Genomic DNA, 53,927 nt, shown 5'->3' on the forward strand with positions numbered 1-53,927 from the left:
CGCAACATCGCGCTGGCAATCGGTGTGCTGCTCTTCCTCCTCTTTACGCTGCACGCCCTGCCAGCCGCCTCGATCGTGCTGGTGCTCGCAGCAGCATGCCTGGCAACGATGCTGTTTGGCAGGCTCTGCGATAGCAGGATCGGCGGCCATACCGGCGATACGATCGGCGCCTGCCAGCAGATCACGGAGATCGTGACCCTTGTCGCCCTTGCCCTCGCGGCCTGACCGATTGATATAGAGCCCATGGAAACACCCTGCATCCACATCTGCCAACTTGAGCGAACCAACAGCCTCTGCATCGGCTGCGGCCGCACGCTGGAAGAAATCGGCGGCTGGGCAGGCTATAGCGACGAGATTCGCCGCGACATCATGCGGCGGCTGCCGCAAAGACTGAGCAATCTGCCAGAGACCGCCAGGGAGACACAGACCGCATGAACAGGCTGACCATCGTTCTCCTTCTGCTCGCCGTTGGCCTTGGGCTCCTTCTCATCAATCACGATGGTGGCCGAACGCTTGGCATCGACAATGACCGGTTCGCGCATGTTCTCTACCTTCTGCCGATTGCCGGCCTATTGTCAGCGGGCATTCTGGCCGGCAGGCGCGGCAGCCTCGGCACCGTCATCCGACAGCTCGCCGTCTGGCTGGTCATCATACTCGGGCTTGTTTCGGTCTATCTCTACCGCTTCGACCTGCAATCCTTCGGTGACCGGCTGCTCGGCGGTCTGATGCCAGGCCGCGCCGTAGTGGTGACGACACCAGGCGGCGAGCAGGAAATCGTGCTGCACAAATCGATGAGCGGCCATTTCGAGGCGAATGTGAATGTCGAGGGAAAATCGATCCACATGCTGGTCGATACCGGCGCGAGCTCCGTCGTGCTCGCCAATGACGACGCAACCGCTGTCGGCATCGATACGACGGGTCTGCGATATACCGTGCCGGTCATGACGGCAAACGGACGCACGGCCGCCGCTCCTGTGACACTCACGGAAATCGCCATCGGCCCAATCGTCAGGCGCAACATTCCAGCCCTTGTGGCGCAGGACGGTCAATTGGGCCAGAGCCTGCTCGGCATGAGCTTCCTGTCCACGCTCGGTTCGTTGCAGATGCAGACGGATGAATTGCGGTTGCGTGATCGCTAAGCGGCACCCTCCTCCGCCTCAAACCCGGCACATTAGCATCCACAGAATCAAATACCCGGTTTACGCAGCAATCGGGTTGTCCGTTTCGCGCAGGCAAATTGTTGCGAAACGTTGCCCCCTTGATTTTGCCCCGTCTGATAATCTAAGTTGAGATTGTTCTCAGGGCGGGGTGCAATTCCCCACCGGCGGTATCGGGATTTTCCCGGAGCCCGCGAGCGCTTCCGGTCTCCAAAGCCGGGAGGTCAGCAGATCCGGTGAGAGGCCGGAGCCGACGGTATAGTCCGGATGGAAGAGGACAAGGCATAAGACGTTCGCGCGTGCGCGGGCTTCGCATTGCATTGTTCGCCCAAGGGATATTTGGCGCTTTCCGAAGCGCGAAAATGCCGCAAAACGGCATAACCCTTGAAAGGCTTGAAAGAAAATGACCATTGCTAAGATTGAAGACGCAATCGACGCTATTTCCCGTGGCGAGATGGTGATTGTTGTCGATGATGAAGACCGCGAGAATGAGGGCGATATCATTGTCGCTTCAGACAGCATTACCCCGCAACAAGTCGCCTTCATGATGAACCATGCGCGTGGCCTGATCTGCGTCGCCATGCCGGGCGAACGTCTCGATGCACTCGATATTCCCTTGATGGTGTCGCGCAACACGGAATCGCTGAAGACGGCCTTCACCGTTTCGGTGGATTATATTCCCGGCACGACGACAGGTATCTCCGCAGCCGACCGCGCAAAGACCGTGCGAGCGCTCGTTTCGGAAGGCTCGCGCGCGGAAGATTTCGCACGCCCAGGCCACATCTTTCCGCTGCGCGCCAACCCGAAGGGCGTTCTCGGCCGTACCGGCCACACGGAAGCGGCCGTTGATCTTTGCCGTCTCGCCGGCAAATTCCCTTCCGGCACCATTTGCGAAATCGCCAATGACGATGGCACCATGGCCCGCCTGCCGCAGCTTGAAGTCTTTGCCGAACGCCATGGCCTGTTGATCGTGACGATAAAGGACCTCGTGTCCTATCTGGAAGTCGAGGTCTTTGAAGAAGTGGCGCAAAAGCAGGTTGCATAAGCGCGACCCTGCCCATTTTCCCCGATCAAAAAACGCCCGGTAAAACCGGGCGTCATCGTTTCCAGAGATATAGCCCGGATCAGTTGCGCAGCCGGTATCCGGTCTTGAACATCCAGCCCACAATCCCGAGGCATACTGCCAGAAACAGCGTGATCATCGCCAGGCTGATCACCGGGTTGACGTCGGCGATCTCATAAAAGCTCCAGCGGAAACCGCTGATCAGGTAAAGCACGGGGTTGAAGTGGCTGACCGTTTGCCAGAACGGCGGCAACATGTCGATCGAATAGAAGCTGCCGCCGAGAAAGGTCAGCGGCGGAACGACCAGCATGGGAATGAGGTTCAGCTGTTCGAAATTCGACGCCCAGATGCCGATGATGAAGCCGAACAGGCTGAAACTGACCGCCGTCAGCACGAAAAACAGGATCATCATGAACGGATGGGCGATGCTGATATCGACGAAGAACGAGGCTGTGATCAGGATGATCGTGCCGATCATCAGCCCCTTTGTCGCCGCCGCGCCGACATAACCGGCGAGTATTTCCGTCATTGCGACAGGTGCCGAGAGAATTTCATAGATCGTGCCGGTGAACTTCGGGAAATAGATGCCGAAGGAGCCGTTGCCGATACATTGCGTCAGAAGCGTCAGCATGATGAGGCCGGGCGTTATGAACGCGCCATAGGAAACGCCGCCAACCTCCTGAATCCGCGACCCGATCGCGGTTCCGAAGACGATGAAATAGAGGGAGGTCGAAATGACTGGCGACACCACGCTTTGCAACAGCGTGCGGCGCGTACGCGCCATTTCGAACAGATAGATGGACTTGACGGCTTCGAAATTCATTTCTGGCCTCCGACCAGCGAAACAAAAATATCCTCAAGCGAGCTTTGCCGCGTCGAGATATCCTTGAAATGGATGTTGGCAGCGAACAGGGCACCGAGGACATCGGCGATGCGTCCCTGCTCGCCATTGTCCTCGATTTCGTACGTGATCGTTGTGCCATCTCCTGAAAGCATGAGGCCAAACGGCGCGAGGCTCTCCGGCAAGGCATCGATCGGCTGCGAAAGCTCGAGGAAAAGCTGTTTTCGCCCCAGCTTTTTCATCAGCGCCGCCTTTTCCTCCACAAGCAGCAGTTCGCCGCCATTGATGACACCCACACGATCGGCGATTTCTTCCGCCTCCTCAATGTAATGCGTCGTCAAAATGATGGTGACGCCTCTGGCGCGCAGCTCCGAAACGACATTCCACATGTCGCGGCGCAACGCCACGTCAACGCCAGCGGTGGGTTCGTCGAGGAAGAGAACCTTGGGCTCATGGGCAAGCGCCTTGGCAATCAACACCCGTCGCTTCATGCCGCCGGAAAGCTCGCGCAGCATGTTGTCTTTCTTGTTCCAGAGGGACAGGGATTTGAGGATACGCTCGATGAGTTCCGGGTTCTTCTTCTGCCCATGCAGACCGCGCGAGAAGCTGACAGTATTCCACACCGTCTCGAACTGGTCCGTGGTAAGCTCCTGCGGCACGAGGCCGATCAGCGCGCGGGTCTGGCGGAAGTCCTTCACCACATCATGCCCGCCGACCATGACGGAGCCTTCGCCGGGATTGACGAGACCGCAGACAATCGAAATCAGCGTCGTCTTGCCAGCCCCGTTCGGGCCGAGAAGCGCCAGGATTTCACCCTCCCGGATATCCAGACTGACGCCCTTCAGCGCCTGAAAGCCATTGGCGTAGGATTTTGTCAGATTCCGGATGGAGACAATGGCATTCATGGCGAACTCTTTCGAAAAACCGAGCAAGATGAACGCCATATAGGCCGCAGAAGTTGCAAAAGCCAGCCCGATGGGCTGAACACAGCGTTCGGCCCAGGCGAAAAATCAGCCGAAGACGCTATAGAAAAACTGCGCGGCGACAACAACCAGAAACAGCCCGAAGGCGCGCTCCAGCTGCTTCTTGCTGAGCGCATGCGCCAGCCTGGCACCATAGGGCGCAACGAGCAGCGTGATCGGGATCAGCAGGATGACGGCGATCCAGTTGATGAAGCCGGTCGAGAATGGCGGCAGGCCCGCGTCCCCCCATCCCGCCCAGATATAACCGGCAAGACCCGGTAACGAAATCAGCACGCCGACGCCGGATGACGTTGCGACAGCCTGATGGATGCTCCGTCCGTAAAGCGTCATGAAGGTGTTGTTCATCACGCCGCCGCCCACGCCCATCAGGCCGGAGAAGAGGCCGATACCGGTGCCCACCAGAAAGCGCCCCGGGTTGCGCGGCAGGTCGGAGCCGAGATGCCAGCTCGCCCGGTTGAAAATCATACGGAAGGCGAGCAGGAGGGCGATAAACGCAAATATCAGCCGCAGCGCCACGCTGGAGGCATAAGCGGCAACCACGGATGCGAGGATGGTGCCAAGCGGCACGGCGATGATCCAGCCCTTCAGAAGGTCGATATCAACGGCGCCTTTCTGTCGATGGGTCAGAAAAGAACGGATGGACGTCGGAACGATGATGGCGAGCGATGTTCCAAGCGAAAGATGCATGCGCACCGCCTCGGGCACATCCAATAATCCGAAGACATGGTAGAACACCGGCACCAGAACCGCGCCACCACCGATGCCGAACAACCCGGCCAGAAGACCGGCGACAACACCCGCTGCCGCAAGCGCCGCTGCAAACACGATAATCTCAGAAACAGGGGGCATGGAATGGCTCCGGAAGGCCGTTGTCGCAACGGGTGCCACTCTTAGCGCATCAGGAACGGGCAGCAAGCCGCTTCGCCGCCGCGCGGTACGCTGCGCGTGTCTTTCGCCGCTAATCCTCGCGCTCTCGGACGATTGGTCTCACATCCGACGCCTGACGGTTGCGAGCGCCGAGCCGAACGCCTTCGCGAAGCTCTCACGATCGTCGGGATTGAGGAAGGAGCCGATATCGGTTGCCCTGCCCTCACCGGTCACGTGCATCGAAACGATACCGATTTCATCATGTCGCCTGACCCGGAAGCGGGCCCAGAAGGGATTGAAGCGGTGCTCCACCATGCGTCCGGCGGGAGAGAACTTGCGAATGGAGAGGCTGGTCCGCGAGACACTGACTTCCTCGCGCGCCTTTGCGGCCCGGTAGTTCGCGCGAAAAGCCACGTAAAGCAGCAGGAAATCGAACCCGAAGAAGAGGCCGATGGGCCAGGCCCCCGTCGCGAAAAAAAAGCCGCCATAGACAAGGCAGGCGAGCCCGGAAAAGAGGAGCAGCAGGCGAAAACCCCTTCGGCCAAGCGAACGGTGCGGAACGAGTTCCGCCGCGAAAATCGGCTGGTCGTTGAGCGTATCCACGTTGCGTTCCTCTGGGCGGGCTGGATATAGATAGTCCATGACAATCGCCAAGACACGATCCAGCACCCAAACATTGAAAAAGTCAAATCCGTCGCCGCGGCGCAAGCCCGCGCTGGTGAAGACAGCCTATTCGAAGGATGAGCTGACGGAAATCTTCCGCCGCTTCTCCATTCAACGGCCCGAACCGAAGGGCGAACTGGAACACACCAATCCCTTCACCCTGCTGGTCGCCGTTGCGCTCTCCGCCCAGGCGACCGATGTCGGCGTAAACCGTGCCACACGCGCGCTGTTCCAGGTGGCAGACACGCCGGAAAAAATGCTGGCGCTGGGCGAGGAACAACTGATCGGTTACATCAAGACCATCGGCCTTTATCGCAACAAGGCAAAAAACGTCATTGCGCTGTCGCAGATGCTGATCGACAATTTTGGCGGCGACGTGCCGAAAACCCGCGACGAACTGGTGACGCTGCCGGGCGTTGGCCGCAAGACCGCCAACGTGGTCCTGTCCATGGCCTTCGGCATACCCACGCTTGCGGTCGATACCCACGTCTTCCGGATCGCAAACCGGCTCTGTCTTGCGCCGGGCAAAACCCCTGACGAGGTCGAAGACCGGCTCATCCGCATCATCCCCGAGCAGTATCTCTTCCACGCCCATCACTGGCTGATCCTGCATGGGCGCTATTGTTGCAAGGCGCGCAAGCCGGAATGCGAACGCTGCGTAATTGCCGACATCTGCAAATCGCCGGAAAAGACATTTGATATTCCAGCGCCTCTCGTGGAATTACCCGCGCAGCTGTTCGGTGCGGCCAGCGGCGAATAAAGGATCTCGGCGGCTGGCAGCCTTATGCAGATGCACCATCATTGAGGCGGCAAAAAGCGGCGTCAGCAGGTTGAGAAACGGGACAGCGAGAAAAGCAGCGATCACCAGTCCCGCCATGAACACGGTGGCGCGATGCTTCACCCGGAACAGCCGCGCCTCCGCGGGTGAGCGAAACCGCATCGCCGCGAATTCGAAAAATTCCCGGCCGAGCAGATAACCGTTCACCAGAAAAAACGCGATCAGGTTGATGCCCGGTACAAGCAAGAGGAAAAGCGCGATCAGGTTGCCGGCGATCACAACGCCGAAAAACTTGACCGACGACACCACCGCCTCGCCCATTGGCATCGCGGTGCCCGGGGGATCGTTGGGATAGCTCCTTTTCTCCACAACTTCGGCAACGTCATCGAGAAACAGACCGGCAATGACGGCGGTGACCGGCGAGATGAGCAGAGCCAGCGCCAATGCGAGGCCTATGCCTGCAAATATGGCGAAAACGAATGTCAGCCAGCCCGCCCAATCCGGCACGCCGGGTATGAGCGTGTCGATCCACGGAAGGGCGAAGTAGATAAAGATCGAACGGATCGCAAACCACAGGGCCGCAAGCACGAGAAGCGTCAGCCCCAGCACCTTCCAGAACACGGACCGCGTCTCTGCGGCAAAGAGATTTTGGAAGGCAAGCCGCGCCGCATCAAAAATCATCAGAAACTCCTCGATACGCCCACGGTTTGGTATCTCTTTCACATCGGAGATAGGAGGTGACTGCAAACCCTGCAAGACAGTCGTTACAACGACTTTTGCGGATTTAAACCGGCGATGGAATTTCCCTTGAATAAAAGATATCCCTAAAATATAATAAACCATCTATTAAAATTCGCACTGGGGAATTCGACGGAGGAGAAGCCAGGACAAGCAGTCGCTACCCCAAAGCGCGGTTAGCACGCCCGTCTGCGCGCACAAGCATCATCGTTCAATAAAGATACAAGAATGAGGCGTTGGTGGAAAAGCTGCTGTTGAACCTTACGCGCGCGATGAAGGCCGGTACGCCCTCAGAACGTAAGATTGCCAAATATCTGATTGAACATCTCGACGAATTGCCCTTCGAGACGGCGCAGACGCTTGCTGCTAAACTTGGCCTCAGCCCGATGACGGTCGGCCGGTTTCTACGGTCGCTGGGATACCGGCAATTCAGCGATATCCGCGCCGATTTACGCCACGCTGAAGAAGCAGCCATCGCGGACAGGCCCTTCCCGACCGACGCCGGCGACCGTCACGCCAACCCATTTTCACAGCTATTGTCCCAACAGATTCAGGCCATCCAGACGTCCTTCGACATGACGACGCAGTCGATCTGGCATATTGCCATGACTGAAATTGCCGAAGCCACGGATGTTTTTCTCGCAACATCACCCGAAGGTCTGGAGGCCGGGCGGCATTTCTACGGCAGGCTGCTGGAAAGCCGGGGCCACACGCATTACCTCGGCACCGACAGCGCGACCTATGTCGCGCTCTGGGATTTCGACCCCGCCAGGACGCTGCTCGTGATCACGGATTGCGGCGGCAACCTCGCGCCGCTGCAACGCCTGGCGGCAATGGCGCGCAAGAGCGGTTACAGGACATTGCTGATCACCACCCGTTTCTATGAGTGGGGCCCGGAAAGCGTCGATCTCTGTCTTGCCATGCCGCAGACGCAGAATGGCAGTCAGGGCCTGCTGCAACTCGTCTCGCTGCTGGAATTCACGCTCTGCGCGCTTGGCGCCGGTGCCGATGACGCCGGCAGGGCGCGGACAAAAAACGTTGCCGCTCTGAAACGCTCGCTCCGCGGCTGATTGCGATTTGCCGGCAGCCAGGATCGAGCGGCACCCAACCGGCCTACTGTTTCAATAAAAAAATCACAGGCTCTCCAGTTCCTGGCGATGTCGATACATGGCGAGAAAACGCTGGTAGTCCCGCTCGTAAGCGGGAGCGAGCGCAGGATTGCCCGAAATCTCTTCATGGCCCGGATACATGGCGGCGCCGGCATGCGCGAGGCTTTGATGCACGCCGCCGGCTGTCGCAGCCGTCATGGCTGTGCCCAGAAGCACAGCGTCGGCGGTGGCGGGAACGACGATCCGCTTGCCCGTCACGTCGGCATAAAGCTCCATCAACAGCGGGTTTTTCACATGCCCGCCAGTAACATGGAGCGTTTCCACGGCATAGCCGAAACACTGCATGGCATCGAGCACATGGCGGGCCCCAAGCGCAATCGCCACGGCGGTACGCCAGTAGAGGCGGCAAAGGCTGTCGAAAGACGTATCGAGAGTGAGGCCGCTGATCACGCCCACCGCATGCGGGTCAGCATGAGGCGAACGGTTGCCGTGGAAATCCGGCAACACATGCAGACGCTCGGCGAAGGATGCTCCCTCAATCGCGCGCAATTCAGTGACGCGTGCGACGATCCGGGCGTGCAGAGCCGTATCTGGCTCACCACCCGCTGCATGCATGCGCACGATGTGATCGAGCAGCGCCCCCGTCGCCGACTGTCCGCCCTCCACCAGCCAGTGGCCGGGCAGCACCGCCTGCCAGTAGGGTCCCCAGAGACTATGGCCCGGCATCGGCTGCTCGGACATGGCAACGAGACAGCTCGACGTTCCCGCGATCAACGCCACATGTTTCCCGACGTCGTCGGAAAGGCATCCGCCAAGCGCCCCGAGAGCGCCGGCATAGGCATCGATCATGCCCGCCGCCACCTGGCAGCCGGTATCGAGACCGAGTTCCCCGGCAGCCTGGGCCGAGAGCGGACCGATGGATCCGCCGGGCATGACGGTCGTTTCGGGCAGCCCTGCCCGCGCCTTCAAATCTTCCAATCCGGCGATAGCCAGGTAGTCCGCCTGCCAGCCCGGATTTTCCTGCGCCAGAAAATTCCACTTCGCGGTCTGCGTGCAGTTTGATCGCCGCGCTGAGCCGGTGGCCTTCCATGTCAGGAAATCCGCAAGATCAAAGGCGAAAGACATGCGTGCCCAGCTTTCCGGCAGATGGTTCTTCAGCCACATCAGCTTTGGCATCTGCATCTCCGGCGAGACGCTGTTACCGGCAAAATCCAGCACCCGGTGACCTGAACCCGTCAGGCGGTCCGCCTCCTTTATCGCGCGGTGATCGAGCCAGACGATCGTATCGAACCGGTCTTCACCGGTAACGGAAACGGAGACAGGTTCCCCCTCGTGATCGCGAATGACGAGTGAACAGGTGGCGTCAAAGCCGATCGCACCGATGCTCTGCGGCAGAATGCCGGCGTCGGCGAGTGCGGCTTTCACCGCGGTGCAGACTGCATTCCAGATATCACCGGAATCGTGTTCGGCGTGATTTTCACGCGGCCGCTGCATGATGATGGGATGCGTGGCCCGCGCAAGCAGCCGGCCGCTTGCATCAAAAATCCCGGCACGGGCGCTCGCCGTACCGACATCGACAGCGACGAGATTTTGACGCATCAAGATTGCAATTCCATCCCTTGCGCGATGATCCGACGGCGGCAGACGACCTGACTGAAATCAGCCTCTATCACGTTCCATCCGCCTGCCAAGACCGCCCCTCCCCACGTAGCTGTCCACAAGTTGGACCAAATCCGGCATCGCGTCAAACACGGCATCGGCTCCGAGCCCGGCGATCTTTTCGCGGAATGCGGGAAAGCGGGCGTGCGAGCCGCCGGTAAAGGCAAAAACCCCCATGCCGGCAGCCTTTGCGGCGGCTATCCCAGCCGGACTGTCTTCGATGACGATGCAGTGATGAGGATCGGCCTGCATTGCCTGGGCCGCATGTAGGAAGAGATCGGGGGCCGGCTTGCCGTTCTTCACCATGGTGGCGCTGAAGACGTAAGGCTCGAACTTCTCGATGAGCCCTGTCAGCCCGAGGGAATAACGGATTCGCTCGGGCTGACTGGACGATGCAACGCAACGTCTGATCGCGGTGAGGCTGTCCAGTGTTTCGGCAACGCCGTCGATGGGCTGCAACTCGTTCATGAAGCGCTCGAACAATGTCGCGCGCATGTGCTCGAGAAAATCGATGTCCGTCTCGACACCATAGTCTTCGAACAACGTCCTTGTCATGCTTGCGACGCTGCGGCCAAGAAAGCGCTCGTAGGCCTCCTCCTCCCCCATTGTCACACCGAGATGGGAAAGCATATCCAGAAGAACGGAAATGGAGACCGGCTCGCTGTCGACGAGAACGCCGTCACAATCGAAAATCAACAGTGGCTCAGTCTCGCCTTCCATTATCCAGTCACTCTTCAGCCAGCTTGTCATCCAGATAAAGCTTAAGGGTTTTTACCGTGCCCTCTTGCCACAGCGTTTTCAGCGCGTGGGCGAAGCGTTTACGGAAAAGCGCCGATTCGGCAACAGCGCCAAAGATGTCATCAAGCGCGAGGAATGCCATCGGGTCATCCTTGGCCTTGATGGCCGCGGCCTGCAGTCGTTCGGCACTGGCATCGTTGAACACGATCTCCTTACCGCTATCGGACGTGCCGTGAAAATAGCGGCACCACAGTGCCGAAACCAAAGAAAGACCGACAATATCCTCTCCGCGCTGAAGACGATCTGCGGTCGAGGGAAGGATGAATTTCGGCTGGCGGTTGGAACCGTCCTGCGCCAGACGCGGAATGGTGTCGCCAATCTTGGGATTGAGAAAGCGCCGCTCGATCAGCGCGAAATACTCATTGAGGTCCGTATCCGGCACCGGCGGAATGACCGGGATGATCTCTTCCTTTTCGAGCTTCGCCAGAAATGCGCGGGTCAGCGGATGCTCCATCGCTTCATGGACGAAATGAATGTCGAGCAGCGCCGCAGGATAGGCGATTGCCGCATGGCCGCCATTCAGAATGCGGATTTTCATGTGCTCATAGGGCGCGACATCGGACACGAACTGCACGCCCGCCTTCTCGAGAGCCGGGCGGCCAGCCGGGAAGTTGTCCTCCATCACCCATTGCTTGAACTCTTCACAGAAGACCGGCCAGTTGTCGTCGATGTTGAAGTCGTCGCGGGCGATGTTGCGTTCGCGATCACCGGTAGCGGGCGTGATGCGGTCGACCATGGAATTCGGGAAAGCGACGTTCTCACCGATCCAGTTGGCGAAGGCCGGATCGGACAGCGCCGCCAGCCCGACCACAGCATTTTTGGTCACCTTGCCATTGTGGGGGATGTTATCGCAGGACATGACGGTAAAGGGCTGCACACCCTTCTCCCGCCGCGCCTTCAGACCGGCGACGATGAGGCCAAACACGGTTTTCGGCGACGTCGGGTTCCTGCCGTCTTCGGCTATGGCAGGGTGCTGCGGGTTAAAGGAGCCGGAGGCATCGATGAAATAGCCACCTTCGGTAATCGTCATCGAAACGATACGGATCTTCGGATCGGCAAGCGTATCGACGATAGCACCGGTGTCGCCGACCGGCAGAATGTCGATCATCGGCCCGGTTACGCGCGCGCCGGTGCGGTTATTGTCCTGCTCGACAACGGTCGTCAGGAAATCCTGTGCGGCAAGTTTTTCGCGCATGACGGCATCGGACGGCAGGACGCCTGCGCCGATGATGGCGAAGTCATGGTCCGTGCCGGTGTTGAACAGGTCGTCGAGGTAAACCGCCTGATGCGCGCGGTGGAAATTGCCAACGCCGAAATGCACGATGCCGGCAGAAAGATCGTCCCGGCTGTAGGACGGAACCGCCGCCGTCTTCTTTGCTTCGTCAAGCGTTGCGAGTGAAAGTTTGCATGTCATGTCATGATCCTCGAAGGGAAACGGTGGTCTTGCCAATCGCCCTGTCGCGGGCATTCGGACTGTCTGCAAACGGCCGCCACCGAATGGCGAGCCGCTGCGTCGTTAGGGCCAGCCCCGCCTAGATTGCTTTGCCCTTGTCATCGAATCTGTGGATTTTGGTATCGTCGGGCGTGATGAAGACAGTGTCGCCGTGCTTGCAGGCAAATTCGCCGTCCGCGCGGGCGGTAATCGGGCCGATGCCTGGGACATCGATATGCAGAAAAGTGTCGGAGCCGAGATGTTCGGCGACCGTGACCTTGCCCTGCCACAGCCCGCTTTCCTTGGACAGGAGCAGATGTTCCGGCCGCACCCCGGCGGTGGTGGCGCCTTTGCCGCGGGCATAGTCTCCGGTGATGAGATTCATACGCGGCGAGCCGATGAAGCCGGCGACGAAGAGGTTGGCAGGCGAACGGTAAAGCTCCATCGGGGAGCCGACCTGCTCGATGTTGCCACGGTTCAGGACGACGATCTTGTCGGCCATGGTCATGGCCTCCACCTGGTCGTGGGTGACGTAGATCATCGTCGTCTTCAGCGTGTTGTGCAGCTCGGAGATTTCCAGCCGCATGGTGCCGCGCAGCGCCGCATCGAGGTTGGAAAGCGGCTCATCAAACAGGAAGGCAGAAGGTTCACGCACAATGGCGCGGCCAATCGCCACGCGCTGGCGCTGGCCACCCGAGAGCTGCGAAGGCCGGCGTTCGAGATAATCGGTGAGGTTCAGCACGCGGGCCGCATCCTCCACCTTCTTGTCAATGACCGCCTTGTCGAGCTTGGCCATCTTCAGCGGAAAGGCGATGTTGTTTCTCACACTCATATGCGGATAAAGCGCATAGGACTGGAACACCATGGCAAGACCGCGCTCGGCGGGCGCGCGCTCGGTCACATCCTTGCCGTCGATGACGATCTTGCCGCCGGAGACGTCTTCGAGCCCGGCGATCAGGCGCAGAAGCGTGGACTTGCCGCAACCCGACGGGCCGACAAAGACGACGAATTCGCCATCGTGGATATCGAGATCGATCGACGGGATGACTTTTGCCTCACCGAAGACCTTGGACACGTTCTGAAGGGAAATGCTGCCCATGTTTGTCGTTCCTTATTTCACGGCGCCGAAGGTCAGGCCGCGCACGAGTTGCTTCTGCGAGAACCAGCCAATGACGAGAATGGGGGCGATCGCCATCATCGAGGCGGCCGAGAGTTTTGCCCAGAACAGCCCCTGCGGCGAGGAGAAGGAGGCAATGAAGGCCGTCAGCGGCGCTGCATTGGTGGTCGTCAGCCGGATGGTCCAGAAGGATTCGTTCCAGGCAAGAATGACGTTGAGGAGCAGCGTCGAGGCAATGCCGGGCACCGCCATTGGCGTCAGCACATGCACGATCTCGTTCCACAACGACGCGCCATCCATGCGCGCGGCTTCCAGGATTTCGCCCGGGATTTCCCGGAAATAGGTGTAGAGCATCCAGATGACGATCGGCAGGTTGATGAAGGTGAGCATGATGGTGAGCCCGATGCGGGTATCGAGCAGGCCGGCATTGCGGAAGATCAGGTAGATCGGCACCAGCACGGCGACCGCCGGCATCATCTTGGTGGAAAGCATCCACATCAAGATGTCCTTGGTGCGCTTGGTCGGCGAAAACGCCATGGCCCAGGCGGCGGGAATGGCGATGATCAGCGCGATGATCGTCGAGCCGAGCGACAGCACGACCGAGTTCATGAAGGGCTTGAAGTAATCGCGCTGGGTCTGGACCGTCACGTAATTCTCAAGCGTGCCCGAGGGAATGAGGCTGAAGCCGGCGATCGCCTCCGGCTCGGTTTTGATCGAGGTGAGAAAGGCGTAGAGGATCGGAAAGAACAGCAGGAGCGCGACGATCCAAGCAGCGATGGAGAAGCCGATCTTTGCGCGAGTGGTTGTCTTGCGTGCCATGATCGGTCTCCTTAACGGTCGAGGTTCTTGCCGACCGCGCGCATCAGGAAGATGGCGACGATATTGGCGAGGATGACGGCGATGATACCGCCTGCCGAAGCCCCGCCGACGTCATAACCCAGAAGCGCGGTGCGATAGATGAGGAAGGCGAGGTTGGTGGACGCATAACCCGGGCCGCCATTGGTTGTGACGAGGATTTCCGCGTAGACGCCGAGCAGGAAGATCGTCTGGATGAGGATGACGACGGTGATGGCGCGAGAAAGATGCGGCAGCGTCAGATAGATGAAGCGGTTGACGAAGTTGGCGCCATCCATCTCGGCGGCTTCCTTCTGCTCGCCATCGAGTGATTGCAGCGCGGTGAGCAGGATCAGGGTCGCAAAGGGCAGCCATTGCCAGGCGACGATAATGATGATCGAAAACAGCGGGTACTGCGCGAACCAGTCGACCGGCTGAAAACCGAAGAACCGCGAAAGATCGGCGAGCACGCCGTAACCGGGATGCATGATCATGTTCTTCCACACCAGTGCTGCGACCGGCGGCATGACGAAAAACGGCGAGATGATCATGATGCGCACGATGCCCTGGCCGAAAATGTCATTGTCGAGCAGCAGCGCAATCGCAATACCGCCGATGACGGTGATCAGAAGCACGCCGCCGACGATCAGAAGCGTATTCCAGATGGACTGGAAGAAGGCCGGATCGGTGTAGAAATACTGGTAATTGAACAGGCCCGCAAAGCTGACATTGGCCGGGTTCAGAAGATTGTAATTCTGAAACGAGAACCATAGGGTCATCGCCAGGGGCACGATCATCCAGACCAGAAGCAGCAGCACCGAAGGCGCCATCATCAGCCGGGCCAGCCCGCTCGTGTTTCGCGTCGCCATATGCATCCCTCCATCAGTGGCCAAAGGGCCGGGCATTGTTCGCGCTGCCAAAAGGCGGCCAGGGGCAGCGCCCAAGGGTGGGAAAGGGTCGAAAAAGGCGCGCAACACCCTGTTTCAGCGGATGTTGCGCAGCGATTGCCAGACCACATTGTTTTTATTGAAAACGCCGGACCAGGCCGGCCGCCGGACTTGCCGGGGTGTTCGCTGCCCGGCCTCGTACCGGGCAGCGAACGTCGGGAGGATTACTTGATGTAACCGGCGCGGGTCATTTCGCGCGTTGCAGTCGACTGGGCGCTGGCGAGCGCATCATCGACGCTGGACTGACCGGCAACGACCGCCGAGAACAGCTGACCGACCGTGGTGCCGAGCGCCTGGAACTCAGGGATCGCCACGAACTGGCCGCCGGTGTAAGGCACGGGCTTTACAGTCGGCTTGGTGATGTCGGCGGCATCCATGGCGGCAAGCGTTGGCTTGGCGAAGGCGGCCGCCTTTTCATAGTCGGCATTCTTGTATAGCGAGGTGCGGGTGCCCGGAGGCACGTTTGCCCAGCCTTCCTTGGAAGCGACGAGTGCGGTGTAATCCTTGCTGGTTGCCCAGGAAATGAACTTTTCAGCGGCTTCCGCCTTCTGCGAGCTCTTCGGGATCGCCAGGTTCCAGGACCACAGCCAGTTGCCATGGTTCTTCAACTCGCCATGCGTCGGGAAGAGTGCATAACCGACCTTGTCGGCAACGGTGGAATCCTTCGGGTTGGACACGAAGGAGGCTGCCACCGTGGCATCGATCCACATGCCGCACTTGCCCTGCTGGAACAGCGTCAGGTTCTCGTTGAAGCCGTTGGAGGAGGCACCGGACGGGCCGGCATCCTTCATCAGGTCGACGTAGAACTGCAGCGAGCTCTTCCATTCCGGCTGATCGAACTGCGGCTTCCAGTTTTCATCGAACCAGCGACCGCCAAAGGAATTGTTGAGTGCGCTGATGAAGGCCATGTTTTCGCCCCAGCCGGCCTTGCCGCGCAGGCAGATGCCGTTGATGTCGGCCTTGCGATCCGTGATCTTGCGGGCCGCATCGCCGATGAATTCCCAAGTGGGGTTATCGGGCATCTTCAGACCGGCTTTTTCAAACAGGTCCTTGCGATACATGATCATGGCGGATTCGCCATAGAATGGCGCTGCGTAAAGCTTGCCGTCAGCGGAAAGGCCGCCACGGATCGCCGGCAGAATATCATCCACGTCATATTTGTCGCCGAGCTTTTCGAGCGGCAGTAACCAGCCCTGCTTGGCCCAGATCGGAACTTCGTAGTTACCGATGGTCATGATGTCGTATTGGCCGCCATTGGTGGCGATATCGGTCGTCACGCGCTCGCGGAGAACGTTTTCCTCGAGCGTGACCCATTCGACCTTGATGTCAGGGTTCTTGGCGGTGAAGTCGGAGGTCAGACCCTGCATGCGGATCATGTCGCCGTTGTTCACGGTCGCGATGGTCAGCGTTTCAGCGGAAGCAAGGGTCGAAAAGGCGAGTGCCGAGCATGCGCCCAGCAAAATGGTCTTCAATGTCATATCTTCCTCCCAGAAGAAAAATGATGAGCATTCGCTTTGCTCTGGGGCATTTACTCACTTTGGCGTGAGAAAAGTCAAGCGACATCCTGTGCTGCGACGCACATGAAAAAACCAAGCCACTGATTTTGCTTATCTAATTTTTGCTCAATGCGTGAGCAAATATTCAGCTGTCGCTTCGTCGGTGATGAGGCCGTTCAGCAAACCGCCCCTCAGCGCCGCCAGAATCGAAGCGTGTTTGCGGGCTCCCTGCGCCATGCCGATGACGGTGCAGGTGTCTCGTGAAGGAATGGGAACAGAGGCGACACGCTCGTTGACAGGGTGCTCGAAAATGCGACCGTCGGCGTCATACATCCAGCCGCAGATTTCACCCACGGCGCCTCCCGCCATCAGGGCCCTCATCTCGTCGACACCAAGGAAACCATCAACGCAAAGGGGCGCGTTTTCGCCGAGTTCACCGACACCGACGAAGGTGACATTGGCGGCCGCGCCAAGCGCCAGCGTGGAGCGGACCATGGACTGGTCGTGCAAAAGCTCCCGCTCTTCGGCCGACGAGCAGAGCACCGGCAACGGCATCGGAAAATGCCGGGCCTTGATGGCATCCGCCATACTGAAGATGACGTTGTAATAAGCGGCCGATCCATCCGGCCCGATATTGCCGGTCAGCGACACGATGCGATGTTGGGGACATTCCATCGGCGGCAGCTGATCGACGGCGGCCTTCAATGTACGGCCGGTGCCGATGGCGAGCACGATGGGATCGGCATTCTTCAGCCAGCGTTCGATTTCCGCCGCACCCGCCTCGGCAATTCCGACGGTGGACGACACGCCGGCCGGGTCGCTCGGCACCACCTCGATATATTTGAGGCTGAATCGGTCCTTGAGGCGCTCTGCTTTTTCGAGACAGGCGGCGATGGGGTGGTCGAGGCGGACCTTGATCAGCCGCTCGGCAACGGCCAGCGACACCAGCCGCTGTGCGGACTGGCGTGAAATGCCCATGGCGGCAGCAATTTCGTCCTGGGTGCGTCCGGCAACGTAATAAAGCCAGCCGGCGCGGGCCGCATCATCCAGCCGTCCCTGTGCTTCGTTTCGTCTGGCCATGCCGCTGCCCTTCGTGAATTGCCTCTGCGCATTTGCTGGCATTTTTTTGCGGCGGCTGTCAAACGGGCAGCGTGGTTCCGCCTCAGTCACAATGTCTGTAGCCGGACTTTCGCGTGCGCAGGTCGAAGTGAAAGTGGTTCCAGTGGTTCGGGTCGCTGCCGGGGCCGAGGACGGTCGAGAAATACTTGCAGCTGTCCGAGCGAACCGCCTTCAGCAGGGCCTTTTCGCGAAAGGCGAAAAAACTCTTGGTGCGCACATCGATTTCCTTGCCGTTTTTCAGCGTGATGGTGCCGATGTCGATGGCGTTGCCGCGCGCATGTTCAGACCACGGATTGCTGGAGCGCGAGTTCATCTTGCGGCACGAATATCCACCCATCGGCGTGATGCGGCCGACACCGGACAGATAACGGAAGCGCGAGGATGGCACGAGTTCGAACTTGACCCATTTGGCGAAGGCAAGCGTCACCTGACAATTGAGTTTCACAGCCGGGCGGATGGCGACGCCGCTCGCAAGGCCGCTGAGCTCAATCGGATAATCGATGCCGCAGGTCGGGCCATCAGCAATGCGGGCAACGTCACGGAAGGCGACACCGAGGCGACGCAACTCGGCGCGGCAGGCAACCTCGGAGGATGGCATGACACCTGGCGGCATGATGCGGCTGCTTTGCGGTCCGCCGCGCGCCATCGGATCGTTGGGCATGAGCATGGCAACTTCCTCGACCGGCTGGCGCCGGCCGGAGGACCCTGGCGGTGGCGGCGGAATGAGGCGAGACTGGCTCGCTGCCGGCTGCCGACGGGCAGGTGAAATCGCCCCCGGATTGTCCGTGCCGATCCCATCTACAACCGGCTGCGCGGACGCGCCTTGGGCAATATCCGCATCCTGTTCCTCGGCAAGGCCGCGCACCGGTTCGACACCCAGCATGGAATCCATGTTCACGCCACCCTCGCCTTCGGCGATCTGGTTGCTGGCCAATTGCTGCTGTGTATCGGGCTGGTTCTGAATGGCCTGCGGTGCCATGACGGAATGGCCGCTGGCCGCCATGCGCGCCTGATGCTGCGATTCGAGTGTGGAATAACCCTGCGCACCCTGCGGCGATTGCAACAGCGGATCCTGCGATGCATAGGCCTCGGGCATTGGCTGGGAAACCGCGCCGGCGTAGTCGTCTGGTTGTTGGACGCGCGCGGCCTGGTGGACGGCACCGGCGGGCGCACTGTAGCCCTGTTGCCGCGAGGACCTGATGGCGCTGACACGGGTCGTGCCATCAACCTCAGCCGGGGGTACGAGACCCTCCGCCGAGCATGACACCATGACCGTGGAAATCATCAGCAACGTCACAAGACGACGCGGAAGGGAAACATACGCCATACGAGAACCTGTACCTTCAGCGGCCGCAATCGCGGCAATACAGGATAAATTTTAAAGAAATGAGGTAAACGAAACCTTATTGGCGCCGGGAAATAGCGAACCGGGCAGTTCTCAGGTATCCGGAAAGCGAAAAGGCACAACCCGATAACGTCCGTCATTCCGGCCATGCGCCGGAATCCATCCGACTCGCGTCTGCGCGCCGACAAGAATGCTTTCAGCCAGGACGGGGGATGGCCACATACCGGCTAAAGGCCGACATGACGGGCGGAAAAAACTCGGCGAAACAGAGGCCGCTGGAATGCGCGAAATGCCGTGCGAGAATGCCGGAAAGAGGTCTAATATCAAGCCTGAACGAAAAAGGGCGCAGCCAGGCCGCGCCCTCCAACGTCACTCAAACCACCTGAACTCACGCCGCCCGGGCGGTCTCGCGCCGCGCGCCATGTCCCAGTTCAAAACGTGAGAGCAGCGCCCGCAACTGCTGGCTTTCCTCTGCCAATGTCTGGCTGGCCGCAGTGGTTTCTTCCACCATGGCAGCGTTCTGCTGGGTCATCTGGTCCATGTGGTTGACGGACGTGTTGATCTCCTGCAGCCCCGTCGCCTGTTCGCGTGCAGCGGTCGCGATGGAGTTGACGTGGCCTTCCACGCGGTTCACCAGAGCCACAATTTCCTCCAGCGCATCACCGGTCGAGCGCACCAGTGCAACGCCGCCGCCCACTTCTTCCGCCGAGCGGTTGATAAGCGTTTTGATTTCCTTGGCTGCGTTGGCAGAGCGTTGCGCAAGTTCACGCACCTCCTGTGCCACGACCGCAAAACCCCGGCCCGCCTCGCCTGCCCGTGCTGCTTCGACGCCCGCATTCAGCGCAAGCAGGTTTGTCTGAAAGGCAATTTCGTCGATGACCGAGATGATCTGCCCGATGCGTTTCGAGGACTCTTCGATACGGCCCATCGCGTCGACGGCATTGCGCACAATCTCGCCCGATCGACCGGCGCTGGACTTGGTATCCTGCACCATCTGCCGGGCCTCGTTTGCCCGGCCGGAGGCGGTACGGACGGTGGCGGTGATCTCGTCGAGAGCTGCCGCCGTCTCTTCCAGCGCTGCCGCCTGCTGCTCGGTGCGGCGTGAAAGATTGCCGGTCGCGCCGCTGATATCGGACGCGCTGTCATTGACGACGTGGCCGGTTCTCGCAATCGCTTCGATCGCGCCATGCAGGGCGCCGACGGCGCGGTTGAAGTCCAGCCGCAGCTTTTCGTAATCCGTTCCGATATCGGTCAGAGACACGGTCAGGTCACCATCGGCGAGCGCCTCGAGCGCGCTGCCGAGCTGCTCCATGGCATGTGCCTGCCTGTCGGACGCGGAACGCAGCACCAATTCATTGCCGCGCCGCTCTGCCTCCAGCGCCCGCTGCTGGTCTGCCTCGCGCGCTTGCAAGGCGCTGCGCTCATTGACGCTGTCGCGCAACACCAGCAGCGTCTTCGCAATCGCGCCGATTTCATTACGACGGTCGGCGAACTGGATATCCGCCTCGCCATCGCCATCCGCGATCCGCCGCATGCTCTGGCGAATGAGATCGATGGGCCGGGTAACGCTGCGAACCACGAAGGCGGCAATACCGACCACAAGGAGGCCAACCGCGATGCAAAGCCCGCCGTTGAAATAGGCGTCGCGCCAGAACACGGCTTCAAGATCGTCGACATAAACCCCGGTGCCGACAATCCAGCCCCAGGGGGCGAAACCGGCCACATGCGAGAATTTCTCGACCGGGTCCGGCGCGCCGGGCTTCGGCCAGTAATAATCGACAAAGCCCTGGCCGCCCGCTTTGACCGTTTTTACGAACTCAACGAACAGCGCCTTGCCATTCGGATCCTTGTTGCCCGTGAGGTCGGTTCCGTTCATTTCAGGCTTGATCGGATGCATCACCATGGTCGGATGCATGTCATTGATCCAGAAATAACCGCTGCCATTGCCGTAACGCATGGCCGCAATCGTTGTCTTTGCCTGTTGTTGCGCCGCCTCCCGCGTCAGGCTTCCGCCCTGCTCCAACTGGTAATATTGCTTGAGAATGGCAACGGCGGTCTCGTTCATCGCCGCAAGTCCGGCTTTCCGCTCCCGCTCCATCTCGTGGTAGCTTTCAAACAGGCTGAATGTGAGAGCGGCAGCCAGTATCGCCAGAAACAAGGCGACAAGCGCGTAAAGGCGCATGGATATTGTGACGTTTTTCATCTTCCCCCCAAGTCGATGACAGCAATTCGACCAGCCGATGTTAGGGGCAAGAAATTGATTATTATTAAATGCGAATATTATACGTTCGTATTATTCGCCTATGGCTGAAAGCGTCTCGTCGCGGGTCTCGCGGGCAATGTCAGGGAGGGATTTTCGGACTGACCGGCCGCATCTAAAGATAGCGTTAATCGTAGGGGCTTATCCTTGCTGACCAAAATGACGTTCAGGGAGACGCGCGATGGCCCGGCCCAATTTTCGCTACACACATTATGACCTGAAGGAGCTTCGAGCCGGCACGGTCATCGAAGTATCCCTGTCGGCGATCAATAACGTCCGCCTGATGACGGGTGCGAATTTTCAGCGCTTCACCGAGCTGCTCGATTTCAAATATCTCGGCGGCGTGGCGAAAAAATCCCCGATCCGTCTCGCCATCCCAGAGACATTGCACTGGCATCTGATCATCGATGCCGAAGGCCATGGCGCTCTGGCGGAATCCTCGGTCAAGATGCTGCCTGCACAGCCGCAGGCGATGCACCGAAAAGCATCCTGATCGCGGTTTAGAAACAGTCACTTACGGCCATTTGACGAATCATTTTACCAGCGACCTGAATCTCTTTCTCAAGACCGCCCGAGGCACGATTTCCGGCCGGGCGCCGCAAACGCTAGCGCGTCGAGCGCTCGCGGCGCAGCTTCGCCCACCAGTCGAGGCGCTTGCGTATTTCCCTTTCGAATCCACGATCCGGCGGATCATAAAATGTCGTGCGCCCCATCTTCTCGGGGAAGTAATCCTGCCCTGAAAAAGCATCGGGCTCATCATGGTCATAACGGTAGCCGTCACCATAACCCTCACCCTTCATGAGCTTTGTAGGGGCGTTCAGAATATGTTTCGGCGGCACCAATGAGCCGTTTTCTTTCGCTGCGCGCATCGCCGCCTTGAAGGCGGTGTAGACGGCGTTGGATTTCGGCGCGGTTGCGAGATAGACGCACGCCTGGGCGAGCGCCAGCTCCCCTTCCGGAGAGCCCAGATAGTCATAGGCATCCTTGGCCGCATTGCAGATCGAAAGCGCCTGCGGATCGGCAAGACCGATATCCTCGACCGCCATGCGTACCAGCCGGCGTCCGATGTAGAGCGGGTCTTCGCCTGCATCGAACATCCGGGCGAGGTAATAAAGCGCCGCATCCGGGTCAGACCCTCGCACCGACTTATGCAGCGCCGAGATCAGATTATAATGGCCGTCCTGGCTCTTGTCGTAGACCGGCGCACGCCGCTGCACGATGCGTGTCAGCCCTTCCGTATCGAAAATCTCATCCTTGCGCGCCGCGCGCCACACCTCTTCGGCAAGCGTCAGTACGGCGCGGCCGTCGCCGTCGGCCATGCGGATAAGGCTCGCGCGCGCCTCCTCCGTCAGCGGAAGCTGTTTCTCCTCCGCCTGCTCGGCACGCTTCAACAGCTCGCTGAGGCTCTCTTCGTCATGCGAGCGGAAGGTCAGCACACGCGCCCGCGACAGAAGAGCGGCATTGAGCTCAAACGACGGATTTTCGGTGGTGGCGCCGACGAGAATAATGGTACCGTCTTCCATGACGGGCAGAAAACTGTCCTGCTGCGCCCGATTGAAGCGGTGGATTTCGTCGACGAACAGCAGCGTCTGGCGACCGTTCATGCGGCGCGTGCGCGCCGCCTCGAATACCTTCTTGAGATCGGCGACACCGGAGAAGATCGCGGAAATCTGCTCGAAAGCGAGGCCCGCTTCGCCGGAAAGCAGGCGGGCAACCGTGGTCTTGCCAGTGCCGGGCGGTCCCCAGAAAATCATTGAGCCCAGCGATCCACTGTCGATCATCCGGCGCAGAACGCCCTCTTCGCCCGTCAGATGCTCTTGCCCGCTCACCTCCGCCAGCGTTTTCGGCCGCAGACGATCGGCAAGAGGCCGCCGGTTGGCGACCTCCACGGGCACTTGCGGGGCGAAGAGGTCATCGCTCATCGCAGGAACTGCCGGATACGCTGCCCGTCACGCAGGATTTCCACGCGCCAGAAACCGGGATTGTCATCAAGCGCCTTTTCGACGGCGGCGGTCGATCCGATATCCGCGCCGTTAAGCGACAGGATGACGTCCTTGGGCTGGAAGCCGACGCGATAGGCCGGCGACCCACGCTTGACATCGGTAATGACGACGCCCGTTACCTGCGACGGCATGCGCAATTCATCCGCAAGCTTGGGCGAGAGATTGGCAACGGTCGCACCGGCGAAAGGATTGCGCCCCTCGATCAGACGTTCGTCCCTCGGCGCCGTTTCCGGCGCTGTGTCCAGCGCAATCGTCAGCTTCTTTTCCTTGCCCTTCTCCACGACAGTCAGTTCGGCGGATTTACCGATGCCGGCAGTCGTCAGGCGATAACCGAGCGCATCGGGGTGCTCGACCTCGAAGCCATTGACGGCGGTCACCACCTGACCGGGCTCGATGCCCGCCTTTTCTGCCGGACCGCCCTTGGTGACGCTGACGACGAGCGCGCCGCGGGCACGGTGCAAGCCAAGCGCCTCGGCGACATCCGAAGTCACGGGATCGAACGTGGCGCCGATATAGGGCCGCTGGAAGTTCGCATCGCCTCTTTCGGCGGCAGCCACGAACACCCGCACCAGATTGGCAGGAATGGCAAAACCGATGCCGTTCGAGCCACCCCCCTTGGAGAATATCGCCGTATTGATGCCGATCAGCTCACCCGCCATGTTCATCAGCGCACCGCCGGAATTACCGGGGTTGATGGACGCATCTGTCTGAATGAAGAAGCCGAAATCACCCTGCGTCACCTGATTACGCGCAAGGCCGGAAACAATACCGCTCGTAACGGTCTGGCCGACACCGAAAGGGTTACCGATGGCGAGCACCAGATCACCGACTTCGATCCTGTCGGAATTACCGAGCGACAGCACCGGGAACTGCTCCTTGGCGTCAATCTGCAGCACGGCCAGATCGACCCGATCATCCTTCAGCAGCACCTTTGAGGAAAACTCGCGTCCATCGGCCAGAGCCACCTTGATGTCGTCGGCGCCATCGATGACGTGATTGTTTGTCACGATCAGCCCGCCGGCGCTGACAATCACACCCGAACCCAGCGACGACTGCTTTTCTGTGCGGTTCGGCATCTGCTGGCCAAAGAACTGCTCGAAGAAGGGATCGCCGGCAAAGGGCGACAAACGCCGCTGGACGACGCGCTCGGCATAGACGTTGACCACAGCACCCGCCGTGCGCTTCACCAGCGGCGCGAAGGAGAGCTGCATTTCCGTGTGGCTTGCCGGCACGGTTTTCGTGTCCTGCGCGCCCGCGCCACCGGGCAGGAGAACAAGCGCGGCGAGAAAGCCGGTAGACAGATACTTCAACACGCTTCGCATGTGATTCCTCATCGTCATCAGTATGATGGAGTTATAACGCCAAAGCCTGTAAAGCAAAGAGCGGCAAGATGATGGCTATCGTTTCGACGGTATCTTTTAGAAGACCACACTTTCGCAATCCGCGCTTTTTCCTGTGTCTCGGCTCCGGCGGTATGGAACCGGTGAGCGGGCTTTCCGGTTTCCTCCGAACACGAATTTCTCAAAGAGACCCGTCATGGATTTGAAAAAGCCTATCCTCGCCTGCGGCCTGCTCCTCGCCTCCTCTCTTTCCTCACCCGCCGCCGCGGCAAGCTTCGACTGCGCAAAACCCGATCTGGCGGCCGACGAAAAAGCCATCTGCGACAATCGCGCCCTCAACGATCTGGATGTGAAGATGGCCACTACGTTCGATATCCTCACCCAGCTGATGGCCATGGGTGCGCGCGACACGTTGCGTGACGAGCAGAGCAAATGGCTGAAGAAACGACAGGAATGTGCGGCGGATGTGGCGTGCTTGACGAGCGCCTATGACGAGCGAATGAATAAGCTTGGCGAGGCTTTCCAGAGCATCAACCGGCCGCTCTGATACCAGCGATGATCAGACTGCACGGATGATGTCTGTCATCAGCCCGTGTAGCTGGTCCCGGTATCCGGTCCTTGCCGATGGCGCGTCCTCGCGCGAGGTCATGACCACTGAGAGCCTTCTGGACGGAACGATGTAAAGCATCTGGCCGCCATAGCCCCAGGCGTAAAACACCTTCTCTCCGCCCATCTCCTTGATGAACCAGCAATATCCGTAACCATCTCCGTTAAAGACGGAGTTGGTGCGCTGTTGCCAGGACTGGTCGATCCACGCCTGGGAAATCAGCCGCTGCCCCTCCGGGGTGACGCCGCCGCGCCGGTACAGTTCTCCAAAGGCCAGAAGTGAGCGAGCGGTCATCGCCATCTGGTTTCCGCCGAGATAGATGCCCTGCGGATCACGCTCCCAGCCACCGATCGCAAAACCCTCAAGTGGACGAAACCAATCTCGCGCCAAGGCAAGTGTCGAGCGGCCGGAGGCCTTGGTCAAGATCGCCGAGAGCAGATGCGTGGACGCCGTGGAATACAACATGCCACCACCCGGCTCCCCGGCAAAACCGGAGCCGAGCGCCATCCGAACCCAGTTTCGACTTGCCACCCAGCGTCCGTAATTCGGCCCCGACATGCGCTCCAGTCCGGATTGCATGGACAAAAGATTGCCGATTGTGATCCGCTCCAGCCGCGGATCGGGATTCTGCGGAAAATCGCTGCGCAGGATGGTCGCGATCGGCTGGTCCGCGCTCTCGATGATCTTGCGATCGATGGCCATTCCGACCAGCGCCGAAATGATCGATTTTGACGCCGATTTGATATTGGTGGAGCCGTTAAGACCCGCGCCATGATAAGCGCTGCTTGCAACCTCCTCGCCGTCGATGCTGATGATGACTGCCTTGAGACTGGAAAGCGCGTCCGCATTCCGTAGCAACGGTTCGAAACGAGCCGCACCACCGGCAGTCTGCGCGCGGGCAATGGAGGCAAAAGGTAGCGACACCATGAAGGCGAGTGCGGTTCGTCTTTTCATGGTGATGAAGGTAGTCATCGCTGCGTTCTGGAAAAGGGTCGCTGGCCGAACATCACTCCAATGTGACTACGAGATAGGAAAAAGCTGCAAGTCGTTTCGTATTAATGATGGAAAAACAGAACGTTGAAGGCCGTCGAAGAATCACCCTGTGAGGCAATTCAATCTGTTTATGAGCTGGGCTTCGCACTCAATTCAGACAATAAAAAGCTGCACCACAGCGCGGCAGATCGCACATCACTCTCCACGTCATCCTCGGGCCTGTCCTGAGGATCTATCCACGTCGCGTAGTATTGGTCGGCTGCAGATGCTCGGGACAAGCCCGAGCATGAGGGAAGAGAGCTTTTCGGTTCCGATCAGCAAGCTCCAGCCATCGCGCAAGGCGGCGGTGAGTACTGCGCCCCCTTGCCGACAGGATTACTCCGGCAAAATCCGCACTGCACCCTTATCCGCGCTCGATGCAAAGGCCGCGTAGGCCTTCAGCGCTGTGGTGACATTGCGCTTGCGCGGTGCTTCCGGCTTCCAGCCCTTTTCTTCCTGCTCGGCCCGGCGCGCGGCCAGTTCCGCGTCGGAAACCTTCAGGTTGATCGTGCGGTTCGGAATGTCGATCTCGATCAGGTCACCCTGGCGCACCAGGCCAATGGCGCCGCCCTGTGCCGCTTCCGGCGAGGCATGACCGATGGAAAGGCCTGACGTGCCACCGGAGAAGCGACCATCGGTGATGAGCGCGCAGGCTTTGCCAAGGCCCTTGGATTTCAGGTAGCTGGTTGGATAAAGCATTTCCTGCATACCCGGCCCGCCCTTCGGACCTTCATAACGGATGACGACCACGTCGCCCGCCTTGACCTCGTTGCCGAGAATGCCCTTCACGGCCGCGTCCTGGCTTTCGTAAACGACCGCCGGGCCGTTGAATTTCAGTATGGATTCATCAACACCTGCCGTCTTTACGATGCAGCCGTCGAGCGCGATGTTGCCGTAAAGCACGGCAAGGCCGCCATCCTTGGAGAAAGGCTTCTCGACCGAACGGATGACGCCGTTGTCGCTGTCGGTATCCAGATCGTCCCAGCGCGAAGACTGGCTGAAGGCGACCTGCGTCGGCACGCCGCCGGGGGCCGCCTTGAAGAATTCGCGAACCGTCTCGCTGTTGGTGCGCGTGATGTCCCAACGGTCGATGGCGTCGCCGAGCGTCGCCTCATGTACCGTATAGGTATCGCGGTTGATGAGACCGCCGCGCTCCAGCTCGCCGAGAATGCGCATGATACCGCCGGCGCGGTGAACGTCTTCCATGTGAACGTCCTGCTTGGCGGGCGCGACCTTGGAAAGGCAGGGCACCTTACGAGACAGCCGGTCGATGTCTTCCATGGTGAAATCCACCCCGCCCTCGTGCGCGGCGGCGAGGATATGCAGCACCGTGTTGGTGGAGCCGCCCATGGCGATATCCAGCGACATGGCGTTTTCAAACGCCGCCTTGTTGGCGATGGTGCGTGGCAGAACGGTTTCGTCTTCCTGCTCGTAATAACGGCGCGCCAGATCGACGATCAAATGACCGGCCTCAACGAACAGGCGTTTGCGATCCGAATGGGTCGCGAGCGTCGAGCCGTTGCCGGGCAGAGACAGGCCCAGCGCCTCGGTCAGACAGTTCATCGAATTGGCGGTGAACATGCCGGAACAGGAACCGCAGGTCGGGCAGGCAGAACGCTCGATGACCTTGACGTCCTCATCGGAGATCTTGTCGTCGGCAGCAGCCACCATGGCGTCGACCAGATCGAGAGCGACCGTCTTGCCGTGCAGAACCACCTTACCCGCTTCCATCGGACCGCCAGACACGAAGACGGCGGGAATGTTGAGGCGCATGGCAGCATTCAGCATGCCGGGGGTGATCTTGTCGCAGTTGGAAATGCACACCATCGCATCGGCGCAATGGGCGTTGACCATGTACTCGACCGAGTCCGCAATGATCTCGCGCGACGGCAGGGAATAGAGCATGCCGTCGTGACCCATGGCGATGCCGTCATCGACCGCGATGGTGTTGAATTCCTTGGCCACACCGCCAGCCGCTTCGATTTCGCGGGCAACGAGCTGGCCAAGATCCTTCAGATGCACGTGGCCGGGTACGAACTGCGTGAAGGAATTGACGACAGCAATGATCGGCTTGCCGAAATCGCTGTCCTTCATGCCGGTGGCGCGCCAAAGGCCGCGCGCGCCCGCCATGTTTCGGCCGTGGGTTGTCGTTCTGGAGCGATAGGCTGGCATGGTGTTTTCCTCGATCTCTGGCCGGAGCGCGTTCCGCGATAGCGGCAAGATGGCTCCTTCCCTATTTTGCGGTGTTTCTAGCGCAAACCGCGAGCGCTGTCACTGTCACCTTCGGTCAAAACAGTACGGTCCGGTACGGTACGCCCCCGAATTTGACCTGCCTATGAAGGACCGGGCATCACAAATGCGCGATTGCGAGCCGCCGGCCCTATTTTTCATCGCGACGCTGAAACATATCTGTGCAGCGACCGTATTGGCTATCATAATCGATTTATCGCCGATGCACCCGGCTTTTGTGGAGGTTACCATGCCCGCCTATCGTCCGCCTCATATTGCGTCTTCAGAAATCACGCCGAAGTCCTTCTATCTCTCCCGACGCAATTTCCTCGGAACGGCGGCAGGGCTCGCAGCCATTGGCCTGGCGGGACGCGAGGCCGTCGCCGCACCGCTTTCGGCAAAGGCTAGTGCTTATAAGCTGGATGAAAAGCTCACGCCGCTCGACGCCGTCAGCAGCTACAACAACTTCTATGAATTCGGCGTCGGCAAATCCGACCCAAAGGAAAATTCCGGTAAGTTCAAGCCAACACCCTGGACGGTAAAGGTGGACGGCCTCGTTTCGAAGCCGCAGGAATTCGGTATAGAGGAGTTGATGAAATACCAGCTGGAGGAGCGCACTTATCGCATGCGCTGCGTCGAGGGCTGGTCTATGGTCATTCCGTGGATCGGCTTCCCGCTTGCGAGCCTACTCGACAAGGTCGAGCCCCTGGGCAGTGCCAAATACGTCTCCTTCGAGACCGTCGTTCGGCCCGACGAAATGCCCGGACAGAGCGGCCTGTTCCAGCCTTTGTCATGGCCCTATGTCGAAGGACTGCGTCTCGATGAAGCGCGCCATCCGCTCACCATCCTCGCCGTCGGGCTTTATGGCGAAACGCTGCCGAACCAGAACGGCGCACCGATCCGGCTTGTCGTGCCGTGGAAATACGGTTTCAAGGGCATCAAATCCATCGTCCGGATCTCGCTCACCGAAAAACAGCCGGAAACGACCTGGAAAAACTCCAATGCCCGCGAATATGGCTTCTATTCCAACGTCAATCCGCATGTGGACCACCCGCGCTGGAGCCAGGCGACGGAGCAACGCATCGGCGAAGGCGGCTTTTTTGGTACGCAGAACCGTCCGACGCTGATGTTCAATGGTTACGAGGAAGTGGCGAGCCTCTATGCGGGTATGGACCTGAAGGCGAATTACTGACCATGGCCTTTGCCCTGTCCCTTCCCTCGCTGCCGAAGCGTTACCAACCGGCAGCCATCTGGGCGCTCTATGTCATCGGCCTTGCTCCGGGTGTCTGGTATTTTTACCTCGCCGCAACGGGCGGCCTCGGCTTTAACCCGGTGAAGGATTTCGAGCACCTGCTCGGCATCTGGGCACTGCGCTTCCTCTGTCTCGGGCTGCTCGTCACGCCGCTGCGCGATCTCTTCAACCTCAACCTCATCGCCTACCGCCGGGCGCTGGGCCTCATCGCCATTTATTATGTTCTGGCGCATTTCACCGTCTATCTGGTGCTGGATCGTGGCCTCGTCTTCAGCTCCATCGCCGACGACATTCTCAAACGCCCCTACATCATGCTTGGCATGGCGGGGCTCATCATGCTCCTGCCTCTGGCGCTGACCTCGAACCGCTGGTCGATCCGCGAACTCGGCAGCCGCTGGAACACGCTGCACAAGCTCGTCTATCTCGTCCTCATCGTCGGCGTGCTGCATTTCGTGCTGGCACGAAAGTCGATCACGCTGGAGCCGATGTTCTATATCAGCACGATGATGGTGCTGTTGGGCTATCGGTTGGTGCGCAAACCGATCCTCCAATACAAGCGCGCGCGCCAACCACGCCGTGCGCCTTTACGCGCGCCGCCAAACGCATGAGCCCTCCCGAGAGAACGTCCCCGCTTCAACAAAGCACGGCACTGTCTTCAGCAGCTCAAGCCGCGTTGAGCGAGGTATTCCACATTATTGCGCGTGGCTCAGCATTCGAACCGACTCAAATTTGTAAAGGGTTAGATGTGAGGCAGCGGCAGGCATTATCGCAACTCGCCGAACGCATTACGGAAGGCGACGTGGAGGAAGACGATCTGCAAACCCTCTGGGCTAAGCATTACGCGGCCGACCGAGTGTATATTCTGCCCCTCCCTCCTGACCGAAATTGTGAACCGGATCGCACGACACCTGCCGCATCATAAACCCCGGCGCGGGCAAAATCGCCGGTAACAGCAAACCCACTATCCGCAACAAAAAAGCCGGGCGATCTCTCGCCCGGCTTTTTTAACTCACGACGCCTTGAAAGGCGTCAAACCTTATGCGGCTTCGGCAGCAGCAGCTTCAGCAGCAACGCGAGCCTTGTCAGCTGCACCCTTGGCGTCAACGTCGCGCTCGACGAATTCGATGACGGCGAGAGCGGCATTGTCGCCCTGGCGGAAGCCGGCCTTCATGATACGCAGGTAGCCGCCGTTGCGGTTTGCGTAACGGGCTGCGATCGCGTCGAACAGCTTGCGAACGGCGTCCTGATCCTTGATCTGCGAAATCGCCTGACGACGAGCGTGCAGGTCGCCGCGCTTGCCGAGGGTGACGAGCTTCTCAACGATCGGGCGAATTTCCTTCGCCTTCGGAAGCGTGGTGACGATCTGCTCATGGGTGATGAGCGAAGCAGCCATGTTGGCAAACATTGCCTTGCGGTGGCTGGCGGTTCTATTGAGCTTGCGGCCTGAATTACCGTGGCGCATTGCTATTCTCCTTCTACGCAGGTTCCTTCTTTAAGGCCTGCCGTTTCCTGGCACATGCAGGTGACTTACCTGCTGTTTGACGGGGAAAGGCAGTCTTTGAGGTCTGCCTTCTTGTTTGTTAGTACTGGTCTTCGTAACGCTTGGCGAGATCTTCGATGTTCTCAGGCGGCCATGCCGGCACTTCCATGCCGAGGTGCAGACCCATGGAAGCGAGAACTTCCTTGATTTCGTTCAACGACTTGCGACCAAAGTTCGGCGTGCGGAGCATTTCGGCTTCGGTCTTCTGGATCAGGTCGCCGATGTAAACGATGTTGTCGTTCTTCAGGCAGTTTGCCGAACGAACGGACAGCTCGAGCTCGTCGACCTTCTTGAGAAGCGCCGGGTTGAACGCGAGTTCCGTAACCGATTCTTCTTCTGCTTCCTTCTGCGGCTCGTCGAAATTGACGAAGACGCCCAGCTGGTCCTGAAGAATGCGAGCGGCGAAGGCAACGGCGTCTTCGCCGGAAACCGAACCGTTGGTCTCGATCGTCATGGTCAGCTTGTCATAGTCGAGAACCTGGCCTTCACGGGTGTTTTCCACCTTGTAGGACACTTTCTTGACCGGAGAATAGAGGCTGTCCACCGGAATGAGGCCGATCGGGGCATCTTCCGCGCGGTTGCGCTCAGCCGGTACGTAACCCTTGCCGTTGTTGACGGTGAATTCCATGCGGATTTCAGCGCCATCGTCGAGCGTGCAGATCACGTGGTCGGGGTTCAGGATTTCGATGTCGCCTACCGTCTGGATGTCACCAGCGGTTACGGCACCCGGGCCCTGTTTGCGCACGACCATGCGCTTGGAATCGTCGCCGTCCATCTTGATGGCGATTTCCTTGATGTTGAGCACGATATCCGTCACATCTTCCCGAACGCCGGGGATGGAGGAGAATTCGTGCAGGACACCGTCGATCTGCACGGCCGTAACAGCGGCGCCGCGCAGGGAAGACAACAGAACGCGACGCAGCGCGTTGCCGAGGGTAAGACCGAAACCACGCTCCAGCGGCTCGGCAACCAGCGTTGCCTTGGTGCGGCTGGACGAGGTGAACTCGACCTTGTTCGGCTTGATAAGTTCCTGCCAGTTCTTCTGAATCATCTTTAAACCTTCCGTTCGCCGCCACCATCCAATCGTGACGGACCGAGCATGAAAACACCGAGAGGAACCGAATTCAGTGGTTCATCGGTGGGTTCTTGAGCGCAAGTCCGCCGATCGAAATCGACGCGCACACGCCAGATACACGAAAATTCCGCCAGACCTGAGGTAAGGCGGAATTTCCGAACCACGGTCGCGTCAGACGCGGCGCTTCTTGCGCGGACGGCAACCGTTGTGCGGGATCGGCGTCACGTCGCGAATGGAAGTGATCATGAAACCGGCAGCCTGCAGAGCGCGAAGTGCCGATTCACGGCCGGAACCCGGACCGCAAACTTCAACTTCAAGCGACTTCATGCCGTGTTCCTGAGCCTTCTTCGCGCAATCTTCAGCAGCGATCTGGGCAGCGAACGGGGTCGACTTACGCGAACCCTTGAAGCCCTTGGCACCAGCGGACGACCAGGCGATAGCATTGCCCTGTGCGTCGGTGATGGTGATCATCGTGTTGTTGAAGGTCGAGTTGACGTGCGCGACGCCAGACGTGATATTTTTGCGTTCGCGACGACGGACGCGTGCGGCTTCCTTGGCCATTTTATACCTTTCATTGATCTCTTCACCGCCGTAACACCAGCGGCTACACCGGCAATCAGCCCGTGACCGAGCTTTTCGCCAAACTCAGAAAGGCTGGCGCGGACTGCACCAGCCTCCCCTTTCCGGAGAACCGGAAAATTACTTCTTCTTACCAGCGATAGCCTTCGCCGGGCCCTTGCGGGTGCGGGCGTTGGTGTGCGTGCGCTGACCGCGGACCGGAAGGCCACGACGGTGACGCAGGCCGCGGTAGCAACCGAGGTCCATCAGACGCTTGATGTTCATCGACGTCTCACGACGCAGGTCACCTTCGACCTGGTAGTCGCGGTCGATGGCTTCGCGGATCTGAAGAACTTCAGCATCCGTCAGCTGATGAACGCGCTTGTCAGCCGGAAGACCGACCTTGTCCATGATTTCCTGCGCGAATTTCGGACCAATCCCGTGAATGTAGGTCAGCGCAATAACAACGCGCTTCGCAGTCGGGATGTTGACGCCAGCGATACGTGCCACGTCTTTTCTCCTTGGTTCCAGTTGCCATCCGGCAAGTGGTGATTCCATTTGAGCGGCCGAAAGACCGCCAGTTCAAATTGGTGTCCGTGACAAGTCAAAACGACCGTACCCGGATCTCCCTTCCCTAAGGGAAATCCGCGCCAGTCGCTTGGGATGTCGCGAGTTGGCGCGGTGTTTAACGGAATCAGCGCAAAAAAGCAACCGGCTCCGCCAAGATTCTTTTGCGACCCAAAGGATCAGCCGCCTTTCGGAAAAGGAATATGGGCAAGAACGCGACGGTCCTCACCCATTCATTCCTCCGATCAGGCGGAGGCTTTCTCGAGAACGCGCTCGATAGCCTCGGTGACGGCATCGACATCTGCCATGCCATCCAGCGTCACCAGTTCGCCCTGTTCGCTGTAATAAGCGGACAGCGGCGCAGTCTTTTCGCGATATTCCGTCAGACGCTTGCGGAAAGCCTCCGGATTGTCATCCGAACGGACAGTGCCGCCAGCAGCAATGGTCTCGGCGACGCGGTTTTCGATTCGGCGAATCAAAGCCTCTTCGTCCACTTTCAGCTCAATCACAGCGTCGAGAACGAGGTTCTTCTTGCGCATGTTGTCGGCAAGCGCCTTCGCCTGCGGAACGGTGCGCGGATAACCGTCTAGAATGAAACCCTTGGCACAGTCAGGAGCTTCGATACGTTCGGAAACGATCTGATTGACGATATCGTCGGATACCAGCCCGCCGGCGTCCATGACGGCCTTGGCGCGCTTGCCGATTTCGGTGCCCGCGCTGACCGCAGCGCGTAGCATGTCACCGGTTGAAAGCTGGGGGATCCCGTACTTGTCAGTCAGCCTCTTGGCCTGGGTTCCCTTGCCCGCACCCGGCGGACCCAAAAATATCAGTCTCATCGTCCCCTCTTTCCTCCACGCAACTTCGACTTCTTGATCAGACCTTCATACTGCTGGGCGATCAGGTGACCCTGAATCTGCGCAACCGTATCCAGAGTTACACTGACGACGATCAAAAGCGAAGTACCACCAAGGGCTAATGGGATGCCCGTGCGTGCGATAAGTGTCTCAGGAAGGATACAGACGAAGACCAGATAAATCGCGCCGACCACCGTGATGCGGGTCAGAACGTAATCGATGTACTCCGCGGTGCGCTCGCCCGGACGAATGCCCGGAATGAAGCCGCCATGCTTCTTGAGATTGTCAGCCGTATCCTTCGGATTGAACACGATCGCCGTGTAGAAGAAGGCGAAGAACGCAATCAGCAAGCCATAGAGCGCCATGAACAGCGGCTGGCCATGCTGCAGCGACGCGATGATCGAGGTTGCCCAGGTCGGCAGGTTGGTGTTACCGGCAAAGCCAGCAGCGGTTGCCGGCAGAAGCAGCAGCGACGATGCGAAGATCGCGGGAATGACGCCGGCGGTATTGAGCTTCAGCGGCAGGTGCGAGGTATCGCCCTGGAACATCCGGTTCCCGACCTGTCGCTTCGGATATTGGATCAGCAGACGGCGCTGCGCACGCTCAACGAACACGATGAGAGCAATGACGCCGATTGCAACCACGACAACCGTCAGGATGAGCGGGGTCGAAAGCGCACCGGTGCGGCCGAGTTCCAACGTGCCGGCAAGAGCCTTCGGCAGACCTGCGGCAATGCCCGCAAAGATGATCAGCGAAATACCGTTGCCGATACCGCGCGAGGTGATCTGCTCGCCAAGCCACATCAGGAACATCGTGCCGCCGAGCAGCGTGATGACGGTGGAAATGCGGAAGAACCAGCCTGGATCGACCACGAGGCCATTGCCGCTTTCAAGGCCGACCGCAATGCCATAGGCCTGCAACGTGCCGAGCAGCACCGTGCCGTAGCGGGTGTACTGGTTGATGATCTTGCGACCGGCCTCGCCTTCCTTCTTCAACGCTTCGAGCGAGGGCACGACCGAGGTCATGAGCTGCACGATGATCGAAGCGGAGATGTAAGGCATGATGCCGAGGGCGAAAATCGCCATGCGCTCGACAGCGCCACCCGCAAACATATTGAAAAGACCGAGAATACCGTTGGCCTGGCCACGGAAGGCCTGCGCATAGGCTTCAGGGTTCAGGCCCGGAAGCGGAATATGGGTGCCGAGACGGTAGACGAGAAGTGCGGCAAGAGTAAACCAGAGACGCTTTTTCAGATCCTCCGCCTTAGCGAAGGTCGAAAAATTCAGGTTCGAAGCCAGTTGTTCCGCTGCTGAAGCCATAAATTTCTCCGAATGACCCTTGCCAGCCAGCAATACCGGCCAATGCGGAAAGGTCTAAAAGATACTGGTCAAAACCGGGCTTCGGACGAATGCAGCTCTTGGCCGCCATCATGCCTCACCCTGTTTTTTATGTCCTATCCCCTCCCCTACGGAAGTTCAAGAACTGTGAGGCTCTCCCTGCGGCACTTTCTGCCGCAAGCGGGGCAAAGAAAGCACACCGCGAAGAGATTGCCCTGATGCTCTATAAATCGATTTAGATCGAAAGCAACAGTGGCCAGGGAGCGCAAACGCCCGGCGCGACATGCGCACCGGGCGTCTGAGTTTCATACATTACTCGGCGGCTTCCGCTGCAACAGCCAGAAGCTTGATCGAGCCGCCAGCCTTTTCGATCTTTTCGAGCGCGGGCTTGGAAGCGCCGGCAACTTCGAAAGAGACCTTGGACTTCAGCTCGCCGTCGGCGAGAATGCGCACGCCGTCCTTGGCGCGACGAATAACGCCGGCAGCCTTGAGAGCAGCAGCATCGATCGTTGCGGAAGCGTCAAGCTTCTTGGCGTCGATGGCAGTCTGAATGCGACCGAGCGACACGACAACATATTCGGAAGCGAAGATGTTGTTGAAGCCGCGCTTCGGCAGACGACGGTAGATTGGCATCTGACCGCCTTCGAAGCCGTTGATAGCGACGCCCGAACGAGCCTTCTGACCCTTGACGCCGCGACCACCGGTCTTGCCCTTGCCGGAACCGATACCGCGACCTACGCGGATACGATCCTTGGAGGCGCCTTCGTTATCTCTGATTTCATTGAGTTTCATGATAGGTTACTCCGTCTCACTTCTCGTCAACGACGCGAACGAGATGCTGGACCGCACGGATCATGCCACGAACCGCAGGAGTATCTTCCAGGGTGCGCTGACGATGCATCTTGTTGAGACCCAGACCGACCAGCGTCTGACGCTGGATTGCCGGGCGGCGAATAGGGCTGCCGATCTGTTCGACCGTAACAGTCTTCTTGGCTTCAGTAGTCTTCTTGGCCATGATCCAGCTCCTTATTCTTCAGAAGCGTTGCCGGAAGCGGCACGGCGAGCCTGAAGGGTCGCATACTTCAGACCGCGCTGTGCAGCGATGTCCTTCGGATGAACCTGATGCTTCAGAGCGTCGAACGTGGCGCGAACCATGTTGTACGGGTTCGACGAACCGGTCGACTTCGCAACAACGTCATGAACGCCGAGCGTTTCGAAAACGGCGCGCATCGGACCACCGGCGATGATACCGGTACCGGCCTTGGCCGAACGCAGCAGAACCTTGCCTGCGCCGTGACGGCCATTGACGTCGTGGTGCAGCGTACGGCCATCGCGCAGCGGAACGAAGATCAGATCGCGCTTTGCGCTTTCAGTTGCCTTGCGGATCGCTTCCGGAACTTCACGAGCCTTGCCGTGACCGAAACCAACGCGGCCCTTCTGGTCGCCAACGACGACGAGAGCGGCAAAGCCGAAACGACGGCCACCCTTGACAACCTTCGCAACGCGGTTGATCGCGACCAGCTTGTCGACGAATTCGCTATCGCGCTCTTCACGATTCTGGCGATCGTCGCGAGAACCTCTTTTTTCCTGTGCCATTGTCCTTGTCCTTTTTCTTTTACGGGTGGAACGGCAAACGAAAAGACCAGCGGCCTCACTGAAGAGATCCGCGTGGTCCGGTGAAATTCCGCCCGGATCATTGTCCGGGCGGAAAAAGATCAGAAGTTCAGGCCGCCTTCGCGGGCAGCGTCTGCCAGGGCCTTGATGCGGCCGTGATAGATGAACGCGCCACGGTCGAATACGACATCCTTGACGCCAGCCTTGACGCCGCGCTCGGCAACCAGCTTGCCGACAACCGTTGCTGCTGCAACGTCGGCGCCAGTCTTGAGCGAACCGCGCAGATCAGCTTCGAGCGTGGAGGCAGACGCAAGCGTCTTGCCAGCAACGTCATCGATGATCTGGGCGTAGATGTTCTTCGACGAGCGATGAACCGACAGGCGCGGGCGGCCGTTGGCAACCGCCTTGATCTGGCGGCGCACACGGCTCGCGCGACGTGCAAGTGCTTCTTTCCTGCTAGCCATTTCGCGTGATCCTTACTTCTTCTTGCCTTCTTTGCGGACAATACGCTCTTCAGCGTACTTCACGCCCTTACCCTTGTAGGGCTCGGGACCGCGGTATTCGCGGATTTCCGCGGCTACCTGGCCAACCTGCTGCTTGTTGATGCCGGAAACGATGATTTCCGTGGGCTTCGGAACGGCGATGGTGATGCCGACCGGCGGCTCATAAACCACGTCGTGGGAGAAGCCGAGAGCCAGCTGCAGGTTCTTGCCCTGCATGGCGGCACGGTAACCAACGCCGTTGATTTCGAGCTTGCGCTCGTAGCCGTCCTTAACACCCTTGAAGATGTTCTCGATCATCGTGCGGGACATGCCCCACTTCGAACGAGCTTCCTTGCTCTCATTCGCCGGCGTTACGGAAACGCCGTTATCTTCGAGCTTCAGCTGAATGTCGTCGTTAGCGACGAAAAACAGTTCACCCTTCGGGCCCTTCGCAGTGACCTTCTGGCCGTCGACATTGGCCGTCACACCTGCGGGAACCGGAACGGGCTTTTTACCGATACGAGACATTATTCAATCCTGTCTGTTCGTTATGGAGATCCTTGCTCGGGTCTTAGAAGACCGAGCAAAGAACCTCACCACCAACGTTCTGTTCGCGAGCCTGGTGATCGGCCATCACGCCCTTCGGGGTCGAAAGGATGGTGATGCCGAGGCCGTTCGCGACCTGCGGAATGGACTTTACCGAGACATAAACCCGGCGGCCCGGCTTGGAAACGCGGCCGATCTCACGGATCACGGACGCGCCTTCGTAGTACTTCAGCTCGATCGTGAACTCGGACTTGCCGTTTTCGAAATCGACCTTGGAATAACCGCGGATGTAGCCTTCAGCCTGCAGCACGTCGAGAACGCGTGCGCGGAGGCTGGAAGCAGGGGTGCTTACCGAAGACTTGCGGCGAGCAGCACCATTGCGGATGCGGGTGAGCATATCACCCAAAGGATCAGTCATGGTCATGTGCCCGTCTCCTTACCAGCTCGACTTGACAATGCCCGGCACCTTGCCGGAATTGCCCAGCTCACGAAGCGCGATACGCGACATCTTGAGCTTGCGATAGAACGCGCGCGGACGGCCCGTTACTTCGCAGCGGTTGCGGATACGCGTCTTCGAGCCGTCACGCGGCAGCGAAGCGAGCTTCAGAGTGGCCTTGAACCGTTCTTCGATCGGAAGGGACTGGTTCATCACGATCGCCTTGAGTGCAGCGCGCTTGGTTGCCTGCTGGGCGACCGACTTGCGGCGGCGCTTGTTCTTTTCAACTGCGCTTGTTTTCGCCATATCGGAGTTCCTTTTCTACGCTCGTCGTTACGGTTAGTGACGGAACGGGAAGTTGAACTCTGTCAGCAGAGCCCGAGCTTCGTCGTCCGACGTCGCCGTCGTGCAAACGATGATGTCCATGCCCCACATCTGATCAACCTTATCGTAGTTGATCTCAGGGAACACAATGTGTTCCTTGATGCCCATGGCGAAGTTGCCACGGCCGTCAAAGCTCTTCGGGTTCAGGCCCCGGAAGTCGCGAACGCGCGGCAGCGCGATGTTGACCAGACGATCAAGGAATTCGTACATGCGGGCGCCACGAAGGGTAACCTTCGCACCGATCGGCATGCCTTCGCGAACCTTGAAACCAGCGATCGAGTTGCGAGCGCGGGTAACGACCGGCTTCTGACCGGCAATCGCAGCCAGGTCACCGGCAGCAATCGTGGGCTTCTTGGAGTCGGCGGTTGCTTCGCCAACGCCCATGTTGATCACGATCTTTTCAAGCTTCGGGATCATCATGACGTTTGCGTAGGAGAACTTCTCCTGCATGGCGCCACGGATACGGGAAACGTATTCCGTCTTGAGACGCGGCTCGTACTTATCAGCCATCGATCACTTCTCCCGAACGCTTGGCCACGCGGACCTTCTTGCCATCCACAACCGAGAAGCCAACGCGAGTCGGCTTGCCATCCTTGTCGACGATGGCGATGTTGGAGATGTGCAAGGATGCTTCCTTGTTGATGATGCCGGCTTCCTGAGCCTGGGTCTGGCGCTGGTGACGCTTCACCATGTTCACGCCACGCACAACGGCACGGTCTTCTTTCGGCATTACCTGGATTACTTCGCCGGTACGGCCCTTGTCCTTACCGGTCAATACGACAACCTTGTCGCCTTTACGAATTTTCTGCATCGCAATCGCTCCTTACAGTACTTCCGGAGCCAGCGAGATGATCTTCATGTGGTTCTTGGCGCGAAGTTCGCGCGGAACCGGTCCGAAGATACGGGTGCCGATGGGCTCTTTCTTGTTGTCGATAAGAACGGCTGCGTTGTTATCGAAACGGATGACGCTGCCGTCAGCGCGACGGATGTCCTTGGCGGTGCGCACGACAACCGCCTTCATCACGTCGCCCTTCTTGACGCGGCCGCGCGGAATAGCTTCCTTGATGGAAACGACAATAATGTCGCCAACAGAAGCATATTTGCGCTTCGAGCCGCCCAGCACCTTGATGCACATGACACGACGTGCGCCGGAATTATCCGCCACGTCGAGGTTTGTTTGCATCTGAATCATGTCAGGTCGCCTTCTTGTTGTTACCGGAACGGTTGGGCAAACTCTCCCGAGCGAGCCCCCTGCCCCAGCTTATGAATATCTCTTTTTTTGCGCGGAAAAATCGTGACAGGGTGGTTTCCCGAAGGACCTTCCGTGCGCATCAAAGCAAAAGACGCCCGGGTCACGAGCGTCCTTGCGCTGCTTCATACAGGAATTCGCGCCAAGTGCAAGACACAAGGCGCGATTCTGATGAAATTAAGCCTGGGCGGAAACGACCGTCCAGCGCTTGTCCTTGGAGATCGGTGCGCATTCCTCGATGGAAACGACATCGCCGACCTTATACTGATTGTTTTCGTCGTGTGCCTTGTACTTCTTCGAACGACGAACGGTCTTCTGAAGCAGCGGGTGAGCGAATCGACGCTCAACGCGAACTACGACAGTCTTCTCGTTCTTGTCGGACACAACGACGCCCTGCAGAATGCGTTTCGGCATATTATTCTTCCTTAGGCCTTGGCTTCTGCCGCCTTCTGGCGGGCAATGGTTTTTACGCGGGCGATATCCTTGCGGACTTCGTTGATGCGCGAGGACTTCTCCAGCTGACCAGTTGCCTTCTGGAAGCGCAGGTTGAACTGCTCCTTCTTCAGATCGGCGAGCTTGTCCTTGAGCTGGTCGGCGCTGAGGCCGCGAACTTCATCGGCTTTCATGTGCCTTGCTCCTTACTCTGCGATGCGCTGTACGAAGCGCGTCTTGACCGAGAGCTTGGCAGCGCCGAGACGAAGCGCCTCACGGGCGATCTCCTCGGACACACCGTCGATCTCGAACATCATACGACCGGGCTTGACCTTGCATGCCCAGTAATCGACCGAACCCTTGCCCTTACCCATACGAACTTCGGTCGGCTTTGCCGTTACCGGAACGTCGGGGAATACGCGGATCCACACGCGACCTGCGCGCTTCATGTAACGCGTGATCGCGCGGCGGGCCGCTTCGATCTCGCGTGCATTCACGCGGTTCGGTTCCTGCGACTTCAAGCCGAATTCACCGAATGCCAGGTCAAAGCCGCCCTTGGCGACGCCCTTGATGCGTCCCTTGAACTGCTTACGGTACTTAGTACGCTTTGGCTGCAACATTTTCTTACTTCTCCGAGCTTATCTTTCGCCAGCGTCAATCAAGCGTTTTCGCGACGACGATCGCCACGATCGCCACGCTCACGGCTTGCAGGGCCCTGTGCGTCGCCTTCGAGACCGCGACGCTCAGAGGCCATCGGATCGTGCTCAAGGATTTCGCCCTTGAAGATCCAGACCTTGATGCCGCAGATGCCGAATGCGGTTTCAGCTTCAGCCGTGCCGTAGTCGATGTCCGCACGCAGCGTGTGCAACGGAACGCGACCTTCGCGGTACCATTCGGTACGCGCGATTTCAGCACCGCCGAGACGGCCGCCGCAGGTGATCTTGATGCCTTCGGCGCCAAGACGCATTGCGGACTGAACAGCACGCTTCATCGCACGGCGGAAAGCCACGCGGCGCTCGAGCTGCTGAGCGATCGACTGGGCAACCAGCGTCGCGTCGATTTCCGGCTTGCGCACTTCAACGATGTTGAGGTGCGTTTCGGAGTTGGTCATCTCGGAGAGCTTCTTGCGAAGCTTCTCGATGTCCGCACCCTTCTTGCCGATGATCAGACCCGGACGAGCCGAGTGGATCGTGACGCGGCACTTCTTGTGCGGACGCTCGATAACGACCTTGGCGATACCGGCCTGCTTGAGTTCCTTGATCAGGTAAGCCCGGATCTTGAGGTCTTCGTGCAGCAGCTTGCCGTATTCTGCGGTGTCAGCGTACCAGCGGCTATCCCAGGTACGGTTGATGCCGAGACGGAAGCCGATCGGATTGATTTTCTGACCCATTATGCGGCCTCCCCTTTTTCCTCAACTTCACGAACAACGATCGTGAGGTGAGCGAACGGCTTTTCAATGCGGGAAGCACGACCACGGCCACGAGCGTGGAAACGCTTCATGGTGATGGACTTGCCAACATAGGCCTCGGCGACGACGAGCGCGTCGACGTCGAGGTCGTGGTTGTTTTCCGCATTGGCAATTGCAGATTCCAGCGTCTTCTTGACGGTGCCTGCAATGCGCTTGCGGGAGAATTCGAGCTCGGCGAGAGCGCGATCAACCTTCTTGCCACGGATAAGAGCGGCAACCAGGTTCAGTTTCTGGGGGCTGACGCGGAGCGTACGGGCAATGGCCTGAGCCTCATTGTCCTTCAGCCGGCGTTCGGTCTTAGCCTTCGCCATGATTACTTCCTCTTTGCCTTCTTGTCCGCGCCGTGACCGTAATAGGTACGGGTCGGAGAGAATTCACCGAACTTGTGGCCGACCATGTCTTCGTTGACCGAGACGGGCACATGCTTGCTGCCGTTGTAGACGCCGAACGTCAGACCAACGAACTGCGGCAGGATCGTGGAACGACGGCTCCAGATCTTGATAACTTCGTTACGTCCGCTCTCGCGCACCTTCTCAGCCTTTGTGAGAAGATAGCCGTCAACAAACGGACCTTTCCATACTGAACGAGCCATGAGTGACTACCTCTCTTACTTCTTACGCTGATGGCGCGAGCGCATGATGAACTTGTCGGTCGACTTGTTCGAACGGGTGCGCTTGCCCTTCGTGGGCTTGCCCCACGGAGTAACCGGGTGGCGACCACCCGACGTGCGACCTTCACCACCACCGTGCGGGTGGTCGACCGGGTTCATGACGACGCCGCGAACGTGCGGACGCTTGCCGCGCCAACGGGAACGACCGGCCTTGCCGTCGTTGATGTTGGCGTGGTCCGAGTTCGAAACAGCACCGATCGATGCGAGGCAGGAGCCGTGCACCAGACGCTGTTCGCCCGAGTTGAGACGCAGGATGGCCATGCCGGCATCACGGCCGACGAGCTGGACATACGTGCCGGCGGAGCGAGCGATCTGACCGCCCTTGCCCGGCTTCATCTCGACGTTATGGATGATCGAACCGACAGGAATGTACTGAAGCGGCATGGTGTTGCCGGGCTTCACGTCCACTGCCTTCTCGGAGGCGATCACCTTGTCACCAGCAGCGAGACGCTGTGGCGCGAGAATGTAAGCCTGTTCGCCGTCGGCATACGTAACCAGCGCGATGAACGCGGTGCGGTTGGGGTCGTATTCCAGACGTTCAACGGTGCCTTCAACGTCGAACTTGCGACGCTTGAAGTCAACCAGACGGTAGGTCCGCTTGTGACCGCCACCCTGGAAACGGACGGTGATCCGGCCCTGGTTGTTACGGCCACCCTTGGAGCTGAGGCCCTGGGTGAGAGCCTTTACCGGCTTGCCCTTGTAGAGCGAAGCGCGGTCCACGATAACCAGCTGACGCTGGCTTGGCGTGGTCGGATTGAAACTTTTCAATGCCATTTTCTTGTTCCCTTTTGGGTCTTTGCCCGCTTGGGCCTAACCTTTAGAGTCCGGTGGACACGTCGATGGATTGACCTTCGGCGAGCGTGACGACGGCTTTCTTGACGTCCTTCAGCTTACCGGCGAACCCACGGAAACGACGGGTCTTACCCTTGCGGATAAGCGTGTTCACAGCCGTGACTTTGACGCCGAAGAGAGCTTCCACGGCAGCCTTGATTTCAGGCTTGGAAGCGTCCTTGGCGACGTTGAATACGACCTGGTTCTGTTCGGATACCAGCGTCGACTTTTCCGTGATCGAAGGAGATACGATCACATCGTAGTGGCGAAGATCCGTCATTTGAACCGCTCCTCCAGAGCCTCTACAGCAGCCTTGGAAAGCACCAGCTTGCCACGGCGCAGGATGTCGTAAACATTGATGCCCTGAACCGGCAGAACGTCCACGTTCGGGATGTTCTGAGCAGCGAGCTTGAAGTTGCCATCAAGTTCGGCGCCACCGATAACGAGAGCGTTGGTCAGGCCAAGCGAAGCGAAGCTGCCCAGCAGAGCCTTGGTCTTTGCTTCGGACGCGACGAGCTGATCGACGATGATCAGATCTTCAGCCTTCAGCTTTGCAGACAGGGCGTGACGCAGAGCGAGCGCACGAACCTTCTTGGGAAGGTCATGGGCGTGGCTGCGAACGACCGGGCCGTGGGCCTTGCCGCCGCCGCGGAACTGCGGTGCGCGAGCCGAATGGTGACGAGCGCGGCCCGTACCCTTCTGCTTGTACATCTTCGCGCCGGTACGGGAAACTTCCGACCGGTTCTTGGACTTGTGGGTTCCCTGCTGCTTCTTTGCAAGCTGCCAGCGAACCATGCGGGCCAGGATGTCCTGGCGGGGGTCGAGGCCGAAGATCTCATCCGACAGAGAAACCTTGCCGGCGTCTTTTCCCTCGAGGGTTTTGACGTTCAATTCCATGATAAGGCTCCCTTACTTCGCAGCCGACTTGACGGCGTCGCGGACGATGATCCAGGAACCCTTCGAGCCGGGAACTGCACCCTTCACGAGGATGAGGCCACGGTCTTCATCGGTCGAAACGACTTCGAGGTTCTGGGTCGTAACGCGCGTCTGGCCCATATGACCAGCCATGCGCTTGCCCTTCCAGACGCGGCCCGGATCCTGGTTGTTACCGGTCGAACCGTGTGCACGGTGCGATACGGAGTTACCGTGCGAAGCGCGGCCACCACCGAAGTTGTGACGCTTCATAGCACCGGCAAAACCTTTACCGATCGTGGTTCCAGTGACGTCGACCAGCTGGCCGGACTGAAAATGATTTGCGGTCAGTGTTGCACCGATGTCGATCAGGTTCTCGGGGGAAACCCGGAACTCGACGAGCTTGGCTTTCGGTTCGACATTGGCAGCGGCGAAGTGGCCGCGAAGTGCCTTCGTCGTGTTCTTGACCTTGGACTGGCCGGCACCGAGCTGAACTGCGGTGTAGCCATTCTTGTCTTCCGTGCGCTGGGCAACGACTTGTACGTTATCCAGTCGCAATACTGTTACGGGGATATGTTCACCTGCGTCGTTATAGACGCGTGTCATACCCACTTTCTGTGCAATCACACCTGAACGCATTGGTTCATCCTCTTGCGAGCCTTGAAGGGAAAACCCTCTCTGGCCTTTGTTAAGGAGTGCCCTTCGACATCTCACGATGTTTCCGGTCTCCGGTTTGGAAGTCGTTGGATTGCTCCACGTACCTTCCTTGTTATTGGCCCCCACCCGAAAGTGAGGTCCGGCCTTGTTACTTCAGCCCTCACCTTAGACGGTGCGGGCCGGGTCTTAGAGCTTGATTTCCACGTCAACGCCAGCAGCAAGATCGAGCTTCATCAGAGCATCGACAGTCTGCGGGGTGGGATCAACGATATCGAGAAGACGCTTGTGCGTCCGCATTTCGAACTGTTCACGGCTCTTCTTGTCAACGTGAGGAGAGCGGTTGACAGTAAACTTTTCGATGCGGGTGGGGAGCGGAACCGGGCCGCGAACGCTGGCGCCGGTGCGCTTTGCGGTCGACACGATTTCACGGGTAGAGGCATCGAGGATCCGGTGATCGAACGCCTTGAGGCGGATACGGATATTCTGGCCGTTCATTCGTCTTGTCCTTGTTCTTTGTTATTCGTTTCCGCACGCGGAAACACATGAACTTCTATTGATCGTGGCGCCGCAGATTTTCAAAAATCGAGAGGAATGCGCGTCGCACCCCAATCATTTCGTTAGTCTGTATTGCTAAAAACATCGCGTTTCGCAATCGCTTGCGAATCCAGCGGTGATTGTGAGTGCGCGTTTACGCGCTTTCACCGAATTTTTCAAGTCCTAAAAATGCAACGCCGCCAGGCATTTTATCAAAAGTCCGGCGGCGGTGTTTGTGACACCGCCGCCGGGCCAGAATTCTAAAAGTCGAAATTACTCGACGATCGAAGCAACGATGCCTGCGCCGACGGTACGGCCGCCTTCGCGGATAGCGAAGCGCAGCTTTTCTTCCATCGCGATCGGAACGATCAGCTCGACGTCAACCGTGACGTTGTCGCCAGGCATAACCATTTCCGTGCCTTCAGGAAGCGTCACGATGCCCGTCACGTCCGTGGTACGGAAGTAGAACTGCGGACGGTAGTTCGTGAAGAACGGCGTATGACGGCCGCCTTCTTCCTTCGTCAGGATGTAGGCTTCAGCCTTGAACTTCTTGTGCGGCTTGACCGAACCCGGCTTGCACAGAATCTGACCACGCTCGACGCCGTCACGGTTAACACCGCGAACCAGTGCACCGATGTTGTCGCCAGCCTGGCCCTGGTCGAGCAGCTTGCGGAACATTTCAACGCCGGTAACAGTCGTCTTCGAGGTCGGACGGATGCCGACGATTTCGACTTCTTCGCCAACCTTGACGATACCGCGCTCAACGCGACCCGTCACAACCGTACCACGGCCAGAGATCGAGAACACGTCTTCGATCGGCATCAGGAACGGCTGGTCGATCGGACGCTCAGGCGTCGGGATGTAGGCGTCAACCTGAGCCATCAGCTCGCGGATCGCGTCTTCACCGATCTTCTTGTCGCTGTCTTCAAGAGCAGCAAGCGCCGAACCCTTGACGATCGGAATGTCATCGCCCGGGAAGTCGTAGGACGACAGAAGTTCGCGAACTTCAAGCTCGACGAGCTCGAGAAGCTCGGCGTCGTCAACCTGGTCGACCTTGTTGAGGAACACGACGATCGCCGGAACGCCAACCTGACGGGCAAGCAGGATGTGCTCGCGGGTCTGCGGCATCGGGCCGTCAGCGGCAGAGCAAACCAGGATCGCGCCGTCCATCTGGGCAGCACCGGTGATCATGTTCTTCACGTAGTCGGCGTGGCCGGGGCAGTCAACGTGCGCATAGTGACGGTTCGCCGTCTCATACTCAACGTGCGCCGTCGAAATCGTGATACCACGGGCCTTTTCTTCAGGCGCGGCGTCGATCTGGTCATACGCCTTGAATTCGCCGAAGAACTTCGTGATCGCTGCCGTCAGCGACGTCTTGCCATGGTCAACGTGACCGATCGTGCCAATGTTGACGTGCGGCTTATTGCGCTCAAACTTGCTCTTTGCCATTAGTGGCTCTCCATTCTTGTCCCTTGACGGGAATAATCTTCAAAATTCGGTAGGGCGTACCCCGATCACTTCTGACCGGAGTACTTAGCCTGGATTTCCTGCGCCACGTTCGACGGAACCGGCGAATAGTGGTCGAACGTCATCGAGTACTGCGCGCGACCCTGCGACATGGAGCGCAGGTTGTCGACGTACTTGAACATGTTCGCGAGCGGAACATGTGCGTTGATGACAACGGCGATACCACGGCTTTCCTGACCCTGGATCTGACCACGACGCGAGTTCAGGTCGCCGATAACGTCGCCGACATAGTCTTCCGGCGTGACAACTTCGACCTTCATCATCGGCTCGAGAAGCTGTGCACCAGCCTTCTTGGCGGCTTCACGGAAGCAGGCACGCGATGCGATTTCGAAGGCGAGAACCGACGAGTCAACATCGTGGAATGCACCGTCGAGCAGCGTCGCCTTGACGCCGAGCATCGGGAAGCCAGCGAGCGGACCGGAAGACAGAACGCTTTCGATACCCTTCTGAACGCCCGGGATGTATTCCTTCGGAACAGCACCACCGACGATCTTCGACTCGAACTTGAAGTCTTCGCCTTCGGGGTTCGGTTCGAACAGAAGCTTGACGCGCGCGAACTGGCCGGTACCACCGGACTGCTTCTTGTGCGTGTAGTCTTCTTCGTGCGACTTCGTGATCGTTTCGCGGTACGCAACCTGCGGAGCACCGACGGTTGCTTCAACCTTGAACTCGCGACGCATACGGTCGACGATGATGTCGAGGTGAAGTTCGCCCATGCCGGCAATGATGGTCTGGCCGGATTCGTCGTCGGTCTTGACGCGGAAGGAGGGGTCTTCTGCAGCCAGACGGTTGAGCGCGAGGCCCATCTTTTCCTGGTCGCCCTTGGTCTTCGGCTCGATCGCGATCTGGATGACCGGCTCGGGGAATTCCATGCGCTCAAGGATAACCGGCTTCAGCGGATCGCAAAGCGTATCACCCGTGGTGGTTTCCTTCAGACCGGCCAGAGCAACGATGTCGCCTGCATAGGCTTCTTCGATGTCTTCACGGCTGTTGGAGTGCATCTGCAGCATACGGCCGACGCGCTCGCGCTTGTCCTTGACCGTGTTCATGACAGACGTGCCCTTTTCGAGCTTGCCCGAGTAGATGCGTGCGAAGGTGAGCGAACCGACGAAGGGGTCGTTCATGATCTTGAACGCGAGCATGGAAAGCGGCTCGGAATCGTCAGCGTGACGCTCGATTTCGGCTTCCGTCTTGGCGTCGATGCCCTTGATCGCCGGAATGTCCAGCGGAGAAGGCAGATAGTCGACAACGGCGTCGAGGAGCGGCTGAACGCCCTTGTTCTTGAACGCGGTACCGCAGAACATCGGGTGGAACTTCACGTCGATGGTGCCGCGGCGAACAAGTTCACGAATCTTGTCGTTGTCCGGGTAGTTGCCTTCGAGGTAGGCTTCCATCGCTTCTTCGTCGATCTCGACAACCGTCTCGATCAGCTTTTCGCGATACTCTTCAGCCTTGGCCTTCATGTCCTCGGGGATCTCGACGACGTCCCACTGGGCGCCGAGCGACTCGTCGCGCCATACGAGAGCATTCATCTCGATCAGGTCGATAACGCCCTTGAACTCGGTCTCAGCGCCGATCGGCAGCTGCATGACAACGGCAGTGGCGCCGAGACGGGTCTTGATCATTTCTACCGAGCGGTAGAAGTCAGCACCGGTCTTGTCCATCTTGTTGCAGAAGATCATGCGCGGAACATGATACTTCTCAGCCTGACGCCAGACGGTTTCCGTCTGCGGCTCAACACCGGCGTTGGCGTCGAGCAGCGCAATGGCGCCATCGAGAACGCGCAGCGAACGCTCGACTTCGATGGTGAAGTCAACGTGGCCGGGGGTGTCGATGATGTTGAAGCGGCGGGTCTTGCCGTCACGGCCCTTCCAGAAGGTCGTGGTCGCAGCGGACGTGATGGTGATACCACGCTCCTGCTCCTGCTCCATCCAGTCCATCGTGGCTGCGCCATCGTGAACTTCGCCGATCTTGTGCGACTTACCGGTGTAATAGAGAATACGCTCGGTGGTGGTCGTCTTGCCGGCGTCGATATGCGCCATGATACCGAAATTGCGGTAGTCTTCGATTTTATATTCGCGAGCCATAATGGACTGCCTTTCGATATGCGATCGGTTAAGATTACCAGCGGTAATGCGAGAATGCGCGGTTAGCGTCGGCCATCTTGTGCGTGTCTTCACGCTTCTTGACAGCGGAGCCGCGGTTGTTCGCAGCGTCCATGAGTTCGCCGGAAAGGCGATCGACCATGGTCGTTTCGTTGCGCTTGCGAGCGGCAGTGATCAACCAGCGGATTGCGAGGGCCTGGCGACGCTCGGGACGAACATCAACCGGAACCTGGTATGTCGCACCACCAACGCGGCGCGAACGCACTTCAACATGCGGCGCGACGTTGTCGAGGGCCGAATGGAACACGGTCAGCGGCTCCTGCTTCGTCTTGCCCTGAACGACGTCAAACGCGCCGTAAACGATGCTTTCTGCGACCGACTTCTTGCCGTGAAGCATGATGGCGTTCATGAACTTGGTGACGACCAGATCGCCGAACTTCGGGTCCGGGTTGATCTCACGCTTTTCTGCACTATGGCGACGGGACATACTCTTTGTCTCTCAATGTTATTGACGCTATACCACGCGGAGAACCTCGCGCAGCGCCGAATTGTTGTTGCCGAATTACTTCGGACGCTTTGCACCGTACTTCGAACGGCGCTGCTTGCGGTTCTTGACGCCCTGGGTATCGAGAACACCGCGGATGATGTGGTAACGAACGCCCGGCAAGTCCTTCACGCGGCCGCCGCGGATCATGACGACAGAGTGTTCCTGAAGGTTGTGACCTTCGCCAGGAATGTAGCCGATGACTTCGAAGCCGTTGGTGAGGCGGATCTTGGCAACCTTACGCAGAGCCGAGTTCGGCTTCTTCGGGGTCGTCGTGTAAACGCGGGTGCAAACACCACGCTTCTGCGGGTTTTCCTGCAGGGCAGGAACCTTGTTGCGCTTTACCTGTGCCTGGCGAGGCTTGCGGATCAGCTGGTTTACGGTAGGCATATAACCATCCCTTGCAAAAACTACTTTAGCCACCCTCACGGGTGGCGGCTATGCCGTTTCCGGCGACGATGCACGCATATATCCTCATGCGCAAAACGTGGCCCGATCCGGTTTCACGGATGGACCACCAAGAGCAGAGGACACCGGATGAGGCGTCTTGCGTGCAACATTCGTGTCTTCTACGTGCAATGGAGACCCGTTTGAGATGATGTTCGGGAAAAAGCTTACCGAACGGCCAGCACCCACAGAGGCTCCGATGGCGGGCGTACTACTGTTTTAGCCAGCTTTCGTCAAGGGTGAATCCGCATTTTGCGGCCCCAGCCAAGGCCGCCGGGCCTGCCTCCGCGCCATTTCAGCTTCCATCTATCATATGTCGGTGCAGATTGCAGCGATTTTGTCCTCACCGCTTTGGCTTTTCATAAAATCCGTCTATTGATTCCCTCTTGGCGGGCCAACCGGCGTCGCCCTGCGCGGGAGCGATTCCATCGGCCCGCATGACCGCAACGAAAGATCAAGGAACCGCGTCATGAACACCCTCCCCGACAACGACAACGGACGCGACGAGCCGATGGTCTTCATCGTGATCGGCAAGGCCTACGAGCACGACAATTCCGACGGCATCGACATCCACGTCATCCTGCGCGCCCCAGACGACGACACGGCCGTGCGGGAAACGCTGAACGCGCTTTCTGAAGAAGGCTTCATCGAAGCCGACCTCGACCAGATCGGCATGCTGACCGAGATCCCGGATGAAGAGCCGCACGCCTCGGCCTATCAGGGCGCGCTCGAAGGCGAAGTCTCCATCATTCGCTTCGCCTGAGGCATACGCCATGACGGTCCGGCGCATCGTCGCCAACATAGCGACAACAGAGCCCGCGCGGGCGCAGGCTTTTTATGGCAATATTCTCGACATGCCCGTCGTGATGGACCATGGCTGGATCGTGACCCATGCAGCTTCAGGGGAAGCGACCGCACAGGTGAGCTTCGCGACTGAGGGCGGCTCCGGCACGGCCGTGCCGGACCTTTCCATCGAGGTCGATAATTTCGAGGAAGTCCACGCCCGGCTCATCAATGCCGGACTGCCGATCGAATACGGGCCAGCAACCGAAGGATGGGGCGTGCGCCGCCTGTTTGTGCGCGACCCTTTCGGAAAGCTGGTAAATATATTAAGTCACTTATAGATTATATACATCACTTAAATAGTATTAATCCTTTATTGATTGAACAAATAGAAGAAGTAAGGCTATAGTAAATCCGCATAGAATGCCGGTGGCGGGTTGAATAATATTTCGGCGAAAGACATTATTGAGCGCATATATGAGGCCGCGCTTTTCCCCGATCGCTGGATCGCGGTCGTCGAAATGATTTGCCGCCATCTGGGTTTCTGGGGAGGTGTTATCACCTGGGGAAAGGGTGAAGAGGAGGTCTTGCTATGTACGTCCAGCTTTCAGCAGGTCTCCAGGGAATTGGTCGCCGACGGCTGGGATTACCGGAAGGACCGTCTGGCGAAGGCCGCTTTCGAGGGTCAGCCCCCATTCGGGCGGGATTTGGACGTCCTTAACAGCGAGACCTGGGCGGCGCTGCCGGTTAACCGGGACGTCCTTATCCCACGCGCCCTTGGTTACGGCGTCGCCACTCGGATCACGCCACCAGCGCATCCAGAGATCACGATATCATTCGAGCGCGAGTTGGATGCCGGTGTGATCGGGCCCGAAACCATGGCTATTCTTGCAGATCTGCGCCCCCACATTGCGCGCAGCCTCACGATTGCAGCCGGGCTCCAGCGCCAGAAGGCGGAGGCGATCACTCTTGGCCTCAATGCCATCGGTGCGCCAGCGGCCGTCTTGCAACGGAGCGGGCGCATCGTCGCTGCCAATGCTCTTTTCCGCTCGATAGGGGAATGTCTCTCCCCTCGCAGCAGGGACAGGATCGCCATCACCGACGACAGGGCGAACCGGCTTCTTTATAAGGCGCTCGCAGGACACGAGGTAGCCTCCCTTCCCCTCCCCGAGGGCGACGATGGCGGGTGTGTTCTTCACGTCATCCCGCTGCGCAACAGCGTCAGTGATTTCCCTTCGAATGGCCATGCCATCGCATTGGTAGCGCAACCGACCGGCACCATTCCCGACGCCACAGCGCTGCTAAAAGGGCTTTACGGCCTGACAAAGGGCGAGGCGCGCATTGCTCTGGAGATCATCAAGGGGCTTTCGCTGCCCTCCGTGGCAAGGCGACTCAGCATCTCGCACGAGACGGTGCGCAGCAATGCGAAGTCGATTTACGCGAAGACCGGCAGTACCGGCAAGACGGACCTCATGCGCCGCCTTTCCGTGCTGACCCGTTACAATATTCTGGAGCAGCGTTGACGCGCGAGGACCGAACTCGCCGCGCGCGGTCACATCGCCAGTGCCAGTCACGATAATCCACGAAAGCAAAAACGCCCGGATTGCTCCGGGCGTTTCTCAATCTCGGCGGGGCTTCAGAGAGCCCCTGCACTGCCCGCCTTATTCGGCGGCCGGAGCCTGATCCGTCATGTCCTGCAGCATCTGGTTCGCAGAACCTGCACCGGTGCCCTTGCGGCGTTCCTCGAGAATGAGGTCGTCGCGCGAGGTGGCGATGCGGCGGATCTGCGTCATGGTGCCGCCGGTACCGGCCGGGATGAGACGGCCGACGATGACGTTTTCCTTGAGACCCTGCAGCGTGTCCGTCTTGCCGGCAATCGCAGCTTCCGTGAGAACCTTGGTGGTTTCCTGGAAGGATGCGGCGGAGATGAAGGACGGCGTCTGCAGCGAAGCCTTGGTGATGCCGAGCAGAACCGGCTCGCCATAGGCAGGCTTCTTGCCCTCTTCGATCAGGCGGTCGTTGTTGTCATCGAGCTCGATGCGATCAACGTTGTCACCAACGATGTACTGGCTGTCGCCAGCATCGGTGATTTCAACCTTCTGCAGCATCTGACGAACGATCACCTCAATGTGCTTGTCGTTGATCACAACGCCCTGCAGACGATAGACTTCCTGGATTTCGTTCACGAGGTAGGAAGCCAGAGCCTCCACGCCCTTGATCGCCAGAATGTCGTGCGGCGCCGGGTTACCGTCGAGGATGTATTCACCCTTTTCGATATAGTCGCCTTCCTGAAGGTGGAAGGGCTTACCCTTCGGGATCAGGTATTCGACCGGCTCGACGCCATCTTCCGCAGGCTCGATCATCACGCGACGCTTGTTCTTGTAGTCGCGGCCGAGGCGGATCGTACCATCGATCTCAGCGATGATGGCGTGATCCTTCGGACGACGGGCTTCGAACAATTCCGCAACGCGCGGCAGACCACCGGTGATGTCCTTCGTCTTGGCGCTTTCCAGCGGCGAACGTGCAAGCACGTCACCCTGGGAGACCTTCGCACCCGGCTCGACCGACAGGATGGCGTCGACCGAGAGCTGGAAGCGGGCTTCGCCACCACGGGCCAGCTTCGCGACAGCGCCGGACGCGTCCTTGATGACGATCGCAGGCTTCAAGTCCGAACCGCGCGGCGTCGAACGCCAGTCAATGACCTGA

General features: G+C 59.1%; 65 protein-coding genes and 1 riboswitch (1 of these 66 running past the window's edge). Of the genes, 13 read left to right on the plus strand and 52 right to left on the minus strand.

Annotation, left to right across the window (positions count from 1 at the left end; all coding sequences use genetic code 11):
* The 4 genes from ACUTJJ_RS04490 to ribB all read left to right on the plus strand — a co-directional run.
* Positions 1 to 225: adenosylcobinamide-GDP ribazoletransferase (locus ACUTJJ_RS04490; protein ID WP_445541435.1), on the plus strand; the 225-nt coding region annotated here is incomplete at its 5' end.
* Positions 226 to 243: 18 nt separating this feature from the next.
* Positions 244 to 435, plus strand: coding sequence for a DUF1289 domain-containing protein (locus tag ACUTJJ_RS04495; RefSeq protein WP_445541436.1), 192 nt, complete (start codon positions 244 to 246; stop codon positions 433 to 435).
* The gene (locus tag ACUTJJ_RS04500) at positions 432 to 1,139 is read left to right on the plus strand and encodes a TIGR02281 family clan AA aspartic protease (protein ID WP_209087722.1); all 708 of its coding nucleotides are present in this window, start codon (positions 432 to 434) and stop codon (positions 1,137 to 1,139) included. Before ACUTJJ_RS04495 ends, ACUTJJ_RS04500 begins: the two co-directional genes overlap by 4 nt.
* A gap of 151 nt (positions 1,140 to 1,290) precedes the next feature.
* Positions 1,291 to 1,440, plus strand: a riboswitch (FMN riboswitch).
* A gap of 120 nt (positions 1,441 to 1,560) precedes the next feature.
* A complete protein-coding gene (gene ribB / locus ACUTJJ_RS04505) occupies positions 1,561 to 2,202 on the plus strand; it encodes a 3,4-dihydroxy-2-butanone-4-phosphate synthase (RefSeq protein WP_445541437.1) in 642 nt (213 codons plus the stop codon).
* Positions 2,203 to 2,281: 79 nt separating this feature from the next.
* Here the strand turns inward: ribB and ACUTJJ_RS04510 are convergent, their stop codons facing one another.
* The 4 genes from ACUTJJ_RS04510 to ACUTJJ_RS04525 form a co-directional block, all read right to left on the minus strand.
* Positions 2,282 to 3,043, minus strand: coding sequence for an ABC transporter permease (locus tag ACUTJJ_RS04510; RefSeq protein ID WP_063948640.1), 762 nt, complete (start codon positions 3,041 to 3,043; stop codon positions 2,282 to 2,284).
* Complete coding sequence (locus ACUTJJ_RS04515) at positions 3,040 to 3,966, minus strand: ABC transporter ATP-binding protein (RefSeq protein WP_445541466.1); 927 nt, start codon at positions 3,964 to 3,966, stop codon at positions 3,040 to 3,042. Before ACUTJJ_RS04515 ends, ACUTJJ_RS04510 begins: the two co-directional genes overlap by 4 nt.
* A gap of 105 nt (positions 3,967 to 4,071) precedes the next feature.
* Positions 4,072 to 4,893, minus strand: a complete 822-nt coding sequence (locus ACUTJJ_RS04520; RefSeq protein WP_063948638.1) for a sulfite exporter TauE/SafE family protein — start codon at positions 4,891 to 4,893, stop codon at positions 4,072 to 4,074.
* Between the two features lie 138 nt (positions 4,894 to 5,031).
* Positions 5,032 to 5,553: a DUF2244 domain-containing protein gene (locus ACUTJJ_RS04525; protein WP_063948636.1), complete on the minus strand. Its 522-nt coding sequence runs from the start codon at positions 5,551 to 5,553 to the stop codon at positions 5,032 to 5,034.
* Here ACUTJJ_RS04525 and nth point away from each other — a divergent pair.
* On the plus strand, positions 5,552 to 6,334 hold the full coding sequence (gene nth / locus ACUTJJ_RS04530; protein ID WP_445541438.1) for an endonuclease III: 783 nt from the start codon (positions 5,552 to 5,554) through the stop codon (positions 6,332 to 6,334). The two genes, ACUTJJ_RS04525 and nth, sit on opposite strands and share 2 nt — an antisense overlap.
* Here nth and ACUTJJ_RS04535 read toward each other — a convergent pair.
* Positions 6,296 to 7,033 (minus strand): sulfate transporter family protein, encoded by a 738-nt coding sequence (locus tag ACUTJJ_RS04535; RefSeq protein WP_445541439.1) that lies wholly within the window; start codon positions 7,031 to 7,033, stop codon positions 6,296 to 6,298. The two genes, nth and ACUTJJ_RS04535, sit on opposite strands and share 39 nt — an antisense overlap.
* A gap of 293 nt (positions 7,034 to 7,326) precedes the next feature.
* Between ACUTJJ_RS04535 and ACUTJJ_RS04540 the strand changes: the two genes are divergently transcribed.
* Positions 7,327 to 8,160, plus strand: coding sequence for a MurR/RpiR family transcriptional regulator (locus ACUTJJ_RS04540; RefSeq protein WP_144573928.1), 834 nt, complete (start codon positions 7,327 to 7,329; stop codon positions 8,158 to 8,160).
* A 63-nt stretch (positions 8,161 to 8,223) separates the two neighbouring features.
* Here the strand turns inward: ACUTJJ_RS04540 and ACUTJJ_RS04545 are convergent, their stop codons facing one another.
* The 10 genes from ACUTJJ_RS04545 to ACUTJJ_RS04590 form a co-directional block, all read right to left on the minus strand.
* On the minus strand, positions 8,224 to 9,798 hold the full coding sequence (locus tag ACUTJJ_RS04545; protein ID WP_445541467.1) for an FGGY-family carbohydrate kinase: 1,575 nt from the start codon (positions 9,796 to 9,798) through the stop codon (positions 8,224 to 8,226).
* A 60-nt stretch (positions 9,799 to 9,858) separates the two neighbouring features.
* Complete coding sequence (locus ACUTJJ_RS04550; RefSeq protein WP_445541440.1) at positions 9,859 to 10,578, minus strand: HAD family hydrolase; 720 nt, start codon at positions 10,576 to 10,578, stop codon at positions 9,859 to 9,861.
* 7 nt (positions 10,579 to 10,585) lie between these two features.
* Complete coding sequence (locus ACUTJJ_RS04555) at positions 10,586 to 12,070, minus strand: mannitol dehydrogenase family protein (RefSeq protein WP_445541441.1); 1,485 nt, start codon at positions 12,068 to 12,070, stop codon at positions 10,586 to 10,588.
* Between the two features lie 118 nt (positions 12,071 to 12,188).
* Positions 12,189 to 13,187, minus strand: a complete 999-nt coding sequence (locus ACUTJJ_RS04560; protein WP_063948622.1) for an ABC transporter ATP-binding protein — start codon at positions 13,185 to 13,187, stop codon at positions 12,189 to 12,191.
* Between the two features lie 12 nt (positions 13,188 to 13,199).
* Positions 13,200 to 14,024 carry a carbohydrate ABC transporter permease gene (locus tag ACUTJJ_RS04565; protein ID WP_004445255.1) on the minus strand — a complete coding sequence of 275 codons (825 nt, stop codon included), beginning with the start codon at positions 14,022 to 14,024 and terminating at the stop codon, positions 13,200 to 13,202.
* A gap of 11 nt (positions 14,025 to 14,035) precedes the next feature.
* Positions 14,036 to 14,908 (minus strand): carbohydrate ABC transporter permease, encoded by an 873-nt coding sequence (locus tag ACUTJJ_RS04570; RefSeq protein WP_063948620.1) that lies wholly within the window; start codon positions 14,906 to 14,908, stop codon positions 14,036 to 14,038.
* A gap of 242 nt (positions 14,909 to 15,150) precedes the next feature.
* Complete coding sequence (locus ACUTJJ_RS04575) at positions 15,151 to 16,464, minus strand: ABC transporter substrate-binding protein (RefSeq protein ID WP_063948618.1); 1,314 nt, start codon at positions 16,462 to 16,464, stop codon at positions 15,151 to 15,153.
* Positions 16,465 to 16,608: 144 nt separating this feature from the next.
* Positions 16,609 to 17,562 (minus strand): sugar-binding transcriptional regulator, encoded by a 954-nt coding sequence (locus tag ACUTJJ_RS04580; RefSeq protein WP_445541442.1) that lies wholly within the window; start codon positions 17,560 to 17,562, stop codon positions 16,609 to 16,611.
* An 82-nt stretch (positions 17,563 to 17,644) separates the two neighbouring features.
* On the minus strand, positions 17,645 to 18,928 hold the full coding sequence (locus tag ACUTJJ_RS04585) for an extensin-like domain-containing protein (RefSeq protein ID WP_445541443.1): 1,284 nt from the start codon (positions 18,926 to 18,928) through the stop codon (positions 17,645 to 17,647).
* Between the two features lie 406 nt (positions 18,929 to 19,334).
* Entirely contained in the window at positions 19,335 to 21,149 is a 1,815-nt protein-coding gene (locus tag ACUTJJ_RS04590) for a methyl-accepting chemotaxis protein (protein WP_445541444.1), read from the minus strand.
* A 238-nt stretch (positions 21,150 to 21,387) separates the two neighbouring features.
* Here ACUTJJ_RS04590 and ACUTJJ_RS04595 point away from each other — a divergent pair, with 238 nt between their 5' ends.
* Positions 21,388 to 21,699: a DUF1883 domain-containing protein gene (locus tag ACUTJJ_RS04595; RefSeq protein WP_063948611.1), complete on the plus strand. Its 312-nt coding sequence runs from the start codon at positions 21,388 to 21,390 to the stop codon at positions 21,697 to 21,699.
* A 112-nt stretch (positions 21,700 to 21,811) separates the two neighbouring features.
* On the opposite strand, the gene ACUTJJ_RS04600 is transcribed toward ACUTJJ_RS04595, so the two are convergent.
* Entirely contained in the window at positions 21,812 to 23,128 is a 1,317-nt protein-coding gene (locus ACUTJJ_RS04600) for a replication-associated recombination protein A (RefSeq protein ID WP_063948609.1), read from the minus strand.
* A complete protein-coding gene (locus ACUTJJ_RS04605; RefSeq protein ID WP_296071694.1) occupies positions 23,125 to 24,531 on the minus strand; it encodes a DegQ family serine endoprotease in 1,407 nt (468 codons plus the stop codon). The genes ACUTJJ_RS04600 and ACUTJJ_RS04605 overlap by 4 nt, the downstream gene beginning before the upstream one ends.
* Positions 24,532 to 24,745: 214 nt before the next feature.
* On the opposite strand from ACUTJJ_RS04605, the gene ACUTJJ_RS04610 reads away from it, so the two are divergent.
* Positions 24,746 to 25,096, plus strand: a complete 351-nt coding sequence (locus tag ACUTJJ_RS04610) for a lysozyme inhibitor LprI family protein (protein WP_296071696.1) — start codon at positions 24,746 to 24,748, stop codon at positions 25,094 to 25,096.
* A gap of 12 nt (positions 25,097 to 25,108) precedes the next feature.
* On the opposite strand, the gene ACUTJJ_RS04615 is transcribed toward ACUTJJ_RS04610, so the two are convergent.
* Both ACUTJJ_RS04615 and ilvD read right to left on the minus strand, forming a co-directional pair.
* A complete protein-coding gene (locus tag ACUTJJ_RS04615; protein ID WP_445541468.1) occupies positions 25,109 to 26,110 on the minus strand; it encodes a serine hydrolase domain-containing protein in 1,002 nt (333 codons plus the stop codon).
* Positions 26,111 to 26,524: 414 nt separating this feature from the next.
* Positions 26,525 to 28,360 carry a dihydroxy-acid dehydratase gene (gene ilvD / locus ACUTJJ_RS04620; protein WP_063949084.1) on the minus strand — a complete coding sequence of 612 codons (1,836 nt, stop codon included), beginning with the start codon at positions 28,358 to 28,360 and terminating at the stop codon, positions 26,525 to 26,527.
* 307 nt (positions 28,361 to 28,667) lie between these two features.
* Here ilvD and msrP point away from each other — a divergent pair, with 307 nt between their 5' ends.
* Together msrP and msrQ are read left to right on the plus strand one after the other, a co-directional pair.
* On the plus strand, positions 28,668 to 29,609 hold the full coding sequence (gene msrP, locus ACUTJJ_RS04625) for a protein-methionine-sulfoxide reductase catalytic subunit MsrP (protein WP_445541445.1): 942 nt from the start codon (positions 28,668 to 28,670) through the stop codon (positions 29,607 to 29,609).
* A 2-nt stretch (positions 29,610 to 29,611) separates the two neighbouring features.
* Complete coding sequence (gene msrQ, locus ACUTJJ_RS04630) at positions 29,612 to 30,277, plus strand: protein-methionine-sulfoxide reductase heme-binding subunit MsrQ (protein WP_445541446.1); 666 nt, start codon at positions 29,612 to 29,614, stop codon at positions 30,275 to 30,277.
* Between the two features lie 428 nt (positions 30,278 to 30,705).
* On the opposite strand, the gene rplQ is transcribed toward msrQ, so the two are convergent.
* The 32 genes from rplQ to rpsL form a co-directional block, all read right to left on the minus strand.
* Positions 30,706 to 31,131, minus strand: a complete 426-nt coding sequence (gene rplQ / locus ACUTJJ_RS04635) for a 50S ribosomal protein L17 (protein ID WP_003521014.1) — start codon at positions 31,129 to 31,131, stop codon at positions 30,706 to 30,708.
* Between the two features lie 118 nt (positions 31,132 to 31,249).
* On the minus strand, positions 31,250 to 32,260 hold the full coding sequence (locus ACUTJJ_RS04640; RefSeq protein WP_445541447.1) for a DNA-directed RNA polymerase subunit alpha: 1,011 nt from the start codon (positions 32,258 to 32,260) through the stop codon (positions 31,250 to 31,252).
* Positions 32,261 to 32,455: 195 nt separating this feature from the next.
* Positions 32,456 to 32,845 carry a 30S ribosomal protein S11 gene (gene rpsK / locus ACUTJJ_RS04645; protein ID WP_003495225.1) on the minus strand — a complete coding sequence of 130 codons (390 nt, stop codon included), beginning with the start codon at positions 32,843 to 32,845 and terminating at the stop codon, positions 32,456 to 32,458.
* Between the two features lie 138 nt (positions 32,846 to 32,983).
* Positions 32,984 to 33,352, minus strand: a complete 369-nt coding sequence (rpsM, locus tag ACUTJJ_RS04650; RefSeq protein ID WP_003516122.1) for a 30S ribosomal protein S13 — start codon at positions 33,350 to 33,352, stop codon at positions 32,984 to 32,986.
* 302 nt (positions 33,353 to 33,654) lie between these two features.
* Positions 33,655 to 34,245 (minus strand): adenylate kinase, encoded by a 591-nt coding sequence (locus ACUTJJ_RS04655; RefSeq protein ID WP_003507790.1) that lies wholly within the window; start codon positions 34,243 to 34,245, stop codon positions 33,655 to 33,657.
* Positions 34,242 to 35,582 (minus strand): preprotein translocase subunit SecY, encoded by a 1,341-nt coding sequence (gene secY / locus ACUTJJ_RS04660; protein WP_004442582.1) that lies wholly within the window; start codon positions 35,580 to 35,582, stop codon positions 34,242 to 34,244. Before secY ends, ACUTJJ_RS04655 begins: the two co-directional genes overlap by 4 nt.
* On the minus strand, positions 35,527 to 35,694 hold the full coding sequence (locus ACUTJJ_RS04665; RefSeq protein ID WP_155737506.1) for a hypothetical protein: 168 nt from the start codon (positions 35,692 to 35,694) through the stop codon (positions 35,527 to 35,529). The genes secY and ACUTJJ_RS04665 overlap by 56 nt, the downstream gene beginning before the upstream one ends.
* A gap of 218 nt (positions 35,695 to 35,912) precedes the next feature.
* Entirely contained in the window at positions 35,913 to 36,392 is a 480-nt protein-coding gene (rplO, locus tag ACUTJJ_RS04670; RefSeq protein ID WP_063948600.1) for a 50S ribosomal protein L15, read from the minus strand.
* Positions 36,393 to 36,408: 16 nt separating this feature from the next.
* Positions 36,409 to 36,615 (minus strand): 50S ribosomal protein L30, encoded by a 207-nt coding sequence (rpmD, locus tag ACUTJJ_RS04675; protein WP_003495212.1) that lies wholly within the window; start codon positions 36,613 to 36,615, stop codon positions 36,409 to 36,411.
* Between the two features lie 11 nt (positions 36,616 to 36,626).
* Positions 36,627 to 37,196, minus strand: a complete 570-nt coding sequence (gene rpsE, locus ACUTJJ_RS04680) for a 30S ribosomal protein S5 (RefSeq protein WP_003495208.1) — start codon at positions 37,194 to 37,196, stop codon at positions 36,627 to 36,629.
* A gap of 119 nt (positions 37,197 to 37,315) precedes the next feature.
* Positions 37,316 to 37,678: a 50S ribosomal protein L18 gene (gene rplR, locus ACUTJJ_RS04685; protein ID WP_003521008.1), complete on the minus strand. Its 363-nt coding sequence runs from the start codon at positions 37,676 to 37,678 to the stop codon at positions 37,316 to 37,318.
* A gap of 12 nt (positions 37,679 to 37,690) precedes the next feature.
* Positions 37,691 to 38,224, minus strand: coding sequence for a 50S ribosomal protein L6 (rplF, locus tag ACUTJJ_RS04690; RefSeq protein ID WP_063948598.1), 534 nt, complete (start codon positions 38,222 to 38,224; stop codon positions 37,691 to 37,693).
* A 43-nt stretch (positions 38,225 to 38,267) separates the two neighbouring features.
* Complete coding sequence (rpsH, locus tag ACUTJJ_RS04695) at positions 38,268 to 38,666, minus strand: 30S ribosomal protein S8 (RefSeq protein ID WP_003521007.1); 399 nt, start codon at positions 38,664 to 38,666, stop codon at positions 38,268 to 38,270.
* A gap of 12 nt (positions 38,667 to 38,678) precedes the next feature.
* Positions 38,679 to 38,984: a 30S ribosomal protein S14 gene (rpsN, locus tag ACUTJJ_RS04700; RefSeq protein ID WP_063948596.1), complete on the minus strand. Its 306-nt coding sequence runs from the start codon at positions 38,982 to 38,984 to the stop codon at positions 38,679 to 38,681.
* A gap of 33 nt (positions 38,985 to 39,017) precedes the next feature.
* A complete protein-coding gene (rplE, locus tag ACUTJJ_RS04705; RefSeq protein ID WP_003495201.1) occupies positions 39,018 to 39,572 on the minus strand; it encodes a 50S ribosomal protein L5 in 555 nt (184 codons plus the stop codon).
* Positions 39,565 to 39,873, minus strand: coding sequence for a 50S ribosomal protein L24 (gene rplX / locus ACUTJJ_RS04710; RefSeq protein ID WP_003495200.1), 309 nt, complete (start codon positions 39,871 to 39,873; stop codon positions 39,565 to 39,567). Before rplX ends, rplE begins: the two co-directional genes overlap by 8 nt.
* A 12-nt stretch (positions 39,874 to 39,885) precedes the next feature.
* Positions 39,886 to 40,254 (minus strand): 50S ribosomal protein L14, encoded by a 369-nt coding sequence (rplN, locus tag ACUTJJ_RS04715; RefSeq protein ID WP_003495199.1) that lies wholly within the window; start codon positions 40,252 to 40,254, stop codon positions 39,886 to 39,888.
* A 234-nt stretch (positions 40,255 to 40,488) separates the two neighbouring features.
* Positions 40,489 to 40,725, minus strand: a complete 237-nt coding sequence (gene rpsQ, locus ACUTJJ_RS04720) for a 30S ribosomal protein S17 (protein WP_003495195.1) — start codon at positions 40,723 to 40,725, stop codon at positions 40,489 to 40,491.
* A gap of 11 nt (positions 40,726 to 40,736) precedes the next feature.
* The gene (gene rpmC, locus ACUTJJ_RS04725) at positions 40,737 to 40,937 is read right to left on the minus strand and encodes a 50S ribosomal protein L29 (RefSeq protein ID WP_003495193.1); all 201 of its coding nucleotides are present in this window, start codon (positions 40,935 to 40,937) and stop codon (positions 40,737 to 40,739) included.
* Positions 40,938 to 40,949: 12 nt separating this feature from the next.
* Positions 40,950 to 41,363, minus strand: coding sequence for a 50S ribosomal protein L16 (gene rplP / locus ACUTJJ_RS04730; RefSeq protein ID WP_003495190.1), 414 nt, complete (start codon positions 41,361 to 41,363; stop codon positions 40,950 to 40,952).
* 38 nt (positions 41,364 to 41,401) lie between these two features.
* Complete coding sequence (gene rpsC / locus ACUTJJ_RS04735) at positions 41,402 to 42,133, minus strand: 30S ribosomal protein S3 (RefSeq protein ID WP_004442600.1); 732 nt, start codon at positions 42,131 to 42,133, stop codon at positions 41,402 to 41,404.
* Positions 42,133 to 42,522 (minus strand): 50S ribosomal protein L22, encoded by a 390-nt coding sequence (gene rplV / locus ACUTJJ_RS04740; protein ID WP_006313972.1) that lies wholly within the window; start codon positions 42,520 to 42,522, stop codon positions 42,133 to 42,135. Before rplV ends, rpsC begins: the two co-directional genes overlap by 1 nt.
* Before the next feature lie 2 nt (positions 42,523 to 42,524).
* Positions 42,525 to 42,803 carry a 30S ribosomal protein S19 gene (gene rpsS, locus ACUTJJ_RS04745; protein ID WP_003507772.1) on the minus strand — a complete coding sequence of 93 codons (279 nt, stop codon included), beginning with the start codon at positions 42,801 to 42,803 and terminating at the stop codon, positions 42,525 to 42,527.
* 15 nt (positions 42,804 to 42,818) lie between these two features.
* Entirely contained in the window at positions 42,819 to 43,655 is an 837-nt protein-coding gene (rplB, locus tag ACUTJJ_RS04750; protein WP_063948594.1) for a 50S ribosomal protein L2, read from the minus strand.
* 43 nt (positions 43,656 to 43,698) lie between these two features.
* Positions 43,699 to 43,992 carry a 50S ribosomal protein L23 gene (locus tag ACUTJJ_RS04755; RefSeq protein WP_063948592.1) on the minus strand — a complete coding sequence of 98 codons (294 nt, stop codon included), beginning with the start codon at positions 43,990 to 43,992 and terminating at the stop codon, positions 43,699 to 43,701.
* On the minus strand, positions 43,989 to 44,609 hold the full coding sequence (gene rplD, locus ACUTJJ_RS04760; RefSeq protein ID WP_063948590.1) for a 50S ribosomal protein L4: 621 nt from the start codon (positions 44,607 to 44,609) through the stop codon (positions 43,989 to 43,991). Before rplD ends, ACUTJJ_RS04755 begins: the two co-directional genes overlap by 4 nt.
* A 12-nt stretch (positions 44,610 to 44,621) precedes the next feature.
* Entirely contained in the window at positions 44,622 to 45,263 is a 642-nt protein-coding gene (gene rplC / locus ACUTJJ_RS04765; RefSeq protein WP_003507769.1) for a 50S ribosomal protein L3, read from the minus strand.
* Between the two features lie 204 nt (positions 45,264 to 45,467).
* On the minus strand, positions 45,468 to 45,776 hold the full coding sequence (gene rpsJ, locus ACUTJJ_RS04770) for a 30S ribosomal protein S10 (RefSeq protein ID WP_003507767.1): 309 nt from the start codon (positions 45,774 to 45,776) through the stop codon (positions 45,468 to 45,470).
* A gap of 312 nt (positions 45,777 to 46,088) precedes the next feature.
* On the minus strand, positions 46,089 to 47,264 hold the full coding sequence (gene tuf, locus ACUTJJ_RS04775) for an elongation factor Tu (RefSeq protein ID WP_063948570.1): 1,176 nt from the start codon (positions 47,262 to 47,264) through the stop codon (positions 46,089 to 46,091).
* A 65-nt stretch (positions 47,265 to 47,329) separates the two neighbouring features.
* Positions 47,330 to 49,429 carry an elongation factor G gene (fusA, locus tag ACUTJJ_RS04780; protein WP_063948588.1) on the minus strand — a complete coding sequence of 700 codons (2,100 nt, stop codon included), beginning with the start codon at positions 49,427 to 49,429 and terminating at the stop codon, positions 47,330 to 47,332.
* 34 nt (positions 49,430 to 49,463) lie between these two features.
* Positions 49,464 to 49,934 carry a 30S ribosomal protein S7 gene (rpsG, locus tag ACUTJJ_RS04785; RefSeq protein WP_063948586.1) on the minus strand — a complete coding sequence of 157 codons (471 nt, stop codon included), beginning with the start codon at positions 49,932 to 49,934 and terminating at the stop codon, positions 49,464 to 49,466.
* Positions 49,935 to 50,009: 75 nt separating this feature from the next.
* A complete protein-coding gene (gene rpsL, locus ACUTJJ_RS04790; RefSeq protein ID WP_003507760.1) occupies positions 50,010 to 50,381 on the minus strand; it encodes a 30S ribosomal protein S12 in 372 nt (123 codons plus the stop codon).
* A gap of 526 nt (positions 50,382 to 50,907) precedes the next feature.
* On the opposite strand from rpsL, the gene ACUTJJ_RS04795 reads away from it, so the two are divergent.
* The 3 genes from ACUTJJ_RS04795 to ACUTJJ_RS04805 all read left to right on the plus strand — a co-directional run bounded on the left by ACUTJJ_RS04795 (position 50,908) and on the right by ACUTJJ_RS04805 (position 52,744).
* Positions 50,908 to 51,201: a transcriptional regulator gene (locus tag ACUTJJ_RS04795; RefSeq protein WP_144579308.1), complete on the plus strand. Its 294-nt coding sequence runs from the start codon at positions 50,908 to 50,910 to the stop codon at positions 51,199 to 51,201.
* 10 nt (positions 51,202 to 51,211) lie between these two features.
* A complete protein-coding gene (locus tag ACUTJJ_RS04800) occupies positions 51,212 to 51,562 on the plus strand; it encodes a VOC family protein (protein WP_063948582.1) in 351 nt (116 codons plus the stop codon).
* Positions 51,563 to 51,658: 96 nt separating this feature from the next.
* Positions 51,659 to 52,744 carry a helix-turn-helix transcriptional regulator gene (locus ACUTJJ_RS04805; protein ID WP_445541448.1) on the plus strand — a complete coding sequence of 362 codons (1,086 nt, stop codon included), beginning with the start codon at positions 51,659 to 51,661 and terminating at the stop codon, positions 52,742 to 52,744.
* Positions 52,745 to 52,882: 138 nt separating this feature from the next.
* Here the strand turns inward: ACUTJJ_RS04805 and rpoC are convergent, their stop codons facing one another.
* On the minus strand, positions 52,883 to 53,927 hold the 3' end of the coding sequence (rpoC, locus tag ACUTJJ_RS04810; RefSeq protein ID WP_004442633.1) for a DNA-directed RNA polymerase subunit beta'. The gene runs 3,164 nt beyond the window's last position; the window shows 1,045 of its 4,209 coding nt (coding positions 3,165-4,209); its start codon lies off the right edge, out of view; its stop codon occupies positions 52,883 to 52,885.

Source organism: Agrobacterium sp. DKPNP3 (genome assembly GCF_052686535.1).

Coding starts and splice junctions, on each gene's coding strand:
- ACUTJJ_RS04495 (WP_445541436.1), top strand. CDS start 244: ATGGAAACACCCTGCATCCACATCTGCCAACTTGAGCGAACCAACAGC.
- ACUTJJ_RS04500 (WP_209087722.1), top strand. CDS start 432: ATGAACAGGCTGACCATCGTTCTCCTTCTGCTCGCCGTTGGCCTTGGG.
- ribB (WP_445541437.1), top strand. CDS start 1,561: ATGACCATTGCTAAGATTGAAGACGCAATCGACGCTATTTCCCGTGGC.
- ACUTJJ_RS04510 (WP_063948640.1), bottom strand. CDS start 3,043: ATGAATTTCGAAGCCGTCAAGTCCATCTATCTGTTCGAAATGGCGCGT.
- ACUTJJ_RS04515 (WP_445541466.1), bottom strand. CDS start 3,966: ATGAATGCCATTGTCTCCATCCGGAATCTGACAAAATCCTACGCCAAT.
- ACUTJJ_RS04520 (WP_063948638.1), bottom strand. CDS start 4,893: ATGCCCCCTGTTTCTGAGATTATCGTGTTTGCAGCGGCGCTTGCGGCA.
- nth (WP_445541438.1), top strand. CDS start 5,552: ATGACAATCGCCAAGACACGATCCAGCACCCAAACATTGAAAAAGTCA.
- ACUTJJ_RS04525 (WP_063948636.1), bottom strand. CDS start 5,553: ATGGACTATCTATATCCAGCCCGCCCAGAGGAACGCAACGTGGATACG.
- ACUTJJ_RS04535 (WP_445541439.1), bottom strand. CDS start 7,033: ATGATTTTTGATGCGGCGCGGCTTGCCTTCCAAAATCTCTTTGCCGCA.
- ACUTJJ_RS04545 (WP_445541467.1), bottom strand. CDS start 9,798: ATGCGTCAAAATCTCGTCGCTGTCGATGTCGGTACGGCGAGCGCCCGT.
- ACUTJJ_RS04550 (WP_445541440.1), bottom strand. CDS start 10,578: ATGGAAGGCGAGACTGAGCCACTGTTGATTTTCGATTGTGACGGCGTT.
- ACUTJJ_RS04555 (WP_445541441.1), bottom strand. CDS start 12,070: ATGACATGCAAACTTTCACTCGCAACGCTTGACGAAGCAAAGAAGACG.
- ACUTJJ_RS04560 (WP_063948622.1), bottom strand. CDS start 13,187: ATGGGCAGCATTTCCCTTCAGAACGTGTCCAAGGTCTTCGGTGAGGCA.
- ACUTJJ_RS04565 (WP_004445255.1), bottom strand. CDS start 14,024: ATGGCACGCAAGACAACCACTCGCGCAAAGATCGGCTTCTCCATCGCT.
- ACUTJJ_RS04570 (WP_063948620.1), bottom strand. CDS start 14,908: ATGGCGACGCGAAACACGAGCGGGCTGGCCCGGCTGATGATGGCGCCT.
- ACUTJJ_RS04575 (WP_063948618.1), bottom strand. CDS start 16,464: ATGACATTGAAGACCATTTTGCTGGGCGCATGCTCGGCACTCGCCTTT.
- ACUTJJ_RS04580 (WP_445541442.1), bottom strand. CDS start 17,562: ATGGCCAGACGAAACGAAGCACAGGGACGGCTGGATGATGCGGCCCGC.
- ACUTJJ_RS04585 (WP_445541443.1), bottom strand. CDS start 18,928: ATGGCGTATGTTTCCCTTCCGCGTCGTCTTGTGACGTTGCTGATGATT.
- ACUTJJ_RS04590 (WP_445541444.1), bottom strand. CDS start 21,149: ATGAAAAACGTCACAATATCCATGCGCCTTTACGCGCTTGTCGCCTTG.
- ACUTJJ_RS04595 (WP_063948611.1), top strand. CDS start 21,388: ATGGCCCGGCCCAATTTTCGCTACACACATTATGACCTGAAGGAGCTT.
- ACUTJJ_RS04600 (WP_063948609.1), bottom strand. CDS start 23,128: ATGAGCGATGACCTCTTCGCCCCGCAAGTGCCCGTGGAGGTCGCCAAC.
- ACUTJJ_RS04605 (WP_296071694.1), bottom strand. CDS start 24,531: ATGCGAAGCGTGTTGAAGTATCTGTCTACCGGCTTTCTCGCCGCGCTT.
- ACUTJJ_RS04610 (WP_296071696.1), top strand. CDS start 24,746: ATGGATTTGAAAAAGCCTATCCTCGCCTGCGGCCTGCTCCTCGCCTCC.
- ACUTJJ_RS04615 (WP_445541468.1), bottom strand. CDS start 26,110: ATGAAAAGACGAACCGCACTCGCCTTCATGGTGTCGCTACCTTTTGCC.
- ilvD (WP_063949084.1), bottom strand. CDS start 28,360: ATGCCAGCCTATCGCTCCAGAACGACAACCCACGGCCGAAACATGGCG.
- msrP (WP_445541445.1), top strand. CDS start 28,668: ATGCCCGCCTATCGTCCGCCTCATATTGCGTCTTCAGAAATCACGCCG.
- msrQ (WP_445541446.1), top strand. CDS start 29,612: ATGGCCTTTGCCCTGTCCCTTCCCTCGCTGCCGAAGCGTTACCAACCG.
- rplQ (WP_003521014.1), bottom strand. CDS start 31,131: ATGCGCCACGGTAATTCAGGCCGCAAGCTCAATAGAACCGCCAGCCAC.
- ACUTJJ_RS04640 (WP_445541447.1), bottom strand. CDS start 32,260: ATGATTCAGAAGAACTGGCAGGAACTTATCAAGCCGAACAAGGTCGAG.
- rpsK (WP_003495225.1), bottom strand. CDS start 32,845: ATGGCCAAGGAAGCCGCACGCGTCCGTCGTCGCGAACGCAAAAATATC.
- ACUTJJ_RS04655 (WP_003507790.1), bottom strand. CDS start 34,245: ATGAGACTGATATTTTTGGGTCCGCCGGGTGCGGGCAAGGGAACCCAG.
- secY (WP_004442582.1), bottom strand. CDS start 35,582: ATGGCTTCAGCAGCGGAACAACTGGCTTCGAACCTGAATTTTTCGACC.
- ACUTJJ_RS04665 (WP_155737506.1), bottom strand. CDS start 35,694: ATGATGGCGGCCAAGAGCTGCATTCGTCCGAAGCCCGGTTTTGACCAG.
- rplO (WP_063948600.1), bottom strand. CDS start 36,392: ATGAAACTCAATGAAATCAGAGATAACGAAGGCGCCTCCAAGGATCGT.
- rpmD (WP_003495212.1), bottom strand. CDS start 36,615: ATGGCCAAGAAGACTACTGAAGCCAAGAAGACTGTTACGGTCGAACAG.
- rpsE (WP_003495208.1), bottom strand. CDS start 37,196: ATGGCACAGGAAAAAAGAGGTTCTCGCGACGATCGCCAGAATCGTGAA.
- rplR (WP_003521008.1), bottom strand. CDS start 37,678: ATGGCTAGCAGGAAAGAAGCACTTGCACGTCGCGCGAGCCGTGTGCGC.
- rplF (WP_063948598.1), bottom strand. CDS start 38,224: ATGTCTCGTATCGGTAAAAAGCCCGTTCCGGTTCCCGCAGGTGTGACG.
- rpsH (WP_003521007.1), bottom strand. CDS start 38,666: ATGACCATGACTGATCCTTTGGGTGATATGCTCACCCGCATCCGCAAT.
- rpsN (WP_063948596.1), bottom strand. CDS start 38,984: ATGGCGAAAACAAGCGCAGTTGAAAAGAACAAGCGCCGCCGCAAGTCG.
- rplE (WP_003495201.1), bottom strand. CDS start 39,572: ATGGCTGATAAGTACGAGCCGCGTCTCAAGACGGAATACGTTTCCCGT.
- rplX (WP_003495200.1), bottom strand. CDS start 39,873: ATGCAGAAAATTCGTAAAGGCGACAAGGTTGTCGTATTGACCGGTAAG.
- rplN (WP_003495199.1), bottom strand. CDS start 40,254: ATGATTCAGATGCAAACAAACCTCGACGTGGCGGATAATTCCGGCGCA.
- rpsQ (WP_003495195.1), bottom strand. CDS start 40,725: ATGCCGAAACGCATTCTGCAGGGCGTCGTTGTGTCCGACAAGAACGAG.
- rpmC (WP_003495193.1), bottom strand. CDS start 40,937: ATGAAAGCCGATGAAGTTCGCGGCCTCAGCGCCGACCAGCTCAAGGAC.
- rplP (WP_003495190.1), bottom strand. CDS start 41,363: ATGTTGCAGCCAAAGCGTACTAAGTACCGTAAGCAGTTCAAGGGACGC.
- rpsC (WP_004442600.1), bottom strand. CDS start 42,133: ATGGGTCAGAAAATCAATCCGATCGGCTTCCGTCTCGGCATCAACCGT.
- rplV (WP_006313972.1), bottom strand. CDS start 42,522: ATGGCGAAGGCTAAGACCGAACGCCGGCTGAAGGACAATGAGGCTCAG.
- rpsS (WP_003507772.1), bottom strand. CDS start 42,803: ATGGCTCGTTCAGTATGGAAAGGTCCGTTTGTTGACGGCTATCTTCTC.
- rplB (WP_063948594.1), bottom strand. CDS start 43,655: ATGGCATTGAAAAGTTTCAATCCGACCACGCCAAGCCAGCGTCAGCTG.
- ACUTJJ_RS04755 (WP_063948592.1), bottom strand. CDS start 43,992: ATGACGGATCTTCGCCACTACGATGTGATCGTATCTCCTTCGATCACG.
- rplD (WP_063948590.1), bottom strand. CDS start 44,609: ATGGAATTGAACGTCAAAACCCTCGAGGGAAAAGACGCCGGCAAGGTT.
- rplC (WP_003507769.1), bottom strand. CDS start 45,263: ATGCGTTCAGGTGTGATTGCACAGAAAGTGGGTATGACACGCGTCTAT.
- rpsJ (WP_003507767.1), bottom strand. CDS start 45,776: ATGAACGGCCAGAATATCCGTATCCGCCTCAAGGCGTTCGATCACCGG.
- tuf (WP_063948570.1), bottom strand. CDS start 47,264: ATGGCAAAGAGCAAGTTTGAGCGCAATAAGCCGCACGTCAACATTGGC.
- fusA (WP_063948588.1), bottom strand. CDS start 49,429: ATGGCTCGCGAATATAAAATCGAAGACTACCGCAATTTCGGTATCATG.
- rpsG (WP_063948586.1), bottom strand. CDS start 49,934: ATGTCCCGTCGCCATAGTGCAGAAAAGCGTGAGATCAACCCGGACCCG.
- rpsL (WP_003507760.1), bottom strand. CDS start 50,381: ATGCCTACCGTAAACCAGCTGATCCGCAAGCCTCGCCAGGCACAGGTA.
- ACUTJJ_RS04795 (WP_144579308.1), top strand. CDS start 50,908: ATGAACACCCTCCCCGACAACGACAACGGACGCGACGAGCCGATGGTC.
- ACUTJJ_RS04800 (WP_063948582.1), top strand. CDS start 51,212: ATGACGGTCCGGCGCATCGTCGCCAACATAGCGACAACAGAGCCCGCG.